Consider the following 56,430-nt stretch of genomic DNA (forward strand, 5'->3'; position numbering starts at 1 on the left):
GGCGTCGGGCTGGCGGCGCTGCTGCTGTGGATCTCCGAAGGTCAGACCTGGGGCTGGGGGTCCGCGACGGCGCTCGTCGTCCTCGTGGTCGCACTGAACACGCTGCTCCTCTGGATCGTGCACAGCATCCGCACCCTGCATCCCCTGGTCAACCTCCGCGTGGTCCGCCGGCCCGAGGTCCTGCTGGCCAACGCCACCGCGATCGGCCTGGGCACCGCAATGTACATCGGCCTGTCCATCGCGAGCCTCGTCGCGCAGGCACCCGCCGACACCGGCTTCGGCCTGGCCGTGCCGCTGATGTGGGCGGGCTTCATGATGGCGCCGCTGTCGGCGGGCAGCCTCGTGGCCAACCGCACGGTCCGTGCCCTGTCCCGCCGCTACGACATGGCGGTGTTCCTGCCGGTCGGCGCGGCCGTGATGACGGTGGCGTCGGTGCTGTTGTGGTTGCGGCACGGTGACTTCTGGACGCTAGCGATCGGCATGTTCCTCTTCGGCGCCGGGATCGGCTCGGGCTACGCCGCGATGCCCGCGCTCATCGCCCGCAGCGTGGCGGTGGACCAGCTCGGCAGCGCGGTGAGCTTCAACCAGGTGCTGCGCACGGTCGGTGGTGCGGTCGGCGCGGCCCTGTCGGCCGCCGTCCTCGCCGCGCACCCCTCCGACTCCGCGTACTCGACCGACGAGGGCATCACCATGGCGTTCGGGGTGGGTGTGATCTGCTGCGCGACGGTGATGCTCGCGTTGGTGCTCCACGCCGTCACGGGTCGACGACGACGACGAGCCCATCAGTAGCCCCGGCGTCCCGCATTCTGCGCGCGATCGCACTCGGGCATGCGCGTCGGATTCGACGTGCCTACGGGGGCGGAGTCAGGCCCAGGGGGTCGTGGCCTGAAGCACCGCTTCCTGCAACGCGCGGGTACGCAGTGCCGTGACGGTCTGATATTCGGGGTCGGCGACCATCTCGCTGAACGCGGCGCGGCTGGGGTACCGGACCAGCAGAACGGCATCCCAGTCCTGGCCGGTCTCGGCGACCAGGGCTGTGGAACCGTCACCGGCGTAGAGCACCTCGGCGCCATAGCGGGGAAGGAAGGTCTCGTTCAGCGCCGCGGCGTACTTCGCGTAGTCCTCACGCCCGCCATCGGCGAACCGGAGCAGGTTCAGCATCACCACCGGGCCGCCGGGGTCGTCGGCGAGGTAGCGCTTGAGGTCTCTTCCTCGGGGATCGATAGCCATCAGGCGAGTATCTCCTCCAGTCCCGCCGCTGTGGCGCGAACGGCCATCCTCACTTCTTCTGCCGACGGCTTCCGCCGTGCCAGTCCTCCTGCGTGCCGACCGTGTCCGCGTCGACTCCGAACGCGGCGAGCTGCGGCTTCTCGCGCAGGCTGCGCTTGAGCTCGGCGAAACCCGGGAAGCGGGCGAGCCCCACCACGTGGTCCCAGAGCTCGGCCGCCGAGTCCTCGTGTGGCAGCCGGCTGATCACGGGTCCGAAGAAGGCGACGCCGGTCGGTGGTTCGAAGTGGATGATGGGCGTGCCCACGTCCTTGCCCGTCAGCGAGAGCGCCTCGTCGGTCTCCCGGCGGATCTCGGCGTCCCACGACTCGTCGTCGACGGCGTCCGCCAGTTCGAGCGGCAGATCAGCGTCGGCGAGGACCAGCCTGGCGAACTCGCTCGTGCCGCGCCGCTCACGCTCTTCGCCTTCGCTGCGGTCGTCGCCGGCGTCCGGAGCGGTGTCGAAGATGCGCGCCCCGAAGGCGGCGTACAGCGGCGCCATCGCCTCCCGGCCGTGCTCGGCTCGCGCTCGAGCCGCCACTCTCAGGAGCCGCAGCCCGGCGGTGTGGCCGGCTTCGTACTCAGGGGGGAAGTGCGCGTCGTAGTCGACACCGGCGTTGACCAGGCGCAACGAGATGAACCGCCAATCGACCGTGTAGTCGCGCTGCGCCTGCACCTGGCGCACCCACTTGCTGGTCATCCAGGCGAAGGGGCAGACCGGGTCGAAGTAAAAGTTGATGTCGGCGTCCATGCGCCCACCCTAGCCAGGGAGCCTGTCAAGATAATTGTGTGAGTTTTGGTTAGTGATGTCTGTCACATGTGGGGGTCGAAGCGTTCCGGGTAGGCCAGTGCGAGTTCGGCCAGTGCGGCTCGCCAACCGTGGATGGTGGCGCCTTCGACGAGTCTGGGGATCGATTTCCGGGGGCCTGCGTGGCCGTCTGCTCGGCGTTGAGCGTCCTTGGCGCGTTCTCGGTCTCGTCGGTCCTCGATGTTGCGTATGGCTAGCCATAGCAGCTTGATCGCGGCGGCATCGCTGGGGAAGTGCCCGCGGTTCTTGGTGATCTTGCGCAGCTGGTAGTTCAGCGACTCGATCGAGTTCGTGGTGTAGATCAGCTTGCGTGTGGCTGGGCCGAAGGCCAGGAACGGGATGAACCGCTCCCAGGCGGCCTCCCACGACCTGACGGCGGTGGGGTACTTGGCGCCCAGCGGCGATTCGGCGAAGGCCTCCAGTGCGGCTCTGGCGGCCTCGGTGTTGGCGGCGGTGTAGATCGGCTTGAGTGCCTTGGCCACGTTCTTGCGGTCGCTGTAGGACACGAACCGCATCGAGGCCCGGATCAGGTGCACCACGCAGGTCTGCACCTCGGCGAAAGGCCAGGTCGCGGCAATCGCCTCGGACAGTCCGGTCAGCCCGTCGCAGGCCACGATCAGGACGTCTTTGACGCCGCGATTGGCCAGTTCGGCGCACACGCTGGCCCAGAACGCCGCGCCTTCCTTGGCCTGCACCCAGATGCCGAGCACGTGCTTGACGCCCTCAAGATCGACCCCGACCGCGATGTGGGCAGCGCGGGTCTTCACGTGGGCTCCATCGCGGATCTTGATGTGGATCGCGTCCAGGAACACCACCGGGTAGAACGCCTCCAACGGGCGGTGCTGCCAGGCGGCGACTTCGTCCAGGACCGCGTCGGTGACGTTGGCGATGGACTCGTGTGACAGCTCCACCCCCAGGGTCCGCGCGAGGTGGTGCTCGATCTCCCGGACGGTCATTCCGCCGGCGTACAGCGAGATGATCTGGTCCTCCAGCCCGCCGAGCCGGCGGGCGCCCTTCGGGACGAGCTGGGAGGCGAACGAGCCCTGCCGATCGCGGGGCTGATCCAGCTCCACCGGGCCGACCTCGGTGGCCACGGTCTTGCGCGAAGTGCCGTTGCGGTGGTTTCCGTCCCCGCCACGGGCGTGGGCATCGCGGCCCAGATGCTCGGTCAGCTCGGCGCCCATGCCCCGCTCAAGGACGGCCTTGAGCATCTCGTTCAAAAAGCCGTCCTTGCCAGTCAACTCCAACCCTCGCGAACGGGTCTCGGCGAGTACGTGATCAATCAGCGCATCCGAGAACACCTCCCGGCGAAGCCCAGCAGCATCTGATACATCCGTAGCGTCGTGGTCGTCAACAGCCATAGCGTTCATGATTCCTCCTCCGGATCAACTCACACAGACCATCTGACACGCCCTAGCCAGGTGTTCCGGCCGCGCAGCCCGCTGGCGCATAGCATGGTGCACACCCGGTGACCAGGAGGTCTCTACATGACCGTCACACCCGACCATCGCGAACAAAACCGGGGCGACGGGCGTGGGCTCCGCCGCCCGCAGGTGATCGTGTTCGAAGTCAACGAGACCCTGTCCGACACCACGGCGATGGCGGCCCGGTTCTCCGACGTCGGGGCACCCGGCTCGATGTATCCCCTGTGGTTCGCCGACCTCCTGCGCGACGGCTTCGCCCTCACCGCCGCAGGCGCCGCTCGCCCGTTCGCTGACATTGGCACCGGGCTCCTGCAGGTTATGCTGTCGGAGGTGGAGCTCGACCGACCTCTCGACGAGGCGATCAAGCACATCATGAGCGGGTTCGTCGGACTCGATCCCCATCCCGATGTCGCCGACGGCGTCTCGGCGTTGACGGAGCTGGGGATCCGGTTGGTCACCCTCAGCAACGGTTTGACACAGGTCGCCGAGAAGCTGCTCACGTCAGCCGGTGTGCGACGCGACTTCGACTTGCTGCTGTCAGTCGACTCCGCCGGCGCGTGGAAACCAGCCGCCCCCGCCTATGAGTTCGCACTCGAGCAGTGTGCCGTTGCCCCCTCGGACGCCATGCTCGTGGCCGTCCATCCCTGGGACATCGACGGCGCCCACCGGATCGGTATGCGAACGGCATGGATCAACCGCACCCACGGCATGTACCCGAAGCATTTCACCAGCCCGGACCTCGAGGTCACGGACATCACGGAGCTGGCCCGCCGCCTCAGGTGAGGGCGAGTGGCCGCCCTTCTGAATTGTGCGTCTCGGGCAGCCCCTCGGCGCGGGCCTCAGTGGCCGCCGCGGCCGCGATAGCCAGGAACGTGGCGCCGTCGACGGTCGCACAGTTGCCATCGCTGTCTCCCACCCCGCCGGCAGTCACGCTGACCGCGAGAGACGATGGCGCTACTCGGGCGTGTCCCCTACTCGGGGCCGCCCGGAAGTGGGCGATAGTGACGTATGGCCCGTAGACGAGGATCGGTTGCATTCGCTCTCGGCACCGCAGCACTGCTGTTGGCGGGGTGCTCGATGTCGAGCGAGGATTCGCCGGTCATCACCACGCAGGGCACCGGAATCATCACCGGGGCCCCCGACACCGTCACCATCGTGCTCGGTGTCCAGACCCAGGCAGCCCAGGCCGCCCCGGCGATGGCCGAGAACGCCGAACTCGCCAACACTCTGATCCAGATCAAAGACCAAGGCGTCGACGACCAGGACATCACCACCACGAACCTGTCCGTGCAGCCCAACTACCAGCCCGCCGGCACGATCGACGGATACACCGTCACCAACCAAGTGCAAGCAACCTTGCGAGACATCGCCAGAAGCGGTGACCTCATCGATGCCGCCGCCGGCGCCGCCGGTGACGCCATCCGGGTGCAACAGCTGACGTTCTCCATCGATGATGACAGCGACCTGCGGGCACAAGCCCGAGCCGAGGCAGTCGCTGAGGCACAAGCCCAAGCCCAACAGATCGCCGACGCGGCCGGAACACAACTGGGCGCAGTCCAGTCCATCACCGAAAACCCGGACACCGGCGCGACGCCATTTCCCCAGGCCAGAGCGATGACGGACCGGGCCGCCTCCACCCCGATCGAGCCCGGAAGCCAGGAATTGTCGGTGTCAGTCTCCGTGACCTACAAGATCGGCTGAACGAACCCGACGCCCCCAGGCACGGGAAGGCCGTTGCTCTCGGTCCCAGACCCGGCCACGCTCAACTGGTTGGACGTGCAGCAGCCAGTCCCGCTATCCCACGACAGTCTCCACAACCGCGGTACTCTTGGTGCTCGTCAGCGACGTCCTCGCGGTCGCGCACCTCGTCAAGCACCGGCGCTGCTCATCAGGCTGGGCATGGGCACTGGCGCGTGGTCACGCTGCGGTCCGGAAGGCAGCGCTCTACGCGCCGGTGGGCCCGCGCCCTCCGAATTCCGGGGATCAGCGCGGAGTCAACAGAACGTCGCGGGCCATGCCAGTCACGCCCCGGGGCGTTTCGATGCCATCGCGTTACACTCGGCCGCGCCTCCACGCCCATCCCGATAGCCCCACGGCGGCCAGCGCGAGTATCGGGAGTAACCATGTCCCCACTAAGAACGCCTGTATTTGCCAGTACTGCTCATTGCTCATGATGCGAAGCACGGCGGGCCGGTTCCTCATCGGTAGGTACCTCATCCAGCCTCCGGGCTCGCCGAATGCAGGAAGCCACATGTGAAGCGATCCGGCCACCAAGAACGCCGCCGCCGGGAACAACAGCCAGAACCACGGGAAACCCGCACGGGGCTGCCTGGCTCGCCGAGGCAGGACGGCAGCACCGACCAGCACGACTATCAGCACAGCGCACATCCATACCCACATCACGAAGGCCACACTAACCCCGCGACGCTGGAGACAGCTGGCCCCTCTCGAATGCGAGGCCCGAACAATTAATCGCGTCTAACTGCGCGAACTCGGCAATAAGCGTGAACCGGTAAAGTGCGCGACCCGGCGAGAAGAGCCACCGTTGTCATAGCGCAGGCCCTGTCCGTCGTGTCCATTCTTCTCACCCGCGTCCGGACGTGGGACGAACGCGTCGATCTCATCTTGGAAGAACGGCAGGTAGAGGCACAACATCACTCCGCCATAGATCGACAATTCAAGAAACAGGTTGAATCCATCGGTGACAAATACAACGAGTCCCAGATGGAAACAGAGGCCGCTGATCAGCGCGATCCAGCGAGTGCGCGCACACCACAACCCGGCCGCCAGGAAAGCCTCTATCACGATGGAGGCAAGTGATACCGCCATGAGGAATGTCGGTGCTGGATCGACGCCGATAAGAGTCCGCCACACACCATGCTGGACCATGGACGCATACAATTCCGAACCCGACAGGTAGGTCTCGTTGATCTTCGTGAAAGCGGCAAACGCATAGACGATGGCGAGTTGGATTCTCAACAACTGGGGAACATTGACACCCAGGACAAAGATCGCACAGATAACACTTATCAAGTAGGTGTGATGATTGTAGAAACCCAGTGCAGTGATGAACACGAGGAAACCGATCAGCATCGCCATCGCGGCTCGGCGGACTCCTCTCCCGAGGATGAATAAGACTGCAGCGACCACCATGACCGCGCCCAACGGAAGTGCGACTGCGGCGTGATCCGCGAGGCCGATCCCGTCGTCTGTGGAGATCGACCCCCTCGCCGTCAACTGGAGAGCCTTGACCGCGGCGAGCACGCCGAAGGCAATGCGGAAGACGGTCAACACGTGTAGACCCTCTCGTGTCTCAGCAAGCCATCCTCAACCCCGGATCGAGCAACCGACATCAGGTCGGGATTCTGTTCGCACAGCATCCGGGGCACATCGTCGCTGTAGGCGATGGCCCGGGTGATCCGCGGCAGATCGTCGAGGCTGAGGTCCCGCTCCGAGCCGTCGGTGGCCGACCCGGTGTACCCACCGGGGTCGACGGCGCTGAACATCTGCCAACTGAAGGGCAATTCGACTGTGGGCATCGATCCCTCGCCGGACCATCGCGCCGCCAGAAGCAGCGCGGGCACCGTGATCTGGCTGACCACGAACACCGCCAAGAGCAGCTTCGTCAGCCTGGCTGCAACGGAGAACCGGGGTTCCGCACCTGGCGACGCGCTCACCAGCTGATGCGCTCCGGGCGGGCGTCGGCGAGGATCTCCTCGCGATCGTCGGCCAGCAGGAAGCCCTCCTCGATGAGCCGGTCGGTGGCCTCGGCGTAGGCCCGCAGGTACTCGTCGCGATCCGACCACCGCTGCCGCAACTGCTCGTCGGGAACCACCTCCGTGCGACCGAGCAACATGCAGAAGGGCGCGGACTGCGGATAGGGCGCACCGACCAACTTCTCGACCGGCGCCTCCACGGCCGGGGTCCTCACGCCACCGCGGCCGATGCCCAGGTCGCCGGGGACCACCTCGTCGTCGTCATACTCCACCGGCGGGGCGACCGGCGGGCGCGCTCCCCCGCCGATCCACGTGATGAGGTGGCGCAGCGCGGCCCGGCACACGAACACCTGCTGGCCACTGTTGATCGCGCCGCCGCAGTCGATCATCCCCGCGAGCTCGCCCAGCTGGTAGGCGTCGGCGTGGGCCTGGCCGGCGATCTCCCAGGTGACGATCTTCTCGGAGTCGGGCTGGCGCGCGCGGGCCGAGTCGAGCAGGCCACCGAGGTCGCCCTCGGCCTGCACCACCAGGACGGGCGTGTCGAGGTCGTCGCGCAGGAGCAGGGTCTGCGAGGAGACGGCGGCGGCGATGCCGGCCGCCCGACCGCGGTCGTCGAACGGCAGGGCCCCACCGCCGCGACTGTGCAGCAGGAACCCGTCGAACACGCCGGCAAGCGGGTGGACGCCGTCGATGTAGGAGGTCAGCGCGATGGCCGACTGCGACTCCCCGATCGCGATCACCGTCTCCGGTGCGAGCCCGGCCAGCGGTCCGGCGTCGAGCGGGGCGCCGCCGTCGCGTGACGCGCCCGCCGCGCGGCAATACCTGCCGATCTGCGTGACGATGTCGTAGGCGTACGCGTCGCCGGGGTGGTGCAGGTCGCCGTAGCGGTCCCTGCGCTGCGCCCGCAGGCCACCGGTCTGGCCGCCCATGCCCACGGCGGCGTCGCCACCCTCGACGGCGATGAACTGCGCGGACACCCCGACCCACGCGTGCCCGGCGCGCACGATCTCCTCGGCGAGGTAGGTGTACTCGGGCGCGGCGTCCTGGCCACCGCTGACGTTGAGCCACTCCACCAGCACCACGCCGCTGAACCGCTCGGCGGGCGGGCGTCGGACCAGCACCCGGGTGCAGTAGGGCTGGGAGTCGGCCTCGGCGAGCGTGACCCGGCCGTCGGTGGGCAGCTCGCCGACCGAGTACGACACCGCCTCACCGGACGCTGCCCACTCGGACTCCGTGAACCCCGCCGCGGCGAGGTCGGGGCCCGTGCGGGCGGCCATGGGCGGCACGGGCCGGCCCTCGGTGAGTTCGGTGAACGTCGGGGTCGCGACTGGCTGCATGGCCCCGATTGTCCCCCGGCGCGAGGCGGGGCCGGGCCCCTATCCGGACTTACGGGTCAGAGATCGTCGGCGGCGGACCCAGGATCTCGATGTCGTGTCTGGCGGCCGCCTCCTGCAGCGCGACGGGATCGACGGGCGAGCGCTCCGGGAGCACCCTCTCCCGGGCACGCTCGCCCGCCTCCGCGGTGAACTCCTCGAAACCCGCCGGGACGGTAATCTGGAGGGTCCGCAGCGGCTCCTCCCCCAGCACCACGAAGGTGTGCGCCGACCCCACGGGCAGGAACACCGTGTCGCCGGCGCGGGCCTCGAAGACCTCGCCGTCGCACCGGAACCGGGCCGCGCCCGACGGGACGTAAAAGCACTCGTCCTCCCTGAGATGGCGGTGGACCGGCGGCGAGAATCCCGGCGGGTTGAGGAAGTCGAGCACGGTGAGACGACCACCCGTCTGGCTCCCGGCGACCTTGACCGTGACCAGACTCCCCAGGAACCAGTAGGCGGTCCCCTCCTCGGAGCGCAGAACCGTCCCCGTGACCAGAGGTTTCGCGACCATGACCGCACCTTTCGCCGTGCAGACCGGTGGGGTACCTGCAAGTATTCTCCGGCGACAGCGCATGTCAAGAGTCGATGCGGCTCCCCCTCGCCCGGCGTGAGGCACGCGGCGTGCGCTACTCCCCGTCCGGACCGGGCGCATCATCCGCCGCAGTGGACGGGGTCGACTCATCGGTCGGCGAAGGCGTCGTCGTGACGACACTGGTCGGCGGGGACGTCGGCGTGGCGACACTGGTCTGTCGCGAACTCGTCGCCGGCGCCGCGGCGTCCTCGATCGGGGCCCGGGTCCGCGAACTGGTCCGGGTGGGCGACGCATGGGGCAGAGCCGGGGTCGTAGCCGCCGACATCCGCGCGGGGGTCGGTGTGAGCGTGGGAGCCGGAGGGCTCGGCCGCTCGGAAGGCGCACAGCTGCTCAGGTGCTTCTGCGCCATCCACGTCGGCGCGCCCTTGGCGACCGCTTCGGCCGGGCAGGTCCCCAGGCGGATCGACACGTCCGCGACCCTGCGCCACCTGCCGTCCGAGAACGCCACCCAGTACCGATCACCCGACACGGCGCTGGCCATGACGGCCCAGCCCGCCTGGCAGTCGATGATCCGCGCACCGCTGTTCGGGAACAGCAGGTCGGCGTTGATCACCGCGGAATCGCACTCCGGCCCCGTCACCTCCAGCACCCCGGCGCCCTCGGGACCGGAGGGCCGCGGGACGATCCAGGACATCCGGGGAGAAGCCACTCCCGGCAGCCGAGGGCGAGACCTCGACGGCCGGTGTCTCCGACCCGGACCCACTGCTGCGGACCAGGGCGACCACGCCCACCCCGACCACGAGCACGGCGAGGGCGGCCGCCAGAACAGTGATCAGCGTCCTGGAAGCCGTGAGTTCGGGGCGACCGGTCATCGCGCCTCTCCTGCACGGTCGGAACCACACCCGTTTGTGAGGTCATTTTTATGCTACGGGGCGCGTCAAGTGGGCGATCGGTCGCCGATACCCGCCCCGCGGTCGGCGGTTATCGGAGAGGATCGTGCCCATGACGGACTCCACTCGCACCCTGGCCGGAAAGACCCTGCTGATGTCGGGCGGCAGCCGCGGCATCGGCCTGGCCATCGCCCTGCGCGCCGCCCGCGACGGTGCGAACATCGCGATGCTCGCCAAGACCGACACTCCCCACCCGAAGCTCGAGGGCACCGTGCACACCGCCGCGGCCCAGATCGAGGAGGCGGGAGGGAAGGCCCTGGCCGTGGTGGGCGACGTCCGGAACGAGGACTCGGTGCAGGAGGCCGTCGACAGGACGGTCGAGGCGTTCGGCGGGATCGACATCGTGGTCAACAACGCCAGCGCGATCGACCTGTCACCGACCCCTGACCTGGCCATGAAGAAGTACGACCTCATGCAGGACATCAACTGCCGCGGCTCGTTCCTGCTGTCCAAGACGGCGCTGCCGCACCTGGAGGCCTCGGACGCCGCCCACATCCTCACGCTGTCCCCGCCGCTCAATCTCAATCCCAAGTGGGCGGGCAGCTTCCTCGGCTACACGATCGCCAAGTACGGCATGAGCCTGGTGACGTTGGGCCTGGCCGAGGAGCTCAAGGGACGCGGGATCGCGGCCAACAGCCTGTGGCCGCGCACCACCATCGCCACCGCCGCCGTGGCCAACCTGCTCGGCGGCGAGGAGATGGTCGCGCGCAGCCGCACGCCGGAGATCATGGCCGACGCCGCGCACGCGGTCCTCACGCGCGACCCCCGCGAGTGTACGGGCAACTTCTTCATCGACGACGACGTCCTCACCGAGGAGGGCGTCACCGACTTCTCCGTCTACGGCGGCCCCCTCGAGGAGCTGGAGCTCGACATCTTCCTCGACGCCTGACCTGGGAGACGGTCGCGTAAGCGCGGCTGCGGCGCTATCCGGGCTTCACCCGGTCACGCGCTGCATATCCGGAAGTGTCAGAGTCGGAAGCCGGGCGGCAGCGGGATAGGAGTCGCATCGCCGGTCCCTGCGAACGGGTTCCACACGTAGACCGTCGAGTTGTACGTGGCGGCGGCGTTCGGCTGCCCGGGCGCCGGCTCCTGCTGGATGCGGAGTTCGACGTGAAAGTTGCTGTGCTGACCGAGCAGGACGCGCGGAGTGTTGCCAGGCTGGGTGGCGACGCGCTCACCGCGATGGAACAGCACGACTCTGGTGGGCGACGACCCGGTCCCCCCGGCCGTCTCGAGGAAGAGGAAGCCCAGGTCGCCGCACAGATTGGCATGTGCGCCAACGTCCCAGCCGACGCCGGGGAACGGGCCAGGCGTTTCAGACGCGATCCGCTGGACGTCTACGGAACAGTCCGGTGGAGGCGGGGTCAGTGAATCGGTATTGAGCGCCACCGCCGCGGGTGCCATGGCAACAGCGACGCCCGCGGCGGCAACAGCCGCGGTGACGGTTCTGGTGATCGCGTCCATGGAAATCTCCTACCGTGTCGACGCTGTTTCTGTGACGTCGTTCACATGTTAGAGACGGGCCACAATCGGGTCAACGATTCCAACCTGGCAGGCCCGAGCCGCCGCTACTTCGCGTCGGCGAGCGCGTAGGCCGCGCCCGACGCCGCCGCCGTCACCGTGAGCACCGCCGGCCACGAGCCCATCTTCTTGGCCAGCGGGTGCGACGCGCCGAACGCCGCCACGTACAGCGCCGACAGGCCCACCGTGGTGGGCACGTCGGTCTTGGCCGCCCACGAGCGACCGGCCCAGACGCCGGCCGCCGCCAGCACGACCCCACCGAGCGGACGGATCCCCGTCTCACGGGCGGTCAACCACCCGCCGAGCAGCCCGGTGGCCACGACGGCGGCGGTGGAGACGGACTCATGACTCTTCACATCGATCATCGGCATGACCCGATCCTATGGCCGAAGGCCCACGTGGGCGGGACGGGCGTTCCTCGTCGTCGTCGCCGTATCTCTCGGTACGGTGAGCCCAACGCCGCCCGCACGCGCCCCCGGCGGCGACGCCCCGCCCGCCCCACAGGAGGCCCCGTGACCAGTCAGGACACCGCCACGCACGTGCTCGATGAGGTGGTGGCGCTGGAGCCGCTCGGCGAGAACCTCTACCGCGGCCGCACGCACGAGGCGTACGCCAACATGGTCGGCCCGTTCGGCGGCACCACGGCGGCGACGATGCTGGCCGCGGTCCTGCAGCACCCCGAGCGGCACGGCGACCCGCTCGCGCTGACCCTCAACTACGCCGGGCCCGTCGCCGACGGCGAGTTCCTCATCGAGGCGCGCCCCGCCCGCACCAACCGCTCCAACCAGCACTGGTGGATCGAGATGCGCCAGGGCGACGACGTGGTCACCACCGCCACGGCCATCACCGGGCTGCGGCGGGAGACGTGGTCGGAGACCGAGGCCGCCGCGCCCGCCGTACCCGCTCCGGAGGAGCTGCCCTCCGCCGGCGCCGACCGCGGCGTGAAGTGGGTGGAGAACTACGACATGCGGTTCGTCGAGGGGGGATGGGAGGCCGTCGCGGCGGGCGAGGAGAGCCCGGGGTCGACGACGACGATGTGGATCCGCGACGCCCCGGCCCGCGGTCTCGACCATCTCGCGCTGACGGCCATGTGCGATTCGTTCTTCCCGCGCGCATTCCTGCGGCTCGGTCGGCCGGTCCCCGCGGGCACGGTGACGCTGACGATCCACTTCCTGGCCACCGCCGACGAGATCGCCGCCCAGGGCACCGACTTCCTGCTGGGCAGCGTGCACTCGCACCGCTTCCACGGCAACTACCACGACGAGGCCGCGCGCCTGTGGGGTCGCGACGGGACGCTGCTGGCGACGGGCACGCAGCTTATGTATTTCAAAGGCTGAGTACTTCAGGAGCTCAGTACTTCAAGAGTTAGGACGGCCCATGTCGGCGACCCGAAACCATTCCACCCACGAGGTCCTCAACCAGGCTCCGCCGCGGGTCGACGTGGACGAGTTCGCCCTCAACCCGGCGCTGCAGGACGCGGTGGCGACCTTCTCCCCGCACGCGCGGATCGAGGGGTTCCACGAGATCGGCCGCCACGTCGGCACCGCGCAGTACCAACACGACGCCGAGCTCGCCAACACCCGCCCGCCCGTGCACCACTCGCACGACCGGTGGGGCAACCGCGTCGACGAGATCGAGTTCCACCCCGCCTACCACCGCATCATGGAGTACTCGGTGGCCCACGGACTGCACACCTCGGCGTGGGCCGACCCCGGGCAGGGCGCGAACGTCGAGCGGGCCGCCGGGTTCATGCTGGTCTCGCAGGTCGAGGCCGGGCACGGGTGCCCGCTGTCCATGACCCACGCCGTGGTTCCGTCGTTGCGCCTGAGCCCGGAGCTGGCCGCCGAATGGGAGCCCGCGCTGCTCTCCCGCGTCTACGACCCGGAGCTGCGCGACCCCGCCACCAAGTCGGGCGTGCTGTTCGGGATGGCGATGACCGAGAAGCAGGGCGGCTCGGACGTCCGCGCCAACACCACGACCGCCGAACCCGTCACCGCCGGCGGCTCCGTGGGCGCGGGCGACTCGGGCTGCCATGTCCTGCGGGGCCACAAGTGGTTCTGCTCGGCGCCGCAGTCGGACGCGTTCCTCGTGCTGGCGCAGGCTCCGGAGGGGCTGAGCTGCTTCCTCGTCCCGCGCGTGCTGCCGGGCGGCGAGCGCAACCCGTTCCTCGTGCAGCGGCTCAAGGACAAGCTCGGCAACAAGTCCAACGCCTCCTCCGAGGTGGAGTTCGACGGGACGCTCGGCTGGATGGTCGGCGAGCCCGGTCGCGGCGTGCGCACGATCATCGAGATGGTCGGCCGCACCCGGCTGGACTGTGTGCTCGGCGCCGCGGCGGGAATGCGGCAGGGCGTGGCCGAGGCCGCGTGGCACGCCCGGCACCGGGCGGCGTTCGGCGCGACACTCGTCGACCAGCCCGCGATGGCGGCCGTCCTGGCCGACCTGCAGCTCGAGTCCGAGGCCGCGACGTGGACGGCCTTGAGGTTGGCGTCGGCGTACGACGACGAGGAATTCGCCCCCTACCGTCGGCTGGCCACCGCGGTGGCGAAGTACTGGGTCTGCAAGCGCGGGCCGAACCACGCCTACGAGTCGCTGGAGTGCCTGGGCGGCAACGGCTATACCGAGGCGTTCCCACTCGCACGCCGCTACCGGGAGCAGCCGGTGCTGGCGGTGTGGGAGGGCTCGGGCAACGTCATCGCCCTGGACGTGCTGCGGGCGATGGCCCGGGAACCGGAGTCAGTGGCGGCGTTCGACGCCGAACTGTCCGCGCAGCTGGGCGCCCACGATCTCTACGACCGGCACGTCGAGCGGGTGCGCGGCCTCGTGAGCCGGGCCGCCGCCGACCCGGGCGCGGCGCCCGGGATCGCCCGACGGCTGGTCGAGTCGATGGCGCTGGCCCAGCAGGCCGCCGTGCTGCTCGCCCACGCCCCCGCCCCGGTCGCGGAGGCGTTCTGCCTGGCCCGCCTCGGCGACGACCGCTCGGCCGAGTACGGCGCCCTGCCCGACGGTGTGGACATCCGCGCACTGGTCGAGAGGGCCTGACCCGGCGCGCGGCAGAGAAACGACACCGCCGGTTTCGGAAATCGCGTGACAGCACGTGAGCCGTGTCACACACTGGGGGCATCCCCACAACGAGGTGCTGTATGTCAATTTCCGGTGAGCCGCGCGAGAAGGTCTTCCGTCCCGGGCCCGCGCCGCTGCGCTCCCACCTGCCGGTGCTGGGCAAGACGCTGGAATATGTGCACGACCCACTGTCCGCGATGGCCCGTCGCTATCGCGACCACGGCCCGGTCTCCGATCTCAACCTCCTCGGCCGGACCAGGACCGCGCTCATCGGCCCCGACGCGTGCCAGGCCGCTCTGCAGAACGGCGACAAGGCGTTCGCCAGCGGCCCGGGCTGGGGATACCTGGTGGGGCCGTTCTTCAATCGCGGGCTGATGCTGCTCGACTTCGAGGAGCACAAGCACTACCGGCAGATCATGCAGGAGGCGTTCACCCGCCCCCGGCTCGAGGGCTACACGCGGACGCTCGCGCCGCTCGTCGACGCGGGAATCGCGTCCTGGTCGCCGGACCGGGCGTTCCGGATCTACCCCGCACTCAAGTCGCACACGCTCGACCTGGCGACCGACGTGTTCATGGGCGGCGCCGAGTACGCCGTTCCCGGCGAGATCGACCGTGTGAACACGGCTTTCGTCGACTGCGTGCAGGCGGCCAACGGGTACGTCCGGTCGACGGCCCCGGTGCCGTTCACCAAGTGGGGCCGCGCCACCCGCGGCCGCCGGCTGCTGGAGGAGTTCCTCCGCCGCCATCTTCCGGCCCGCCGCGCGAATCCGGGAGAGGACCTGTTCTCCGCGCTGTGTCAGGTGGCGGACGCCTCCGGCGGGATCGACGACGACGACATCATCAACCAGATGATCTTCCTGCTGATGGCCGCGCATGACACCACGACCAGCACGGTGACGTCCATGGTCTACGAGCTCGGCCGCGACGTGGAATGGCAGGAGCGGCTGCGTCGGCAGTGCCTGGCGCTGGGCCCGAACCCGAGCCTGGCCGAGCTGGAGGAGCTGCCTGACCTCGCGCTGGTGATGAAGGAGACGTTGCGTCTGCACCCGCCGGTTCCGGTGCTGGCCCGCAAGACGGTCAAGGACACCGAGATCCTGGGGGTGGAGATCCCGACCGGCCGGCTCATCTCGGTGATGCCGCTGTACTCGCACCACATGCCCGAGTACTGGACGGATCCGGAGATCTTCGACCCGGAGCGGTTCTCCGAGGAGCGGCGGGAGGACAAGTCGCACCGCTTCGCGTGGGAGCCCTTCGGCGGAGGTGTGCACAAGTGCCTCGGCATGATCTTCGCCAACCTCGAGTCGAAGCTCGTGCTGAGCGCGCTGCTGCGCCACTTCGAGTGGTCGGTGCCGCTGGACTACTCCCCGCCCATGAAGAACGACTCGCTGCCCTACCCCGGCGACGGGCTGCCCGTGTCGCTGCGCCCGCTCTCGCGCGTCCACGCCTGACCCGCCGCCGCCCACCCGCCCGCACCTGCTCCGGGTGCGGGCGCGGGCATATGCGCAGCTAGAGTCGCCCGCGCCGGCGCCACCTATCCGATTCCGCGGCGCCTACCGGATCCGCTAGGTGGCGCAGATCGCGATAGGCGGCGTGGGGATCTGGTAGGTGGCGAGAGATCCGATAGGTGAGCTGAGCGCCGGGCGGGCGGCCGGCAGCCCCGCTGTCCGACGAGAAGACGGTTCCGCCCGCGTCGGCCGAGTGGGCGCGTGCGGAACCGTCTTTTCGATGGGCGAACCGCCGCCCGGCGGCCATGCCCGGCGGACTCGGGCGGCGGGGCGGAGGACCCGGGCGGTGGGGCGGCGGGGCGGCGGTCAGTTCTCGAGGGCGTTGATCACCTCGAGCTCGCCCTCCGAATGCGAGGCGCGGATGCGCTTCTTGTCCAGCTTGCCGACCGAGGTCTTGGGGATCTCGTCGACAAAGGCGAAGCGCTCCGGCACCTGCCACTTGGCCATCCGCTGTGCCAGGTGCGCGCGGAGCTCCTCGACGTCCGGATCGGGGATGCCCTCCTTGACGACGATCGCGGCCAGCGGGCGCTCGTCCCACTTGGGATCCGGCACACCGACAACGGCCGCCTCGGCCACGGCCGGGTGCTCGAGCAGGTAGTTCTCCACCTCGACCGAGGAGATCCACTCGCCGCCGGACTTGATGATGTCCTTGGCGCGGTCGGTCAGCTGGAGGAAGCCCTCGGGCCGCACGTAACCCACGTCGCCGGTGCGCAGCCAGCCGTCATCGAACGAGTCCGAGTTGTCGACCTTGTAGTAGCTTCCGGTGATCCACGGGCCGCGGACCTGCAGCTCGCCCACAGACTCGCCGTCCCACGGCAACTCGTTGCCGGCGTCGTCGACGATCCGCGCCTTGACGCCCGCGAGGAAACGACCCTGGGTGGTCCGCAGCTGGAACTGCTTCTCCTCCGGCAGCTCCGCCTTGGGCCGCGACAGCGTGCCGATGGGCGAGGTCTCGGTCATCCCCCAGGCGTGGATGATGTTGATCCCGTAGCGCTCCTTGAACTTACGGATCAACTCCGGCGGGCAGGAGCTGCCGCCCACCACCACGGCGCGGAAGCTCGACATGTCCACGGGGTGGTCCACGCTGTAGGCATCCAAGGCCATCCAGATGGTCGGCACGGCGGCGGCCAGCGTGGGACGCTCGGAGGCGATCATCGCGGCGAGCGGCTCGGGCTGCAGGAACCGCTCCGGCATGAGCAGCGAGGCGCCCACCATGAACGCGGCGTACGGCAGGCCCCACGACATGGCGTGGAACATCGGGACGATCGCCAGGACGTTGTCATCCACCGAGATGTCCATGCCGTCGGACATGCACACCTGCATCGAGTGCAGGTAGATCGAGCGGTGCGAGTAGACGACGCCCTTCGGGTCGCCGGTCGTGCCCGAGGTGTAGGCCATCGCGGCGGCTGAGTTCTCGTCGACCTCCGGCCACTCGAACTCCGTGGGCTGCGCGGCCAGGAGCGCCTCGTAGTCGTGCACCTGCACGCCCTCGGGAGCCTCCAGGCTCGCGGCGCCACCACCGGTCACGATCACGTGCTCGACCGTCGAGAAGCGGGGCAGGAGCGGCTGCAGCAGCGGGATCAGGCTCGGGTCGACGATGACGACCTTGTCCTCGGCGTGGTTGGCCACGAACTCGAGCTGGTCCGGGAAAAGCCGGATGTTGAGCGGGTGCAGCACCGCGCCCATCGACGGGATGGCCAGGTAGGCCTCCAGGTGCTCGGAGTTGTTCCACTGGAAGGTGGCGACCCGCTGGTCACCGTCGATCCCCAGCGACCGCAGGGCGTGGGCCAGCTGCGCAGCGCGCTTGCCGAGATCGCCGAACGAGAGCTTGCGCGGCCCCTCCGCGGTCCAGGTGGTGACCACGGCATCGGCGTGGACGGTCGAACCGAACTGCAGGATCGTGCTGATGTTCAGCTGCTCCGGCATCATCGTGCTGCGCATGGGCGGGACTCCTTACTCGCGGGGCGTGCGTGACCTGAGGGGACGCGTGGGTATGCCGTAGATCACTCTGAAGGTCGAGACTACTCCCGACCCCTTCCGACCTATCCGCTCAGGGGGGAATCGCCCGCTTCGGCGTCGAGGGCGTCGAACACCTCCTGGACCGTCTTCATCGCCGACAGGGCGGCGGGCGCCCCGCAGTACCCCGAGGCGTGGATGACGGCCTCGGTGATCTCCTCCCGCGTCAGCCCGTTGGTCAGGCCCCCGCGGACGTGGCCGGCCAGCTCGGCGTTCGCGCGCAGCGCCACCAGCATGCCGATGTTGAGCAGACTCCTGTCCCGCCGACCCAGGCCCGGCCGGTCCCAGATGTTGCCCCACACGTTCTCGGTGACCACGTACTGGATGGCCTCCGACGCCGTCCCGGCCGCCCGGTCCATCGCCCGGTCGACGAAGGCGTCCCCCATCACCTCCCGCCTGGTCGCGAATCCCTGCTCGCGCAGGTCCCGGGCCGCTGGCCCGTTGTCGGCGGAACTCGTCGTCGTCATCTGCTGGTCCTTCCACTGGGCGTCATCCGTCAGTGCCTCGTGAGGCACCGACCATCCTCCCCTGTCCCGTCTCCGCCGAAAGCGCCACGCCCGCCCCGCCGGCGGAGCACTCTGGGGACAGGTATCCGGCTCGGGAAGGCGGCCCGCCATGCACTCTCGGACAACCCGACGGATCGCACGCGCGGTCCTCGCGCTCGGACTCGCGCCCGTCCTGGCGCTGTCGGCCTGCTCGACCGAGCCCGGAGGGGCCGAGGAGGACGCGACGGCCACCTCGTCGTCGTCGCCACCGGGTTCCGCACCGGGATGCGGCCCGTCGCCACCGCGTCGTACTCGGTCTCCACCGCGCACCCGCTGTCGACCCGGGCGGCGTGCGAGGTCCTCGCCGACGGCGGTACCGCCGCCGACGCCCTGGTCACCGCCCAGGCCGTCCTCGGGCTGGTCGAGCCGCAGTCCTCCGGCCTTGGCGGCGGCGGATTCCTCGTGCACTACGACGCCGAGTCCGGGCAGGTCGAAACGTACGACGGCCGGGAGACCGCGCCCGCCGCCGCCACCGTCGACTACCTCCGGCACATCTCGCCCGACGACACCGCCGCACCGCAGCCCGACGCGCGGCGCAGCGGGCGGTCCATCGGCGTGCCCGGCATCCTCCGCCTGCTCGAGACGGCCCACGCCGACCACGGCGAGCGCGAGTGGCGCGACCTGTTCGACCCCGCGGTGCTGCTGGCCGACGACGGCTTCGAGATCAGCCCACGCCTGGCCGAATCCATCGCCGCCTCCGCCGCGGACCTGGCCCGCGACCCCGACGCCGCCGGGTACTTCCTCGACGGCGACACCGGGAAACCCGCCGGGACGCGCCTCACCAACCCCGCCTACGCCAAGACCCTGTCCGCCGTGGCCACCGAGGGCGCCGACGCGTTCTACACCGGCGCGATCGCCGAGGCGATCGTCGACCAGGTCAGCACCGAGCGCGAGGGCATCACCCCCGGCGCCATGACCCTCGACGACCTGGCCGGCTACGAGGCCGTCACGCGCGACCCCGTGTGCAGCCCGTACCGCGACCACGCCGTGTGCGGCATGGCGCCGCCGTCCTCGGGGGGCACCGCCGTCGCCTCGACCCTGGCCATGCTCGCCGAGTCCGACCTCGCCGCGTACCCGCCGACCGACGTCGGACCCGACGGCGGCCTGCCCGCCCCCGAGGCCGTGCACCTGGTCACCGAGGCCGAGCGGCTCGCCTACGCCGACCGCGACGTCTACATCGCCGACCCGCGCTTCGTGCCGCCGCCGCTGGGCTCCGCGATGACCCTGCTGCGCCCCGGCTACCTCGCCGGACGCGCCGGCCTCATCGACACCGAACGGTCCATGGGCGAGGCCGAGCCCGGCGACTTCCCCTTCGACGCCCGCGGCGTGTTCACCGGCCCCGAGCACGGGACCACGCACATCAGCATCGTCGACGCGCAGGGCAACGCCGCCGCGCTCACCACGACCATCGAGTCCGCGTTCGGCTCCTTCCAGATGGTCGAGGGGTTCCTGCTCAACAACCAGCTCACCGACTTCGCCGCCGAGCCGCGCGACGAGGCCGGGGAACTACAGGCCAACCGCGTCCAGCCCGGGAAGCGGCCGCGCTCGTCCATGGCCCCCACGCTGGTGTTCGACGGCACGCCGCTCGCGCGCGGCGAGCTGCGCGCGGTGGTCGGCTCGCCCGGCGGGTCCCGGATCATCCAGTTCGTCGTCAAGACGCTCGTCGGGATGCTCGACTGGGACCTCGACCCGCAGCAGGCCGTGAGCTCGCCATCGTTCGGGGCGATCAACTCGCCCGAGACCGCGATCGGTGGCGAGCACCCGGCGGTGACCGATGACTCCGAGCTGACCCGGTGGCTCACCGAGCGCGGCCACGAGGTCTCCACCGAGGAGCAGTCGTCGGGCCTCTCGTCGATCCTGCGTCAGTCCGACGGCACGCTGATCGGCGGCGCCGACCCGCGGCGCGAGGGGGTCGTGCTGGGCGGGTGACGCGGCGCCGTCGGCCCGGGCGCTCGGCGGCGGGGCGCTGGTCGGCGCGGCGGCGGCTTCTGCCCGCCGCGCCTGCTCGGCTACCCTCGAGAGGTCCGGCCACCTGCGCCGGGCGCCCCGCGGCAACTCGGCGGAAGTCGGTGTGAATCCGGCGCTGTCCCGCAACTGTGATCCCGTCCCCGGACGGGCGAGCCAGGTCGGCCGGTGCCGCGGTAGCCGTACGTACTGACCTCGGACGAAGGACGGTCGCGTGCAGCGGCCCCACCGCCGCGGCCCGAGCTGTTTTCGTCCTCCGAGCCGCGGAGGATGCCATGCCCCACCCACGAGCCCGTTCCCTGCTGATCGCGCCGCTGGCCGCCCTGGCGCTCGTCGCCACCGCGTGCAGCGGCTCCGACGGCGAGGACCCCGCCCCCGCCGATCAGACCGGCGCGGCGGCCGACGAGCCGCAGGCCATCGTCTCCCTGAGCCCCACGACCACCGAGATGCTCTACGCCGTCGGCGCCGGCGACCAGGTAGTGGCGGTGGACGAGCGGTCCGACTTCCCCGAGGAAGCGCCGGTCACCGACCTGTCCGGCTACACGCCCAACCTCGAGGCGATCCTGGGCTACGGCCCCGACCTGGTCGTGCTCACCGACGACAACGCCGACATCGTGGCCGGGCTCGAGCGCTCGGGCGTCGAGGTGCTCCAGCTGCCGGCCGCCCAGACCCTCGACGAGACGTACACCCAGCTCGAGCAGGTCGGCGCGGCCACCGGCAACATCGGCGAGGCCGCCGAGCTGGTGTCGGAGATGCAGACCGAGATCGACGGGATCGTCGCCTCGGTGCCCGAGCGCGAGACGCCGCTGACGTACTTCCACGAACTGGACGACACCTACTACACCGTCACCGACGCCACCTACGTCGGCGAGGTCTACTCCATGCTCGGCCTGACCTCCATCGCCACCGGCGACGACACCTACCCGCAGCTGTCCGAGGAACTCATCCTCGAGGCCGACCCGGACCTCATCTTCCTGGCCGACGGTCAGTGCTGCGGCGTGACCCCGGAGACCGTGGCGCAGCGTCCCGGCTGGGACGGGCTCACCGCCGTGCGCGAGGACCGCGTCCACGTGGTGGACGAGGACCTGGCCAGCCGCTGGGGCCCGCGCATCGTGGACTTCATGCGTGAGGTCGCCGCGATCGTCGCGCAGATCCCCGCCGACCAGCCCGCGACCCAGCCCACCCCGTGACCCGCCCGTCGCCCCGCCACGCCCTCGTGCTGGGCGGGGCGACGCTGCTCTTCGGCGCGGCGATGCTGCTGGGCACCCTCATCGGCCCGGCCGGACTCACCGCCGGCGGGGTGCTGCTCGACCTGCTCGACCGCCTGCCGCTCATCGCGGTGGACTCCGGCCTCACCGAGCGCCAGCAGGTGATCCTGTGGGAGATCCGCATCCCACGCGTGGTGCTGGGCGCGATCGTCGGCGCGATGCTCGCGATCGCCGGGGCCACCTACCAGGGCGTATTCCGCAACCCGCTCGCCGACCCGTACCTGCTGGGGGTGTCCAGCGGGGCGGGGCTGGGCGCCACCCTGGCGATCGTCGCGGGCGGCGCGATGGGCTCGGCGATGGTGCCGCCCGCCGCGTTCGCCGGCGGCATGATCGCAGTGCTGGCCACCTACACGCTGGGCCGCAGTGTCGGCGGCGGACGCAGCGAGGTCGTCATCATCCTCGCCGGCGTCGCGGTGGCCGCGTTCGCGAGCGCCATCCAGACCTTCTTCATGCAGCGTCACGACGACACGCTGCGGCAGGTGTACTCGTGGATGCTCGGTCGCCTCACCACGAGCGGCTGGGCCGACGTGCGGACGGTCCTGCCGTACGTGCTGATCTCGGTGGCGGTGATCGCCCTGTTCCGGCGCATGCTCGACGTGATGGCGGTCGGCGACGTCGAGGCCGCCACGCTGGGCATCGCCCCCGCGCGCGTGCGCCTCATCCTCATCAGCGTCGCGACCCTCGGCACGGCGGCGGTCGTCTCCGTCTCGGGCCTCATCGGGTTCGTCGGCATCGTCATCCCGCACGCCGTGCGCATGCTCATCGGCCCCGGCCACCGGCTGCTGCTGCCCACGTCCCTGCTGGCCGGGGCGACGTTCCTCATCCTCGCCGACGTCGTGGCCCGCACCGCCATGAGCCCGGCCGAGCTGCCGATCGGCGTGGTCACCGCCGCGATCGGCGCCCCGTTCTTCCTCGTGGTCCTGCGCCGCAGTCGGGGGCAGATATGAGCCCGGCCGACCCCGCGCGCCGGGCCCCCTCGAGCCCGGCCGCACCACGCCGCCCCGCCCTGTCCTGCCGGGACCTCCACGTGGCCCGCGACCGCACGCCGGTCCTGCACGGCATCGACCTCTCGGTACCCGCCGGGTCCTGGGTGTCGCTGGTCGGCCCCAACGGCTCTGGCAAGACCACCCTGCTGTTCGCGCTCGCGGGCCTCATCCCCGCGTCGGGGCGAATCGAGGTCGACGGGTTCGCGCCGCGCCGCGCGGGTCGCCGCCGCGTCGCGCGGACGGTGGCGATGATGCCGCAACGCCCAGTGGTGCCGGAGGGCGTCACCGCGCGCGAGCTCATCCGCCTCGGCCGCACGCCGCACATCGCGCGCTTCGGGACGGAGTCGGCCCGCGACCACGAGATCGTCGAGAGCGTCATCGACCGCCTGGACCTGCACGATCTCGCCGCCCGCACCGCGACCACCCTGTCCGGCGGCGAGCTCCAGCGGGTGGTGCTCGGTCGCTCGCTGGCGCAGGAGCCGCGGGTGCTGCTGCTCGACGAGCCCACCAGCGCCCTGGACATCGGTCACCAGCAGCAGGTGTTGGACCTGGTCGACTCGATGCGCCGCGAAAGCGGGCTGACGGTGGTCGCGGCCATGCACGACCTCACTTCGGCCGCGCACTACGGCGAGCGGTTGGTGCTGCTCGACGGCGGGCGCGTCGTGGCTGACGGTCGGCCGGAGGAGGTGCTCACCGCCGAGCGGGTGGCGCAGGTGTACGGCGCGCGCGTCGAGGTCCTGGAGCGTCCCGACGGCCCGGCGGTGCTGCCCCTGCGCGGCGCGGGAGCGGGGCCCGGCGAGGAGGGCGCGCCCGGGCGCCGGACGCCCGGGGAGTGCGCGCCGTGATGGAGGTCGTGCTGCTGGGTACGGGCGCGGCCGACGGCTGGCCCAACCCGTTCTGCCGGTGCGTGTCGTGCGGTGAGGCACGCCGGCTCGGCGTGGTGCGTGGCCAGACCTGCGCGCTTGTCGACGACGAGCTGCTGATCGACTGCGGCCCGGAGGCCCCCGGCGCGGCGGTGCGGCTCGGGCGCACCCTGGCGTCGGTCAGACATCTGCTCATCACCCACGCCCATGCCGACCATCTCGGTCCGCAGGCGTTGCTCTACCGCTCCTGGGTCCCGGGGGCGGGCGGGCTCGAGCTGATCGGTCCCGCCGACGCGCTCGAGGTGTGCCGCCCGTGGGTCGGCCCGGACGACCCGGTGCGGTTCGTCCCGGTCGCGGCTGGGGACCGGCTCACCGTGGGCCGCTACGACGTCCGGGTGCTGCCGGCCCGGCACCGGGTCTTCCGCGACGGCGACGCCGTGCTCTACGACCTCACCGGACCCGACGGCGCGCGGCTGCTGTGGGCCACCGACACCGGTCCGTGGGACGAGGACTGGTTCGCCGCGGTCCGGGACGCCCGCTTCGACGCGGTCTTCCTGGAGGAGACCCTCGGCGACCGCGAGGAGCTCTCCCCCGCACACCTGGGCCTTCCCCGATTCGCCGACATGCTCGCCCGACTCCGCGAGGTGGGCGCGGTGATCGACTCGACCGAGGTGGTGGCCGTGCACCTGGGTCACCACAATCCGCCACCCGACGTCCTCGACGCGCGGTTACGCGAGCTCGGCGCCCGGGCCGGGGTCGACGGCGAGGTGGTCAGCTGCGTCCGCCGCCACCCAGCTCCCGGGGACCGCGAACCGCGCTAGCGGCGCCCGTCGCCCCGCAGCAGGTTGCCCGCGCCGCTCTCCAGGACATCGAACGCCTCGTCCAGGTAGGCCGCGCGGCTCTTCAGCGCCTCCTGTTCGCCGTTGCCGTGCAGCTGGTCGCTGCCGATCTGCTCGGCGTCGTCGGGCGCCTGACCGCCGCGCGGGCGGTGGCGCAGCACCGACGCACCGACGGCCAGGCTCAAGTCCACCAGCACGCGGACCCGGAAGTCGCTGAGCTGCGGCTCCCGGCGGCTGATCGCCTCGTACAACGGGTCGAGGATCTGCTCGGCGATGCACGACCGGGCGTCGCTGGAGAGCATGAGACCGATCTGTTCCCCGGCGACGAGCAGGTTGTCGGCGGCCTCGATATCGTCCGACGAGCGCCCGTAGAGCTCCCGGAACATCGTGCGGAAGATGTCCACGGGGGTGAGGTCCGCGTCCGCCCGGTCCACCTGCCGCACGAACTCGGCGATCTGCTCGCTCAGGAAGTGCACGAACGCGTCCTCGCGGTGGGCGAAGTAGTTGTGGAACGTCCGGGTGGAGACCCCCGCCCGCCCGGCGATCGCCGACACGGTCGCGCCCTCCACCCCCTCGGCGACCAGGAGTTCCACGGCGGCCGCCGAGAGACGGGTGCGGGTGTCGGCCTTCTTCCGCTCGCGCAGGCTAGTGGGCATCTCCGTTAGTTCGTCGGGGGTCATGCTGCGCGGAGGGTGCCGTCGTTGTTGAGGCGGTCGAGGTGGCGGTTGAGGTCGTCGCGGGTGTACTTCCAGCCGAACGGTTCGGCGCTTCGGTTGTAGCGATCCTGGAACGCGAGGATGCGTGCGGCGAGATCGTCGAGGTCTGCGAAGTCGCCGGTGGCGATGGCTTTGCGCTGCAGGATCGAGAAGTAGATTTCGACCTGGTTGAGCCACGAGGCGTGCACCGGAAGGTGCACCAGGACCGCGTTGGGAAACGCATGACGCATCCGGTCTTTCGAGGCCTGACCTGCGTGGGATGAGCCGTTGTCGACGACCCAGAACACTCGCTTCGCGGATGCGTATGGCTCTTGGGTCATCACCTGCTCGACCAGTTCGGTGAACGGGGCGATCCCTGTCTTGGGTGCGGTCATCCCCATCACGCGGGCCTGGTGGACGTCGTAGGCGGCGAAGTAGGCCAACGTCCCACCGCGGCGGTACTCGAACTCCACGCGCCGCGGCTGACCGGGCCTGGCGGGAGTCTCGGCGTGACGGCGTTTGAGGGCTTGGAGCTGTGATTTTTCGTCCGCACTGATGACGTACTCATCGTCGCCGAGAGCAACGCCGTTCCAGCGCCGGTGGTACAGGTCCAGCACCCGGGCGGCCTTGACGGCGAAGTCGGGGTCGCGGGGAAAAATCCACGACCGGTGCTGCCACGGCTTGATCGCATCTGCGGCCAGCCAGCGCCCGATCGTCGCCGACGCCACGGGGCGCACCAGCCCTGTGGCCACGGCGTGGGCTCTCAACTCGGCGGCCGACCATCTGGTCAGTGGCAGACCGTGGTCAGCCGGGCGCGTACACGCCAACGCTTTGACCTGGGCGACCTCGACGGGGGTGAACACTCGCGGTCGTCCCGAGCGGGGCCGATCTTTGAGACCCTCCAGGCGCTCGGTGCAGAACCGATGCCGCCACTGGCGCACCGTGTCTTCGCACACCCCGACCTCGCGGGCGATCGCAGCGTTGGCATCACCGGCAGCGGCCGCCAGGACGATCCGGGCTCGCAGTACATCGCGGTGCGCACAACGAGCAGCGTGCGCGCGGCGGGTCAGCACGTCGCGTTCTTTGCCGGACAGGATGACGATAACGGCGCTGGTGGGAGGCATGTTCATTTCTGACGCACCCAGCGGCGCCCGCCAAGCCGCCACGCCGGAACAAGCCGAAAGTCGAGGGCGAGAAACGGCGGCGGCGATGATGGAGACCATGGCCAAGATCCCCGACTCGACACAGACCTCACTGCGACAGAAACTCCTGGCCCGCGCTGCCGAACGGTGGCCCCAGATCCAGGCCCTGCACACCCGCTACCGGGCCGGATTCGCCTACATCGATGCCACCTTGACCGACGGGGACGAAGTCAAGCTCTGCCGACTGCGCTACGCCGGATCAGCCAGCCAGTGGGGTTTTGCGATCTACCGCGCCAGCCACGACGACTACCAGCAAGCCGCCCTGCCAAACGGATGGCCCTCAGGCACTCCCGCAGAAGCCCTCGACACCGCCTGCGGCCTCTATCTCGGCGACCCCACCGCCTGGATCACCGACCCCCGACGAACTAACGGAGATGCCCACTAGCCATCGGCCCGCGTCCCGACGCCACCCCCACCGTCAGCGCCGCTGTCGAGCTCGTGCCTACCGGCGCCCGGGGACTGGGCGGCAACGGTCTCGGCGGAATGCCGGCCCTCTGCCAACGCGTCGGGATCGACCACCTCGTCGTCGTCACCGATTCCGGCCCGGTCCCTGGCCCCGCGGGGACCGTCCGCACCGACGTCCTCCAACGCGGACCCCTCGACGTCCACGGGCGGCAGGATCCGGTCGAGCCAGCGCGGGATCTTCCACGCGCGCTCGCCGAGCAGGAACATCACCGCGGGGATGATCGTCATGCGGACGACGAAGGCGTCGAACAGCACGGCCACGGCCAGCGCGAAGCCCATCACCTTGATGAACTGCTCGTCGATCGTCATGAACGCGGCGAAGACGCTGGTCATGATGAGCGCGGCCGCGGTGACGACGCGGGCGCCGTGCTTGAACCCGTTGGCCACGGCGTTCTGCGCGGTCTTGCCGTGGACCCAGCCCTCGCGCATGCGGGTGACGAGGAAGACCTGGTAGTCCATCGCCAGACCGAACACGATGCCGATGAGGATGATCGGCAGGAAGCTGATGATCGGCTGCGGATCGGAGATGATGCCGCCCCAGCCCTCCTGCCAGAGCGCGACGGTGAGGCCGAAGGTGGCGGCCACCGACAGGCCGAAGCCCAGCGCCGCGATGAGCGGCACCCAGATGGAGCGGAACACCAGCATTAGCAGGATGAACGCGAGCGCCAGGACGATGCCGATGTACGGCAGGAGCACCTCGGACAGACGCTCGGAGATGTCCTCGTAGATCGGGGTGACGCCGGTGACGGAGTAGGTGCCGCCGGTCTGCTCCTCGAACTCGCCGATGCCCGCGCGGATGTTGTCCAGCACCGTCGCGGCCTGCTCGTCGGTCGCCCCGTACTCGGGCGTGATGAGCACCTGCGCGGCGTCGCCGGCCTCGTTGGACTCGACGATCTGCGCGTTACGGACGCCGTCCACCGCCTGGATGTCCTCGACCGCGGTGGCCCACGCGGCCGGACGCTCCTCCGCCGGGACCTCGAGGGTGTCGACGAGGGCGATCATCGGGGCGTTGCGACCCGGGCCGAACGCCTCGGCCGTGAGGTCGTAGGCGGTGCGGTTGGGCGTGCCGGGCGACATCGTGCCGTCGGACGGCATGGCGAGCCGCAGCTGCGCGGCCGGGATCGCGAGCAGGCCCAGGAGCACCACGCCGACGACCGCGTGCAGGATCGGGTGCTTGCGGACGCGGCGGACCCAGGTCAGGCCCATCGTCGGCTTCTCGTCCTCCGGGTCCGGCGCCTTGACCACCGGGACGCGGGCGCCGAAGACCTTGGTGCCGACGGCGCCGAGGACGGCCGGCAGCAGGGTGATCGCGACGAAGACGGCGACCGCGACGGTCGCGGCGGCGGACAGCGCCATCGCCGTGAGGAACGGGATGTTGATGATCGACAGCGCGGCGAGCGCGATGAGCACGGTCAGGCCGGCGAACACCACGGCGGAGCCTGCCTTGCCCACCGCGAGCCCGGCGAGGTGGGCGCGCTCGCGGAACGGGATGGTCTTGAGTTGCTGCGCCAGCTCCCTGGGCTCGAGATCGTTGCCGCCGATGTGCTTGACGAGCTCGGTGCGGAAACGGGAGACGATGAACAGGGCGTAGTCGATGCCCACGGCGAGGCCGATCATCGACGCCAGGGTCGGCGTGAAGTTGCTGATCGTGTCCGTGAAGGAGGTGGCGGCGAAGATGCCGGCGATGCCGATGCCCACACCCACCACGCCGACGAGCAGGGGCAGGCCCGCCGCGATGAGCGAGCCGAACGTGATGGTGAGGATGACGGCGGCCACGGCGATACCGATGATCTCGCCGGTCGCGCTGATCTCGGAGGTCTGGAACGCGTTACCCGAGTAGGCGATCGTCAGGCCGTCCTGATGCTCCGCGACGAGGTCGGCGAAGGCCTCGCGGTCCTCGGCCTCGACGTTCATCGTGGTCTCGGCGTCGAACTGCACCTGGAGCGTGCCGGTCGTCCCGTCCTCGCTCAGCGGGCTGAGCGCGGCGAGGTCGGCGTCGATCTTCTCCTGCGGGATGCCCTGCGCGGCCTTGGCCTCGGTCATCTGCTGACGCATGCCCTCAGCGGCCATCACCGGGCTGACGATCGCCTCGGTACCCGTGAGGAAGTCGAGCTCGCGCACCTCCGCGAGGAAGGCGTCGACGTCGTCCGCCACGGCCGGGTCGGTGAGGGTGCTGCCCTCGGGCGCCCGGATGACGACGGTGCCCGTCGGCGCGTCGAGCTGGCTGGGCGAGCCGGGGAACCGCTCCTGGATCTCCTCCTGCGTCTCGATCGACTCGAGGCCGGGGATCTCGAAGCTGCTCGTGGTCTGCTGCGACAGGGTGGCGGCGGCCGTGCCCATGCCCGCGATGATGAGCAACCACGCGACGATGAACCTCCACCTGTGCAGGTAGGCCGATCGGCCGATCCGGTAGAGAAATGACGCCATGCGCTTGGCTCCTCGGGGCGTGGGTGCGACTCGCGAACCCCCGCAGTTTTGCACGGACACTGCACGATTGCACAGCCCGTGCAAGGTTGTGTGGCGGACGACACGCGCGCGGTTGTCCCCCGGCCCCGCGGGGGGGCGATTCTCTGGGAGCATAGGGTTACCTAACCCCCTGCCGAAGGAGTATGAGTGGCCCGCGATCGCCAGCCCCCCGCCCCGACCGTCCTGACGGTGTTGCGCACCGAGACGGTGACCGCCCACCTCGTCCGGGTGGTCCTGGGTGGCGAGGGCTTCGAATCGTTCGCCGCCCGCGCCGACACGGACAGCTACGTCAAGATCGAACTGCCGCACGCCGACGGGACGGTCGTGCGGACGTACACCGTGCGGCGATGCGACCCGGTCGCCCGGGAGATCTGGATCGACTTCGTCGTGCACGGTGACGCCGGAGTGGCCGGCCCGTGGGCGCGCGCGGTCACCCCGGGCACGCAGGTCGCGCTGCGCGGTCCGGGCGGCGGCTACCGTCCGGACCCGGAGGCCGACTTCCACCTGTTGGCCGGGGACGAGACGGCGGTGCCGGCCGTCGCCGCGGCGTTGGAGTCGCTGCCGGAGGACGCCGTGGGCGCGGTGTTCCTGGAGGTCGGGGGCGACGACGACGAGGTCGACCTCGTCGCGCCGGCGGGTGTGGAGGTCACCTGGATCCACCGCGGGACCCCCTCGACGGACGGCGGCCCGGGACTGATCGACGGCGACGCGCCGCTGGTCGGCGCGGTGCGTGACCTGCCGTGGCCGGGCGGCGACGTGCAGGTCTTCGTCCACGGCGAGGCCGAGACGGTCATGAAGCACCTGCGGCCGTACCTGCGACGCGAGCGCGGCGTGCCCGCCGCCCGGGCGTCGATCTCCGGCTACTGGCGGCGCGGCCGGACCGAGGAGGGCTTCCGCACCTGGAAGCGCGAACTGGTCGAGTCGGAGGAGGGCCCGCAGCCCGTCAGGTGAGTCCGGGCTCATCGTGTCGGGGCGACCCGGTACCCTCATGTGCCAGCACCGTTCACGCATCCGGCCCCTCGCGTACCCACCCGGGAGGCCCAGACGGCACAGACAAGGCATGGCACATGGCATTCACACGCGCGAAGCTGTTCACCGGACTGGTCGCCACCTCGGCTCTCGTCCTCGCAGGTTGCTCGGGCGGCGGTGACGACGCCTCCGGCGATGGTGGCGAGTCCTACCGCATCGGCATCAACCAGCTCGTCCAGCACCCGGCTCTGGACTCGGCCACGGCCGGGTTCAAGGAGGCATTCTCCGAGGCCGGCGTCGAGGTGGAGTTCGACGAGCAGAACGCCAACGGCGAGCAGGCCACCGCGCTGACCATCGCCCAGCAGTTCGCCGCCGACGACCTCGACCTCACCCTCGCGGTGGCCACTCCGGCCGCGCAGGCGATGGCCCAGAACATCATCAACATCCCGCTGCTGTTCACCGCGGTCACCGACCCGGTCTCGGCCGAACTGGTCGACTCGATGGAGGAGCCGGGCTCCAACGTCACCGGCACCTCGGACGCCGCTCCCATCGAAGAGCAGCTCGAGCTGCTCAAGCAGCTCGTCCCGGACGCCGAGCGTGTCGGCGTCGTCTACGCCTCCGGCGAGGTCAACTCGCAGGTCCAGGTGGACCAGGCCGAGGAGGCCGCCGGTCCGCTGGGGCTGGAGATCGTCACCCAGACCGTCACCACCGTCAACGAGATCCAGCAGGCCGTCGAGGCGCTCGGTGACGTCGACGCGATCTACGTGCCGACCGACAACATGGTCGTGGCCGGCATCGCCTCGCTCGTCCAGGTCGCCGAGGACAAGCAGATCCCGGTGATCGCCGCGGAGGAGGGCACCGTCGAGGGCGGCGCCGTCGCCACCCTGGGCATCGACTACACCGAGCTGGGCCGCCAGACCGGTGAGATGGCGCTGCGCATCCTGCGCGACGGCGAGGACCCGGCCACCATGCCGGTCGAGACCGCGACCGAGTTCACCTACGTGGTCAACGAGGCCGCGGCCGAGCGTCAGGGCGTGACCATCCCCGAGGACATCCTCGCCGAGGCTGATCGCAAGTGATCGGGGCCGTCGAGGTAGGCCTCATCTACGGGGTCATGGCGTTGGGGGTCTTCCTGACCTTCCGCGTCCTCAACTTCCCCGACCTCACCGTCGACGGCAGTTTCACCACCGGCGCCGCCACCGCGGCGATGGGGCTCCTCGCCGGCTGGAACCCGGTGCTCGCGACCCTCGCGGGCTTCGGCACCGGGTTCCTGGCCGGCACGGTCACCGGCCTGCTGCACACCAAGGGTCGGATCGACGGACTACTCGCCGGCATCCTCACCATGATCGCCCTGTGGTCCGTCAACCTGCGGATCATGGACGGGGCCAACGTCCCGCTGCTGCGGCAGGACACGGCGTTCACGCCGCTGCGTGAGGCCGGCATCCTCGGCACCTGGGGCGGCGTCGCCGTCCTCGCGGTGGCCGTCATCCTGCTCGGCCTGGTCGTGTTGTGGTTCCTCACCACCGACCTCGGCCTGTCCATCCGGGCGACCGGTGACAACGGCCCGATGATCGCCTCCTTCGGCGTCTCCACCGACTTCACCAAGACCCTCACGCTGGCCCTGTCCAACGGGTTCGTGGGCATGTGCGGCGCGCTCATCGCGCAGTACTCGGGCTTCGCCGATATCTCGATGGGCATCGGCCTCATCCTCGTCGGCCTGGCGTCGGTCATCCTGGGTCAGGCGATCCTCGGCCAGCGTCGCCTGTGGCTGGCCGTGTTCGCCGTGGTCGTGGGTGCGATCCTGTACCGCCTCATCATCTTCGCGGCGCTCGAGGTGGGCCTGAACCCCAACGACATGAAGGCCATCACCGCCCTGCTCGTGGTCGTCGCGCTGCTGCTGCCCCGCTGGAAGTCCGTGGGCGGCCGGTTCGGTCGCAAGCCGACCACCCCGGTCGCCGCCAACGAGCGGGCCGTGGCCGGGGTCGGTGCCGCGGTCGACCCGGGTCCCGGCGCGGCTGCCGACGCCGCCGCCACCGGGTCCGCCGGGCCCGACTCCACCGCCCCCGGCACCAAGGAGGTCTGACGATGCTGTCCGTCACCGGAGTGTCCAAGACCTTCTTCCCGGGCACCGCGAACGAGCGCCGGGCGCTCAACGACCTCACACTGACGCTCGGCGAGGGCGACTTCGTCACCGTGATCGGCTCCAACGGCGCGGGCAAGTCGACGCTGCTCAACGCCGTGTCGGGCAAGCTTCCGGTCGACACCGGCGCGATCGACATCGACGGCGTGCGCGTCAACCGTCTGCCCGACCACAAGCGCGCCAAGTACATCGGCCGCGTGTTCCAGGACCCGCTCGCCGGGACCGCCCCGAACCTCACCATCGAGGAGAACCTGTCGCTGGCGCTGCTCCGCGGTCAGCGTCGCGGTCTCGGGCGTGGGCTGAGCAAGAAGCGGCGCGGGCGGTTCGGCGAGCAGCTCGCCATGCTCGAACTGGGCCTCGAGGACCGTCTCACCGCCAAGGTGGGGCTGCTGTCGGGCGGTCAGCGGCAGGCACTGTCGCTGCTCATGGCGGGCTTCACGCAGCCGCGCATCATGCTGCTCGACGAGCACACCGCGGCCCTCGACCCGCAGCGCGCGGAGCTGGTCACGTCGATCACCGAGCGCATCGTCCGCGAGGGCGGCCTCACCACGCTCATGGTCACGCACAACATGGAGCAGGCCATCCGCCTGGGCAACCGGCTCATCATGATGCACGAGGGTCGGATCGTGTACGAGGCCGATGACGCGACCAAATCCAAGCTCACGGTGCAGGACCTGCTGCGCGAGTTCACCAACATCAAGGGCGCGACCCTGTCGGATCAGGCCTTCCTCGGCTGACCGCCGGGCGACGCGCCGGGCACGGCCTCCCAGCCGTCGCCGCTCCTGCGCACCAGACCCATCCGCTCGAACTTCTCGAACCAGCCCGGCGCGGGCCACTCCCCCCACCGCTCGGCGTAGCGCGCCCCGTTGCGCAGCAGGTCGGCCAGGTGATCGACCGGCGGATCGGTCACCGGGTGCCAGCGGTGGTATGCGTGCGCCCCGGCCACCAGGACAACCGGCACGCGTCGGTAGAGCAGTCTGCGGCCGAAGTCGGTGTCCTCGGCGCCGTACCCGGTGAAGGTCTCGTCGAACCCGCCGAAGTCCACCCGTATCCGGCGCCAGAGGTCCGGCCGCACGGCGAACGACAGCGACCAGAACATCCCGAACTCGTCGGGCTCCAGTCGCCGCGTGCCGCGGGAGGGGAACGGTCGGGCCGGGTGCGGGTCCGTGAACGCGGGCAGGTCGGCCGGATCGGGCGCTCCGGCGGACTCCGGAAGGTAGGTCACCGGCCCGAGTCCCACGGCGCCGTCGGGGATCTCGGAGTACCGCCGACCCAGCTCCGGGCCGGGCATGCAGTCCACGTCGAGGAAGACGATCAGGTCGGCTCCCAGTTCGGCCGCCCGGTCGCCACCGAGGTTGCGGCTGCGGGCGATCGGCAGGTCGGGCCCGGCCGGAACCTCCACGATCTCGACGTCCTCGGCGGAGAGCTCGGCGGCCAGCTCCCGACTGCCGGGCCTGTCGGGCAGCACTACCACGTGCCGGGCACCGGGCAGGTGCGCGGCCATCGCGCGGCGCTGGGACCTCAGGTGTTCGGCGCGGCCCGGCGTGCAGACCGTCACCACGGCGATCGACGCCGCGGTGGTCATCGCGCCGCTCCGACCGTCGGCTCCGCGGGCCGCTCGACCGGCCGGCGCCCGGAGGCCTCCCGCCCGCGCTCGCGCCCTGCGAACTCCGGACCGCGCCGCTCGACTCCGTTTTCCCGCCCCTCGGCCACCGCCTCGAGGACGCCGGCCAGCCGCTCGGCGGCGCCGTCGACCTCCCACGTCTCGCGCAGCCCGGACCCCGCGCCCGACGAGGAGCGGGCGACCTCGAGGGTGCGCCGGACGGCTCCCACCAGCTGGTCGACCGGGTCATCGCGGCCCACGACCTCGGCCAGGCCCAGCCGGGCGAGGGTCGCGGCGGTGGCGTCCTGCTCGCCGAAGGGCCGTTCCTCCGGTGCCACGACGACGTGCGCGTCGGCGGCGGCGAGGTCGGCGATCGAGCTCTGCCCGGCCGCGCTGATCACCACGTCGGCGCGGCACAGCTCGTCCCACGGGTCGGCCACCCAGCGGCCGCCGGGACCGCCGAGGGAGATCCAGTCGACCTCACCGAGCTCGTCGCGCACGGCGTCCCACCGTCGATCGTGGCCGCCTCCGCCGGAACCGCGCAGGTGCAGTACGCGGGGCCGCTCCCCGTGGCGCTCGCCCGGACGCGGACCGGCGCCCGGGTCCCGACCGGCGAACCGTGAGACGCCGCCGACGGGCACGAGCGGACGCGTGGCCCCGGCGGGCACGGGTGCGCCGGCCGCGCGGGGCCACCCGGCGACCAACGCCGAGCAGACCCCGTGGGCGAGCAGGTGCGGGGCGTCGTCGCGGCGGCCCGGCAGCACGGTGGAGACCACTGGCGTACCGGTGAGCCGGGCGCCGACCGTCACCTCGACGGAGATGTCCGACCAGAACACGGTCGGCGCGTGGCGGTCGATCCACTCGGCGAGCACGGCCATCCGGCGGCGCAACCCGTCGTGGCGCAGCGGGACCCAGTGCAACCGCCCCCCGGCGGTCGGGTCCGGCCCCGCGCCGTCTCCTGACCCGCCGACGTCCAACGGCAGCGAGACGACCCGGACGCGCCCGGGATCGGGAACAGCATCGTCGCGAACGCGGGCGGAGGTGAGGATGGTGACCTCGTCGTCGAGCGCGGCGGCCACCGACAGCGCCCGCTGCACGTGCCCACTGCCGTGGTGGTGGGCGTAGATCCCGATCACGACGCCACGCCCATCAGTAGTGCCCGGAGTCGCTCCTCGAGGGCGTCGATGCGGGCGTCGTGGGAGAACGCGGCGGCAGCGGCGCGGGCGGTCGCGGCCCGGTCGAGGGTGAGCGCGGCCGGGATGCCGGCGGCCAGCGCGGACGCCGGGTCGTCACCGGGGTCGACGAGGATCACGCCGGGTTGCCCGCGCAGGATCTCGCGGATGCCGCCGCGCGCCAGGGCGACGACCGGGGTGCCGCACGCCAGTGCCTCCACGGCGGTCAGTCCGAACGGCTCCTCCCAGCAGGGGGTCACCAGGGCGACGGCCGCGCTCGCGACCAGCGGCACCAGCGCGTCGCGGCCCAGCGGACCGTGGTAGCGCACGAGGTCACCGGCCTCGCTCAGCCGGGGTCCGAGGACGCGCCGCATGTACCGGTCGTCACCGACGCGGCCGGCGAGGTCGAGGGGCATCCCCGCGAGCCGCGCTGCCTCGATTGCCAGGTGCGGGCCCTTCTCGGGCACGATCCGGCCGGTCCACACCGCGCGGGGCGCCGCACCCCGCCGCGAGTCGGACCCGGTCTCCCGGGGCCGCCAGGTCACGAGCTCGACGCCGTTCGGCAGGACGTCGGCCCCCTGCGGGACCCGCCAGGTGCCGAGGACGGATCGGCTCACGGCGAGCACGTGGCCGGTGGCCTCACCGAGCTGGTCGAACGCCTCCTGCATGGGCTCGAGCCGCGGGCAGTGCAGCGTGGTGATCATGGGCGTGCCCATCTCGGCGGCGCGTACGAGCGGGACGTGGCTGAGACTGTGGTTGAGCACCACGTCGTAGCCGGCCACGGCGACGTGGTCCATGAGTCGTTCGAACTCGAGGGAGTCCGCCTCGTAGCCGCCGGGCGGGTAGTAGCTGTCGCCGCGGCCGGCCGCGGTGGCCATGGCGGTGAACTCGAACCGCGGGTCGTGCCCGTCGCTGTCGGCGGCGGCGTACAGGGTCACCCGGTGACCGCGGGCGCGCAGGGCCAGGACCTCCTTGGCCACGACCACTTCGAGCCCACCGGCGTACGGCTCCCGTATGGGGAACCGGGACGGCCCGATCACGGCGATGTCCAGACGCTGCTCGCTACGGTCGTCCACAGCCCCCCTCGTCCTCTCGTGGCACCCGACCGGTCCGGGCGCTGCCAGAACATTAAATAGTGTCCTGTCGGGGGCCCCCGCGCCACCGCTGCGGCACCGGCGGGTCACCCCCGTCGCACCATCCGACCGTCACCAGCCCGCGATGATCCGCTCGAGCCGCACACCGTCGCCGTCGCCTCCCAGGCTGCGGACCCCGACGCCCGCCGCGGTGATCGATTGCGCCACGGGAGGACGCTCGCCCCACTCCTGCTCGCGCGCCAGGGCCCGGGAGCTGCGGATCCGCGCGAGGGTGCGCCCCTCGTCGTCGTCCAGGGTCACGCTCCCCTCGGGTGGGCACAGGGCGCGCAGCCGCCGCGCGTCGAGCGCCCCGAGCGCGCAGGGACGGTGGATGTCGACGAGGACGGGGGGACGACGACGAGGACCCGCCCCCGGCGTCCCGGGGAGCCACCACGGGCTGCGCGGGCGGAGGTCCACGCGTGGGTCGTCGGCGAAGAGTTCGGCGATCACGGCGGCGTCGGATGTGGCGGGGTCGACGGTCACCGCGACATCACCCCAGGTGAGCAGGGATGCGCAGGTGGCGGCGGCCGTGCCGGTCCCGCCGAACGCCGGATCGGCGGCGTGGACGTGGACGGCGATCGAGGGCAGCGCGTAGATCCCGCCGGCCGGTCGGGTGAGCGTCGACGCGATGAGCGGGGCCAGGCGAGCGGTCTCGGCGTTCTTCTGGGCGAGGTGGGCTGAGCCGTCGTGGCGGCGGCCGGCGTCGGCGCGGTCGTCCCCGGGTCGCTCGGCCGTGTCGGCGCGGCCGGACCAGTCGAGGCCGTCGTGCCAGGCCACGGCGTCGGGGACGTACAGCAGGTGGCCGCCGGCCTGCTGGCAGCGCCAGGCGAGGTCCCAGTCCTCGCCGCCGTAGCCGACGATGTCTGGATCGAAACCGCCGGCCAGGTCGTAGAGGCGGCGGTGCAGGCCGCACACGGCGGACAGCACGCCGCGCCACAGGTCCTCGCCCCGGGTGAGGTTCGCGGTCTCGGCGTAGTAGGCGGCCGGCCACTCGGGGTCCGGGAGGATCTCGGCGGGCTCCACTTCTTCTGTGGGGTGCGGAAAGCGCCCGTACCGACGCCGCCCCACCACCAGCAGATCGGGTCGGCCCTCCAGCGCCTCGCACATCGCGGCGACGTAACCGGGCCCGGGGACCGTGTCCCCGTCGAGGAAGAGCAGGAGCTCACCGTCGCCGGCCTCCGCACCCAGGTGGCGTGCGGCGGAGGCACGGAAACCGCGATCGTCCTGCCGCACGACGGTGACGTCGGGCGGGACCGTCGGCGGGGTGGGCGAGCCGTCGTCGGCGACGATCACCCGCAGCGTGCCCCGGTGGTCGAGTCCGGTCTGGCCGCGGAGGGCGGCGAGGATCCGGTCGAGCATGCGCTGGTCGCGGTAGTACGGGATGACCACGTCGATGCCGCCGCGCACGGGGACGCTCCGTGTCATGCGAGCCCCCCCGGGTCCCGTCGGCCACTGCGCCCACGCCGCGCGGTACGCGCGTCCGAGTTCCTCGATCCCCGGCGGCGGGGGCGGGATGCGTGTGGGCGAGGGATCGCCGAGCAGTCGCCGGAGGTCGCCGGCGAGGTCGGTGCCGTCAGTGATGAGCAGGGAGCCGGGGCGGTCGTGTTCCATCTCGCGGATGTAGTCCGAGTCCCAGACCAGGGGGCGCCGGCCGGCCGCGGCCCACGTGCCGAGCGACCCGGACGCCGACACGTTGCGGAACAGGGCGACGGGCACCGTCACCTCGCCGAGCACGCGGGCGAGGTCCTCGTCGTCGACCCGTCCCGTCACCTCGGCGCGCCCACCGGCGGCGCGGACGGTCTGCAGCGCGGCGTCGACGTAGTCGTCGTGCCCGTCAGCGGGGGCGCCCAACAGCCGTAGAGTTATGTCGGCGTCACCCCCAGCGGCCAGGGCGGCGACGGCCTCGGCGACCACGTCGACGGCCTTGCCCGGGTGCAGGAACCCGAACACCCCGACCGACCGCGCGTCAGGGCTGAGGTCGGCGGGCGGCCCGAGGGCCGGGACCGGCAGCGGGATGACGGCGTCGACGGCGATGCCGGCGTCCGCGCAGAGGCGCCGCTCGTGCTCGGAACTCACCACGACCAGCCCGGCGGCCCGCGCGATGCACTGGTAGGCCCGGGTGCGGCGGCGGCACCGCTCGGCACCCTCCGCGAGCTGGGGCACGTCGTGGAGGGTCACGCTGACGGGCCGGTCCGCGGCGAGTGCCTCCACAGCCGCAGCGGCCTCGTCGGGCGTGCGGCCGAACAGCGGGTCGGTGATGTGCAGGTGCACTGGTCCGCGCCCCCGCCCCGCCAGCGCGGCGGGCAGCGCGGCCACCTCCCGGACCTCGAGGACCGGCGTGCCCGCGGCGCGCGCGCTGTCCACGGCGAAGCGGGTCACCCCGTGCTCGGGCGGGCCGAGGGCGACGGTCAGCGGCACGCCGGGGCGCGCGGCGGCGGGGTCGGCGGCGTTGTTCGTGGCGGTGGCGGGGTCCGCGGCCGTCATCGCAGCCCCAGCAGGTCGATGCGGTCGGCGTGGCGGCGCAGGCCCTCCTCGACGACGCCCGGCGTGGCCGCGTACCAGGCCAGATGCGCGTCGATGATGTCCTGGGTGCGCACCGGCGCGCCGTCGACGAGCCAGTCGCCCGGCGCGGTGACGTCGAGCCCGGTCACGGTGAGGGCGCGGGCGACGGCCGGCTCCACGGGCGCGCGGGTGGCGCCGAGGGGCTCTCGGTCTCCGATCCGCGGCGGGTCGGTCAGCATCCCCGCGGGCAGCCGCTCGAGGATGCGCTCGAACACCGTGGCCAGCGTGTGCCGGTCGGGGTGGTTGATCGTGTGCCAGCGCGGGAATACGTCGAGCAGGTCGGAGGCGGTCAGCGTGCCGTGCGCCTGCTCCCGGACCCGCAGGGCCTCGACCGACTCGCGGGCGGCGGCCCGGGCCTGCTCGGCGGTCGGTGCGGCCTCGAGCACGCTGCGGTCGCCGGTCGCGGCGGCGAGGATCGTGCGCAGGTCGTGGTACGGCGCGAGGGGCGGGGTCAGCGACCGGTCGCGGGGCGGCCGGACCAGCACCTGGTACGGGTGCAGACCGGCGTAGCGCAGGACGGGGACGAGGACGACCGCCGCCGAGGGCGGCAGATGCGCGGCGAGCTGGCGATGCCCGAGCGGCAGGTCGCGGTAGTCGTCGCGGACGGGCTGGACGATCAGCACGTCCGTGCGCGCGAGGTCGGCGTGCAGGGCGGGCAGGTCCGCGGCGGTCATCTCGTACACCGGCCGCACGTCCACGACGCGGACCTCGTCCGAGGCGCGCAGCAGGTCGCGGTAGACGTCGGCCTGGCAGTTGCCGATCACCATCACGGTCGGCCGGTCGGGGGTACTCACCGCGTCGACAATAGTAGGCCCGGGGCCGACGCCCCGGGGGCGCGTGGCACGGTGACGAGGTGAACTCTGGCGCCTCCCCCGTCCCGACGATGCGGGTCCGCTCGGTGCCCGCCGGGCACGACTACGTCCGCCACGCCCTCGAACCCGCCGCCGATGTCGCCGTGCTCGGCGACCCGGTGCTGGACCCGGCCGACCCCGCCCGGTGGTGGCCACATCCGGCGCTGGAGGCGGCCGAGCGGCCCGAGGTCCTCGACGACGCCGACCTCGTGCACGTGCACTTCGGGTACGAGCACCGCTCGCCCGAGCAGATCGCCGAGTTCGTCGCGACACTGCGGGCTCGGGCGATGCCGCTGGTGGTGACCGTCCACGACCTGACCAACCCCCACGAACCGGACCCCGCCGCCCATCTCGAGCGCACCGGTCATCTCGTCCGCGGGGCCTCCGCAGTCCTCACACTGACCGCCGGCGCCGCCGCGGAGATCCGGGAGCGGTGGGGCGTCGACGCCCGGGTCATCCCGCATCCACGCCTCGTACCGGCCGGGGTCACCGAGCCGCTGCGCCGGGAACGGGGCGGCGGGCGGTCCCGCCGCACCGTGGGGGTAGTGCTCGGCACCCTGCGGGCGGGCGTCGCGGCCGAGGAACTGCTGCCCGCGCTGGCCGAGGCGCTGCCGCCGGGCACCCGGCTGGTCGTGATGATCCGCGACGACGCCCTCGCCGCGGCCCGTGAGTCCGACCACCCCCGGCACCGGGTCGCGCTGGTGCTGGACCGCCTCGCGGCCCGCCCCGAGGTGGAGGTGCGGCCGCACGGCCACCTGCCGGAGTCCGAGCTGTGCGCCGCGCTCGCCGGGTTCGACGCCCTGGTGCTCCCGCACCGGCACGGGACGCATTCGGGGTGGCTGGAGCTCTGCCGCGACCTGGGCCTGCCGCCCGTCGTCCCCCGCATCGGATGCCTGGTCGAGCAGTGGGGGCACGACGTCGCCTCGTACGACCCCGCCTCACCCGACGCCGCCGAGCTCCGCCCGCCCCTGGCCGCCGCGCTCGGAGGCCCGCCCGTCCCCGAGCGGGCGCCCGACGCCGAGGACGCCGCCGTCGCGGCCACCCACGCAGCGATCTACCGCGCAGCGCTGGCCAGCGCCGAGCTTCCCGCTCACCCCGCTCACCCCGCTCACCCCGCTCACCCCGCTCCGCGAATGGTCACACCCGGTCACATTCGCCCTGGTCGCTGACGCCGGACATCGTCATTTGTGACCACTCGCCGGGAGGTGAGAGCGGGCGAAGCGGACGCGCGCGGCGTCAGCCCTCCTGCCGGCGGACCATCTCGCCGATCCACTCGGGCACGTACGGCGAGGTGCAGCCGCGCGGCGTCGGGTAGTCCCGCAGCACCCCCAGCCGCTCACCGATCTCCAGCGCCCGCCCGCGCAGCTCCGGGTGGTGGATGCCGATCTGGGCCAGGCAGGTGTTCATCTCCCACTGCAGCCGCTCGTGGGCGTCGGCCATCTCCGCCTCGATCACGTCCATCAGCCCGGGCAGGTCCAGCCCCTCCGGCTTCTTGACCACGCGGTCGGCGGTGAGCGCCCAGCCGGCGGAGGCCACGACCGGGTCGGGATCGTCGAGCCACGCGACGCGCAGGTCCTCGGCGTGCGGGCCCTTCATCACCACGTAGCCCACCAGCCAGTCGTGGACCTTCCGGGTGCGGGCCTGGCGCAGCATGGCGTCGAGCTCGTCGGCGGAGAACTCCTTCGGCCGACACGCGAGAATCGCCAGCAGCCGCGCGGCCGAGTCGCCGGTCGCCCACAGCTCGACCGCCAGGGGCTGGTTCTTCTTCACCCGCTTGGCCACCGCCCGCAGCGCCGTCAGGTTGACCCCGTGGTCGTCCCCGTGCCGGGCATTGACCTCCCGGATCCGGGCGTCCTCGAGCCCGGCGAGCTCGGTCATCACCTCGTCGAGCGTCGTCGTCGTCGTCATCGTCGTCCTCTCCCTCCCGGGCGCGCCCGCCGGCACGCGCGCCGGCCCCCGCCACGCGGCGCGTCCCTATACTCGCCGGGGTGCGCCTGTGGAGCATCCATCCCGACCTGCTCGACCGCGCCGCGCTCGTCGCCGGCTGGCGCGAGGGGCTCCTGGCCCAGAAGGTACTCCGCGGGATGACGAAGGGCTATCGCGCGCATCCCCAGCTCGAGCGGTTCCGCACGCTCGCCGACCCGGTCGCGGGGATCGCCACATGGCTGCACGGTCTCGCCGACGCCGCCGACGCGCGCGGCTACCGCTTCGACCGCACGCGCGTCGTCCTGCCGCCCGGGCCCGAGCGCCTGCCGCTCACCGACGGCCAGCTCGCGCTGGAGTGGGCGCACCTGCGGGCCAAGGTGATCGAGCGTGACCCGCCGTGGCTGGACCGGCTCGTCGCCCCGCGGCCGCACCCGATGTTCGACCTGATCCCGGGCCCGGTCGCGGCCTGGGAACGCGCTGGCCTGCCCGAGGAGTGACCGTGCCACGACCCATCCGCGTCCCGCTGCCCGCGCTCGTCGCGCCCGCCGCGGTGTCCACGGCGCTGGCCCTGCGCCCGATCCGTCGGCCGTTCGCCGCCGCCACCGCAGGGTGGGTGGTGAGCCTGCCGGCGCTCGAGGTGCCGCTGCACATCGGCGCGCTCGTCGGCGCGGCCACCGCCACCGCGCTGAGCCGCCGAGAGCGCCGACCGTCCGACGGGGTGGGCGCGGGGATGGCCGCGCTGACCTGCGCGGGGCTCGGGCTTGTGCTCGCGCGCCACCTCGCCGCGCGGCCCGCCCTGGACCGGGCGCTGCGGGAGGGGGCGCCGCGGAACGGCTCGGAGGGCCGCGAGACGGCGACGACGACGAGCTCCACCCCACCCCACCGCACGCCCTGGCCGACGGTGCTGGCCCGTCCGTGGCCGCTGCCTCCGCACGGGGTGCGGGCCCGCCGGGGCATGGTCTACGGTCCGGACCCCGTGGCGAACCGATTCGATCTCTACACCCGTGCAGACCTCCGCCCTGGTGGCGACGGCGGGGCCGGGTCCCGTGCGGGTGAGTTCGGCGCGGGTGTGGGCGGGGTCCGCGGCGTGCTCGTCCACATCCACGGCGGTCACTTCCGCGCGGGCGCACCGAGCCGCGAGTCCCGCGCGATGCTGTTCGACCACGCGCGTCGCGGTTGGGCCGCCATCAGCGCGACCTACACCCTGTCGCCCACCCCCGAGGCGGGCTTCCCGCAGCACCTGGTGGACATCAAGCGGCTGCTCTACTGGATCCGCGTCGAGGGGCCGTCGCACGGCATCCCGGCCGATGCGCCGATCGTCGTCGCGGGCAGTTCGGCAGGCGCCCACATCGCGATGATGACCGCGCTGACCGCGAACGATCCCCGGTTCCAGCCCGGGTTCGAGCACGTCGACACCACGCTGGCCGCGGCGGTCGGGCTCTACGGGTACTACGGCCGGCTGGGCAGTGCGACCAGGGACGTCTCGGACCCGGTGCGGCATCCGGCGTCCGGGGCGCCGCCGGTGGCGATCATCCACGGCACGCTGGATACGTACACGCCGGTCAAGGGCTCGCGGCGGCTCGTACGGCACCTGCGCGCGGGGTCGCCGAACCCGGTGATCTACGCCGAACTGCCGGGCGCGCAGCACGGCTTCGACGTGGTGTGCTCGCCGCGGTACCTCGCGGTGGTCGACGCGGTCGCCCGGTTCACGGACCGTTACGCCTGAGTGCTCCGGCCGCGTAAGGTTCCACTCACGGTCAGGACATCGCCGATCCGAGGAGACTCCATGCCGCTGACGGGACGATACGAACCCCCGCGGGTCGGCGACTACACCGCGCGCGAGGTCACCGGCGCCGAGCGCGACGAATGGTGGGCGCGGACGTGAGTCGCAGACCTCAGGAGTCCGACGCATGAGCAGGACGGCGATCGTGCTCGGCTGCGGCGGCACCATCGGGGCCGCCTGGGCGATCGCGGCCATGCACGCCCTGGGCGAGCAGACCGGTTTCGACCCGCGTGAGGCCGACGTCATGCTCGGCACCTCCGCGGGCGCCGAACTCGTCACCATGCTCGCCGGCGGCGTCTCCGTCTCCGAACTGGTCGACATGCAGTACGGCCGGGCCACCGACCCGAGGCTGCGGGACCACATCGCCTCCACTCCGCCCAGCGTGCCGCCGCTGCCGCGGCTTCCGTTGCTCAACCCGGGCCTCCTGCGCAAGCGCACCGGGCTGGCGGGCCTCACCGGCATCGCCCCCACGGGACGCGCGGACGCGCGGTGGCTGCAGCGACTCGCCGAGCAGTTCGAGGTCGGCGCCTGGCTCCCCCACCCCGCGGCCCGGATGGTGGCCTACGACGTCCGCGCCGGGGAGCGGGTCGTGTTCGGCGCACCCGGGTCGCCTCACGCGACCGTCGGCGAGGCGCTGCGCGCGTCCTGGGCGACACCCGGCTGGATGCCGCCGGTGCCGATCGGGGACCGCATCTTCGTCGACGGCGGGATGGGCTCGACCGCCTCGGTCGACCTCATCGGTCCGGAGGAGGTGGACCTCATCTACGTCATCGCCCCGATGGCGTCGGCACCGGGCGTCCGCATCCCCGGCCCCGGTGGCTCGCTCGAGTACCGGATGATCCGCCGCCCGATGTCGACCGTCCTGCACGCCGAGATCGACACGGTCCGCGCCCGCGGCACGACCGTCGTGCCGATCCTGCCGACCCCCGCCGATCTCGCCGGCCTGAGCGCGCATTTCATGAACGGCGCGCGCCGCACGCAGGCGTTCGAGCACTCCATGACCACCGCTCCCGCGACAGTCCGGTCGGCGCTCGCCGCCAACGGGGCCGGGGTGTGACTGAGCCGACTCAGCGATATGCGACTGGACCTCTCGACGTCGGCTGTCACCCTCTATCCCCCGACCGCGTCCGCGTCACGACCCCCTGGTGATCGCTAGTCGCTACGGGACGTTGGAACATCGCGCGCCGGCGGCGAGGGGCACGAGTTCGCCCCGGTCAGCGGGCTCAACGGCGGGTGAGCACCACGGGGACAGTCAGCGCGCCGCGCGGCGCGTGACCGGGCGGGTCCCGTCGCCGAGGTCCGGCTCCGGCAGGCGCCGGCTCGGGTCGGCCAGGCCCACGGTGTGCCCGTCATCGGCCAACCGCCGCATCGCCTCGAGCAACATCCGCCGGGCGCTCGCGTTGACCGAGGACACGCGGCTGAGGTCGAGCGTCACCTCCTCCGGCCCCTCGGGGATCTCGGCCAGGCGCCGCAGCACCTGCTCGGCACTGGCGAAGGTCATGGGGCCCTGCAGGCGGAACGTCCGGCGCCCGGAGATCTCGTCGAACCGCACGGATCGCACGGCCTCGACCTCGGTGACCGTGGTGTTCATCAGATGGAGCTCGAGCTCCCGCGACAGCCGCTCAAAGGCGCGTACGCCCTCGACGCTGTGCCCGTGCTCGTCGAGCCGCGGCGAGAACACCCCCAGCCCCACCTGACCGGGCAGCGCGCCGAGGATCCCTCCGGACACCCCGCTCTTGGCCGGAATCCCCACCGTGGACATCCAGTCGCCGGCGGCGTCGTACATCCCGCACGTCGTCATCACCGCGAGGACCTGCCGCACGACCGGTGCCGACACCACCCGCTCGCGCGTGACCGGGTTGACGCCGCCGGTGGCCAGCGTGACGGCCATGACGGCGAGGTCCCGCACCGTAACCCGGTAGGCGCACTGCCGCGTGTATCCGCGCAAGGCCTCGTCGGGATCGCCGTCGATGATCCCGCCGGCGCGGACCAGGTTGGCCATCGCGCGGTTGCGGAACGCGGTGCGCAGCTCGGACTCGCACACGGCGCCGTCGACCTCGAGCCGCCGACCCGCGAATGCCGACAACCCGTCCGCGATGACCGTGTTGCGCTCGTCCTCCGAGGCGCCGGGCGGGCCGACGAGCGTGTGCGTGGCGATCGCCCCGATGTTGATCATCGGGTTGCGCGGCCGGCCGGTGCCCCGGTTGAGGGAGATCTGGTTGAACGCGTCGCCGGACGGCTCCACCTCGACCTTCTCCAGGACAGCCTCGATCCCGCGGTCGCGCAGGGCCAGCGCGTAGACGAACGGCTTGCTCATCGACTGGATCGTGAACTCCGCGTCGGCGTCGCCGGCTGTGTAGACGACCCCGTCTATCATGCAGGCGGCCACCGCGAACCGGTCCGGGTCCACGGCCGCGAGTTCGGGGATGTAGTCCGCGAGCCGGCCCTCCCCGCCGTCCGAGCAGGCGTCGCGGATCTCGAGCAGATAATCAGGTACCGGTGTCTTCACGCCACCAGAGTGTCATGACCGTCCGCGCGGGGGCCGATCAGTCCCGGGCGCGGGGCCTGCGATGCCCGTCAGGCGGCGGACCGCGCGGTCACGACGGCGTGCGGCGCACCCGGCTGCGTACGCCGGCCCGTCACCCTGAAGCCCGCGCGCTCCAGAGCGGTGACCATGCAGTCCATCGGCCAGAGGTAGGCCGTGGCCGCCGGGTGGGCGAACGGACCGTGACAGGGTCCGGTGAAGAACGACAGGAGCAGCTGCCCGCCCGCCTCGAGAACCCGGTGGAGGGTCGCCAGCGCCACGGGGAGCTCCTGTCCATCCATGTGGATGAGCGAGTACCAGGCCAACAGGCCGGCCCAGCGCTCCTGCGTCCCGTCCAGATCAGAGATCGCGCCGTGCCGGAACGCCACGGTCGGAAAGCTCTCCCGGGCCATGTCGACGAACGGGCCGGAGGGTTCGATCCCGTCCACCGTGTGCCCCAGCGCCGCCAGGTGCCCGGCCCACCGTCCCGTGCCCGAGCCGACGTCGAGGATGCGCCCGGGGACACCACCCGCCCACGCCTCGATGACCTCGCGGTCGGGATCGTCCGGGGCGACCTCCCTGCCCAGCACGCCCGCCAGCACCTCCGCCCGCGCCACGTACGCGCTCGGGATGTCCTCATATGTCATGTTCCTGATCCCCCCTTTTCCTTTGATCTCATGTCGATCAACGCGGACCACGCCTCGAAATAGTCCGCGCGACACGACCGGAAAGAATTGTGCGGATAAGTGATCCGCGTCAATGTTCCGGCAGCGGCCCGTCTCTATCGTGGGAATTACTCGGCAGCGGGTGTCGACCGGGACCGAGAGGAAAGGACAACGTCATGGCCGTAAAGAATGTCATTCACAGCATCCTGCGCGCGGAGGGGTTCTCCTGCCCGTCCTGTGTGGCCAAGATCGAGAAGCAGGTCGGTCGACTCGAGGGTGTCGAGAAGGTGGAGGTGCACTTCGCCTCCTCGCGGATCGAGGTCGACCACGACCCGGGGGTGTCCAGCGTCGATGACCTCGTGGCCGCCGTGGCGAAGGCCGGTTACAGGGCACGTCCCAGCGCCTTCTGACCGGACCGGTGACCCTTCACCTGCCCTCCGCCGTCCCGCGCGCCGATTCGCCCGGGACGGCGGAGCCGCGTTTTCCGGACATTCCCCCACCGCCGGGCCTGCCGTATCCGATCGTGCGGTTAATTGGCTCTTCCGGATCCGGAGTGCGTAGCTGGGGTTCGCCGGTGATGCGGTGAGACACAAGATGTAGGGGTCCTGGGGCGTGTGAAGATGCAGGTTCTCACGCCACGCATCGAACACCCCAGGACCCGCTTTGAACGCTACCGCCAGCCTGCTTGCCGACACCATCTGCCGCACCGTCGAGCTCGGGGTGACGATCACCGACGCCGCTGTGGCTGACGAGTTCACGCACCTGTTCTGCTCCCCGGTCACACTCGACCCGATCTGCGCCGAGTGCGGGATGGCGGGGCGCCTGCGAGACCACGTCCAGCGGAAGGTCACGGATCTACCGATCGTCGGGCACCCGACCAGACTGCACGTGCGGGTACCGCGCTTCACCTGCGACAACATCGAATGCGAGACGCGCATCTTCCAGCAGCGGATGCGGGATCTGGCTGAGCCGAGGGCCAAGACCACTCGTCGCTGCAGCCGCTGGATCCTGCAGCGTCTGGCGATCGACCGCACCAGCGTGTCCGCGGTGGCCAAGGCCCTCGGGCTGGGGTGGGATTTGGTCAATGACCTGGCGGTCTCGGAGGTTCGCACGATGGTCTACGAGCAGCCCGGACACTTCGATGGCGTCCGCGTTCTCGGTGTCGATGAGCACAAGTGGAAGCACGTGCGCGGCGATGGCAGCAGTTCGTTCGTCACTGTCCTGGTCGACCTGACCCCGGTCGTGGACGGCACCGGCCCGTCTCGCCTGTTGGACATGGTCCCGGGGCGTTCGGCGAAGGTGCTCACCGAGTGGCTCGACGCCCGTGACCAGGTGTTTCGAGACCGAGTCAAGGTTGTCACGATGGATGGGTTCGCCGGCTATCACTCGGCCGCAGCCAAAGCCGTCCCCGAAGCACGCACCGTGATGGACCCCTTCCACGTCGTGCACCTGGCCGCCGACAAGCTCACCGTGTGCCGCCAACGCATCCAGCAGGCCACCACCGGGCACCGGGGCCGCACGGGAGATCCGCTGTACGGCATCCGCCGCACCCTGCGCACCCGCGCTGAGCTGCTGACCGACAAGCAGAAGGTCCGCCTGTTCAAGGCGTTCACCGCCGACGATGCACACGCGGCGGTGGAGGTCACCTACAGCGTCTACCAGCGGCTCATCGCCGCCTACGAGGCCTCGGGCAAGCGGGAGGGCAAGGTCGCGATGTACAAGCTTCTGCGTTCCATCCGGGCCGGGGTGCCCACCGAACTCCCGGAGCTCGCGCAGCTCGGCCGCTCATTGTGGAAGCGGCACCGCGAGATCCTTGCCTACTTCGACGTGGGCGCCTCCAACGGCCCCGTCGAGGCCATCAACGGACGCCTCGAGCACCTCCGCGGAATCGCCCTAGGTTTCCGCAACCTCAAGCACTACATCTTGCGGTCACTGATCCACTCCGGACAGCTCCAGGACCGGATCAACGCACTCTAAATCCGGAAGGGCCGGTTAATTGATCACCGTCATGGTCGCTTCACCGGAACGCTCTTATGGTAATTCCGACGGGTCGAGGAGATGTGTCGGAAACACCGCACCGAAATTTGGACCCGGATATCGAGGAGTAGGTCATGAATACCATCCGTAAATGGATATACGGGCGTTGGTTCGTCCCGATCCTGTCGGGGCTGCTCATCATCGGATCCTTCATCGCATCCGGTGTGGCCGGCTCGGACTTCCGCGGGCTCGAGGACAACGCGGTCCTCGCCGACGTGTTGATGCTCGCCGCCGCTGTCGTCGCGGGAGCCCCCATCGTCAAGAAGGCGGTCGATGCCCTGCTCATCCGCCACATCGGCATCGATCTGCTGGTGTCGGTCGCGGGGATCGGCGCGATCATCATCGGCAACTACTGGGAGGCGGCCGCGGTCACCTTCCTGTTCGCGATCGGTCACGCCCTCGAGTCGGCCACCCTCAACAAGACCCGCTCCGCGCTGGCCGAGCTGGTTGCCGTGGCACCGGACGTCGCGGTGGTGATGCGTGACGGCGAACAGGTGGAGGTCCCGGCCGGCCAGGTCCGCGAGGGTGAGATCGTACTGGTCAAGAACGGCGCCAAGGTCCCCGTCGACGGCCAGGTCGTGGCCGGTTCCGGTGCGCTCGACGAGGCCTCGATCACCGGCGAGTCGATTCCCGTGGAGAAGTCCGAGGGCGACCAGGTGTTCGCCGGCACCGTGTCGCGCGGGGGATTCCTCCACGTCCTGGCGACCGGCATCGGTGCCGACACCACCCTGGCGCGGATCATCCACCGCGTCGAGGAGGCGCAGGACGCCAAGGCGCGTACCCAGAGTTTCATCGACCGCTTCTCCGCGTGGTACACCCCGGGCATCATGGTCCTGGCGCTGGTCGCCGGCCTGATCAGCGGCGATGTGGTGCTGGCGCTGACCCTGCTGGTGATCGGCTGCCCCGGTGCGCTGGTCATCTCGATCCCGGTCGCGATCGTCGCCGGCATCGGCAGGGCGGCCCGCAACGGCATCCTCATCAAGGGCGGGGAGTACCTGGAGACCTCCGCGAAGATCGACGTCGTCGCGGTGGACAAGACCGGAACCCTCACCGAGGGACGACCCGAACTGACCGACGTCCTCGTGCTGGCCCCTGACAGGTCCCGCGCCGACGTGCTGGCCCTGGCGGCAGGCGGCGAGGCGGGCTCCGAACACCCGCTGGCCCGGCCGATCCTCGAGGCGGCCTCGGCCGAGGGGGTCGCCTACGACACTCCCGAATCGGTCCGGCCTATCGCGGGCAAGGGTCTGACCGCGCAGGTGGACGGGCATCGCGTCCTGATCGGCAACCAGGCGCTGCTGGACGAGTTCGGGATCGCCGACGACGGCGGCGCGGCACGGGCGGCCGACGACTTCGCCCGCGACGGCAAGACCCCCATGATCATCGCCGTCGACGACGAGGTGGCCGGCGTCATCGCGGTGGCCGACACCGTCCGTGCCGATGCGGCCGAGATGATCGCCCGGCTCCACGGTTCCGGTGTCGAGAAGGTCATCATGCTCACCGGTGACGTCCCGCTGGTCGCGGAGGCGGTCGGCGCGGCCACCGGGGTGGACGAGGTCCGGGCGGGGCTGCTGCCGGAGGACAAGCTGCACGCGGTCACCGAGCTGCAGCGGGCGGGCCACACCGTGGCCATGGTCGGCGACGGTGTCAACGACGCTCCCGCGCTGGCCACCGCGGACATCGGTGTCGCGATGGGCGCCGCCGGGTCAGCCGTGGCGGTGGAGACCGCGGATATCGCACTCATGGGTGACGACCTGCTCAAGCTGCCGGAGGCCGTCGGTCTGGCGAAGCGCACCGTGTCGGTGATGCGTCAGAACATCGCGGTCGCGATGATCACCGTGGCCGCGCTGCTGGCAGGTGTCTTCGCCGGAGGGGTCACCATGTCGATCGGAATGCTCGTTCACGAGGCGTCCGTCCTGGTGGTCATCGTCAACGCGATGCGTCTCCTGCGTCGGCGGGTCGACGTCCACCGCACCGTCGCCGACCCGGATCGCCGGGGGCGGCACCGCGAGGCGGTCTCGGCCTGACCTGACACCACATCGCGGGCCCGCACCGGAAGATCGACCGGACCGGGCCCGCGGTGTCTCGTCAGATCAGTGGTCGTCGTCCGCCTTGGTCTGATGAACGGTGCCGTGCTCGTGCTCGGGCGGGCCGTACAGCGAGTACACCTTGAGGTCGTCATCACCGATGTTGGTGACGTTGTGCCAGCTCCCGGCGGGCACGAGGATGACCCAGTCGTCGGAGACCTCGCGGACGAAGTCGAGCTGGTCCTTCGCCGGCCCCATCTCGACCCGACCCGTGCCGGCCTCGACGCGGAGGAACTGGTCGTGGTCGTCGTGGACCTCGAGACCGATGTCGTCCCCGGGGCGGATGCTCATCACGGTGAGCTGCATGTGCGATCCCGTCCACAGGGTGGTCCGGTAGTTGTCGTTGGCGAGGGTGGCCTCCTCGATGTCGACGACGAACGGGTTCGGACCCTGGTCAGTGGGGCTCATCGATATTCCTGCTTCCGTAGGCGGGTACACACTGTGGCCGGCGGCCGATGTTGTCCTCCCGAGTTTCGGTCACTCCCGGGCCACTTTCAACCAAGGACAGGCTGTGCAACGCCCCGCGAACGCTCGCGGGCGCTCAGCGCGGCTTGGCGATCTCGGCCAGTCGCTCGCGGTCGAGCACGGCGGTCCAGCGGCGACCGGAATCGATGATCCCCTCCCGCCGGAGCCTGCTCATCACCCGTGACACCGACTCGGGTGTGGACCCGGTCATCCCTGCCAGGTCGGATCGCGTCAGCGGTAGCTCCAGCAGCGTTCCCGCCGCGCGGCCGTCGCCGAACCCGGAGCGGGCCTCACCGAACTTGTCGGCGACACGCAGGAGTGTCCCGGCCACCCGCTGCGACACGGTACGGGTGGCGTGGTGCGTCACCGTGGTCCGCGCGTCCTCGAGCAGCCCCGTGAGGTGGTCGACGACGCGCAGCGCCACCTGCGGGAATCGGGTGAGGAGGTCGCGGAAGTCCTCGGCGCTGATCCGCAGCGCGCACAGTGTGTCGATCGCCTCGACCGTCTCGCCGTACCGCGGCGTGCCGAGCGAGTCGACACCACCGGCGAAATCACCCGGTGCGAGCAGGTCGACGACGACGGTCCTGCCGTCCTCGGAGTTCCGGTACGCTTTGGCGCGACCGTGGGCGATGACGTAGAGGTAGCCGGAGCGCTCGCCCTCGGTATACACGGCGTCGCCGGAGCCCCACGACAGGGACACCGCCCGCCGGTCCACCTCAGCGATCCCGTCGGCGTCGAGGTCGGCGAAAAACGGAGTGCGGTGCAGGACCGCGAGCCGCACGTCGATCGAGCAGGCGTGAGGTTGTGCGCAGGTCGGTCGCAGCGGTGTCCGGCGGCGTCCGGGGATCGCCGTCACGTCGTATCGTGGCGCTTCAGGTTGCTCGTGGCGGGGCCCTCGATGAGCTCACCACATGCCGAGAAGCGGGACCCGTGCCAGGGGCAGTCCCACGAGCGCTCGACGTCGTTCCAGCTGAGCACGGCGCCCATGTGCGGGCACAGCAGGCCGACAGTGCACCTCTCGCCGTCGTCGGCCGTCGCCTCGCCCCTCGGTCGGACGCTCGGCCGCGGGCGCCGGACCACCGACTTCGCCGCGGCGGCGGCCATGTGGACGGGCAGGTCGGCGTACATCGACGGCGCGGTCTTGATCACGCCGGTCAGCGTCGGCTTGCCGAACGACACGCGTGGGTCGAGCCCTTCCAGCCGGTCGACCATGATCCCGGCCGCCGCGGCGGACCCGCTGACCCCCCACTTGCTGTAGCCACCGGCGTAGTGCACGCGGCCCCTCCCCCACGGGAGCGGTCCCGACCTGGGGACCATCTCGACCGGGTGGAAGTCCTGCGCGGACCACCCGTGGGTCATCCGCGCACCGGGGAAGTACTTCTCCGCGTATTCCCGCAGTGACTCGATCTTGGATCCGGTCGGGGCGACGGTTCCGGTGCGGTGGCCGTTGCCGCCCACGAAGAGTACCTCCCCGTTCTCGGTCGGCACGGTCCGCAGCGAGCGCACCGGCGTCTCCACCGAGCCGTACATGCCCTCCGGCAGTCCGCCGTCGTACTCGAAAGCGCATAGGTACGAGCGTTCGGCCTCCATGGTCGCCACCGTCGGGCCGCGGTCCAGTGACGGCCCGGACGTCGCCAGGAGCACGTCACGCGCGGTGAGGATCCCGCGGTCACTGCGTACCTCGGCATGGGCGTCGGCGCCGTCGCCGCGCGGGGTCACCTTGGTGACGCGGGACTGCTCGACGATGCGCACCCCGAGCGCGTCCACGGCCTCGACGAGCGCGGCCAGCGCCTGGACGGGATCGATCTGCAGCTGGTCGGGCAGTTCCACCGCCGATCGAGCGGGGAACGGGACATCCAGTCGATCGTACCACCGGGCGGGAATACCGAGGTCGTCCATCGTCTGCTTCTCTTTGCGCAACGATGCCGTCCCCAGGGCGCCGCGCGAGTAGCTGAGCGCGGGCCTGCGCTGGGCGGGCACACCGTGCGTCTCGCAGAACTCCGCCCACCAGTCCAGCCCGTACTGATGGGCCTCGGCGTAATGACGGGCGGTCTCGAGCCCGTGCCTCGACCGCAGCGTCGACAGTCGCGTGCCCTGCAGGACCGAGACCTTGGCCGTGGTCGCGCCGCTCGCCCCGGCGCCGACGGTGTGCGCCTCCAGGACCACGACGGACTTGCCTCGCGCGGCCGCCATGAGGGCGGTGATGAGGCCGGTGAACCCCGCGCCGGCGATCACCAGGTCCACGTGCTCGTCCTCGGGGAACTCCGTCGCCGGGGGGTCGATCGTCGTGCGTCGCCAGAATGATGTGCCCATGGTGCGTCTCCTCTGAGCTCTCGCCGCGGATGTCGCTGGCGCTCACTGTAAGACAGGCCGTATGTACCCGCACCCGCTCGGTGGGCGCGGGTACGGGCCTCAGGAGTAACCGGAACCGAGCCTCTCGAGCACCCGCCGCAGGTCCGACGCGAACTCGGCCGCGTCCCGCGCAGCGAGCCTCGAGTAGCTCAGCACCAGCCCCGCCACCGCGTGGCTCTCCGCCTGCCCGCTGAGCGAGCGGGTGCGCCACCCCGTCTCCTCGAGGGCACGGACCACCTCGTCGTCGTCATATCCGGGCAGCACCACGCACAGGTGCAGGCCCGCCTCGACACCCGTCACTTCCGGGCCCGGACACTCGCGCGCGAGCGCCGCCACCAGGCGGCTCCGGCGGTCGGCGTAGACCCGCGCGGCGCGGGCCAGGTGCCGGTCCATCGCCCCCGACTCCAGGAACGCCGCGAGCGCCTCGGCCGGCAACGACGACGGGCCCCGGCGGTGGACCACCAGCCATCGCTCGACCTCACGCCACAACGACGCGGGCGGCAGACACCACGCCACACGCAGATCCGGCGCCACCGACTTGGACGAGGTGCCCACGTACGCCACGTGATCCGCCGCGCCGGGCAGCGTGACCAGCGCCGGCAGGGGGGCGACGCCGTAGCGGAACTCGCCGTCGTAGTCGTCCTCGATCACCAGCGACCCTGTCCTGCGCGCCCACTCCACCAGCGCGACCCGCCGGTCCACGCTCATGCGGTGCCCGAGGGGGAACTGGTGCGCGGGCGTGGTGAACACGATCGCGCGCTCGGCGCCCAGACGCGCGGCGTCGAGGCCGCCCGGCTCGGCGGGGTGCAGGCGCGCCTCGAGGCCCTGCTCGCGGGCCATCAGTCGCGCGCCGCGGTAACCGGGGTCCTCCATATGGAACACCGCGGGTGGCCGGTCGGGGCCCGCGGCGGTGAACGCCGCGCACAGGGCCGCGATCGCCGAGCGCGAGCTGTCGAACAGCAGGGGCTCCGCGCCCGCGATGCCGCGGTGACGACGCAGGTGCCCGGCGAGCGCGGCCCGCAGGGACGGGCTCGGTTCCTCCCACGGGTTGAGGCCGGCCAGCCCCTGCGCGGCGGCCGCCCGCACCGCGGCCCGCCACGCGCGCTGATCCACGAGGGTGGCGTCCGGGATGCCGGGCCGGAGGTCCCGCGGCGAGCGGCCCCGGCGGGGCTCGGGGGCCGACGACGCGACGGGGTCGGCGTGCCCCCGGGTGCGCGCGCCCGCCCGCGCGGCCAGCCCGGCACCGGCGCTGACACGGGTCCCCGACCCGTGCGCGGACTCGACGAAACCGGCCGCCGCGAGCTCGTCGAACGCCCGGACCACCGTGCCGCGCGAGAGCCCGGTCTGCTCGGCGAGCGCGCGGGTCGAGGGCAGGCGGTCGCCGTCGGCCAGCGCCCCCTCCGCGATCCGGTCGATGATCCCGTCCACGAGGTCGGCCGCGCCGACCACCTCGCCCACGACGAGCGAGACGGGGCGGGTGGGACGGGCCATGCGCTTCAGCCTAGGCGAGGCAGGCGAGAAGTGGTCCCGCGGAAATGTGCTAAGTGGATCTTCTGCCCGCGCCACTTCCGGGCTGGAATGGGGGCTATGCAGACCTACCGCCAGTCCCGCCGACTCCGCGACGTCCGGTACGACGTGCGCGGCCCCATCCTCACCGAGGCGATGCGCCTCGAGGCCGAGGGGCACGACGTCCTCCGGCTCAACCTCGGCAACATGCGCCCGTTCGGCCTGGACGCCCGGCCCGAGCTGGTGGACGCCGTCGCCCGAGGCCTCGAGGACGGGCAGGCGTACTCCGACTCGCGCGGCATCCCGGCGGCCCGCGAGGCCGTCGCGGACTACTACCGCCGCTGCGGCGTCCGCGGGGTCTCGCCGGCGGACGTGTTCTGCGGTAACGGAGTCAGCGAGCTCATCACCCTCGTCCTGCAGGCGATGGTCGACCCCGGCGACGAGATCCTCGTCCCCGCACCCGACTACCCCACCTGGACCGGCGCGGTGAACCTCACCGGCGGGATGCCCGTGCACTACCTCGCCGACGAGGCGAACGGCTGGAACCCGTCCCTCGAGGACATCGAGTCCCGCATCACCCCGCGCACCACCGCGCTGGTGATGATCAACCCCAACAACCCGACCGGCGCGGTGTACAGCGAAGAGACCGTCCGCGGGATGGCCGACATCGCCCGCCGGCACGGACTGGTGCTGCTGTCCGACGAGATCTACGAGAAGCTGGTCTTCGGTGATGCCGTGCACCACCACGCCGCGCTCGCGGCCGGCGACGACGTGCTGTGCCTGACTTTCGGCGGACTGTCCAAGGCGTACCGGGTGTGCGGGTACCGCGCCGGCTGGGTGGTGGCGACCGGGCCGCTCGACCGCGCCACCGACCTACTCGAGGGGCTGACGCTGCTGTCGAACATGCGGGTCTGCCCCGGCGTGCCCGGCCAGTTCGCGATCCCTGTCGCCCTGGCCGAGGACTCCCCGTGGGGACCGGAGGTCGTGGACCCCGACGGCCGGATCGAGCGGCAGCTGGCCCTCACCGCGGAGAGGCTCAACGCGATCCCCGGCGTGAGCTGCGTGGCGCCGCGCGGAGCGTTGTACTGCTTCCCGCGGATCGACCGGGAGATGTACGGGATCGACGACGACGAGGAGTTCGTTCTCGACCTGTTGCGCTCGGAACACGTCCTCGTGACACACGGCACGGG

General features: G+C 71.3%; 53 protein-coding genes and 1 riboswitch (2 of these 54 only partly in view). Of the genes, 25 read left to right on the plus strand and 28 right to left on the minus strand.

The window, feature by feature from the left end; all coding sequences use genetic code 11:
• Window positions 1-789, plus strand: the 3' portion of a protein-coding gene (locus C3V38_RS05145) for an MFS transporter (RefSeq protein WP_106385204.1). Its footprint begins 618 nt before the window's first position; the window shows 789 of its 1,407 coding nt (coding positions 619-1,407); the start codon falls outside the window, past its left edge; its stop codon occupies window positions 787-789.
• 75 nt (window positions 790-864) lie between these two features.
• Here the strand turns inward: C3V38_RS05145 and C3V38_RS05150 are convergent, their stop codons facing one another.
• The 3 genes from C3V38_RS05150 to C3V38_RS05160 form a co-directional block, all read right to left on the minus strand.
• Entirely contained in the window at window positions 865-1,230 is a 366-nt protein-coding gene (locus tag C3V38_RS05150) for a DUF1330 domain-containing protein (protein WP_069388653.1), read from the minus strand.
• 49 nt (window positions 1,231-1,279) lie between these two features.
• Window positions 1,280-2,017: a hypothetical protein gene (locus tag C3V38_RS05155; protein WP_007633062.1), complete on the minus strand. Its 738-nt coding sequence runs from the start codon at window positions 2,015-2,017 to the stop codon at window positions 1,280-1,282.
• Between the two features lie 62 nt (window positions 2,018-2,079).
• On the minus strand, window positions 2,080-3,435 hold the full coding sequence (locus C3V38_RS05160; protein WP_217354165.1) for an IS256 family transposase: 1,356 nt from the start codon (window positions 3,433-3,435) through the stop codon (window positions 2,080-2,082).
• A gap of 126 nt (window positions 3,436-3,561) precedes the next feature.
• On the opposite strand from C3V38_RS05160, the gene C3V38_RS05165 reads away from it, so the two are divergent.
• On the plus strand, window positions 3,562-4,281 hold the full coding sequence (locus tag C3V38_RS05165) for a haloacid dehalogenase type II (RefSeq protein WP_106385206.1): 720 nt from the start codon (window positions 3,562-3,564) through the stop codon (window positions 4,279-4,281).
• On the opposite strand, the gene C3V38_RS17555 is transcribed toward C3V38_RS05165, so the two are convergent.
• The gene (locus C3V38_RS17555) at window positions 4,274-4,414 is read right to left on the minus strand and encodes a hypothetical protein (protein ID WP_165001069.1); all 141 of its coding nucleotides are present in this window, start codon (window positions 4,412-4,414) and stop codon (window positions 4,274-4,276) included. The two genes, C3V38_RS05165 and C3V38_RS17555, sit on opposite strands and share 8 nt — an antisense overlap.
• 161 nt (window positions 4,415-4,575) lie before the next feature.
• Between C3V38_RS17555 and C3V38_RS05175 the strand changes: the two genes are divergently transcribed.
• Window positions 4,576-5,199 (plus strand): SIMPL domain-containing protein, encoded by a 624-nt coding sequence (locus C3V38_RS05175; RefSeq protein ID WP_106385208.1) that lies wholly within the window; start codon window positions 4,576-4,578, stop codon window positions 5,197-5,199.
• A gap of 777 nt (window positions 5,200-5,976) precedes the next feature.
• Here C3V38_RS05175 and C3V38_RS05185 read toward each other — a convergent pair.
• From C3V38_RS05185 to C3V38_RS05205, 5 genes are all read right to left on the minus strand, one after another.
• Window positions 5,977-6,792 (minus strand): HTTM domain-containing protein, encoded by an 816-nt coding sequence (locus C3V38_RS05185; protein WP_007633069.1) that lies wholly within the window; start codon window positions 6,790-6,792, stop codon window positions 5,977-5,979.
• The gene (locus tag C3V38_RS05190) at window positions 6,786-7,175 is read right to left on the minus strand and encodes a hypothetical protein (RefSeq protein WP_007633075.1); all 390 of its coding nucleotides are present in this window, start codon (window positions 7,173-7,175) and stop codon (window positions 6,786-6,788) included. The genes C3V38_RS05185 and C3V38_RS05190 overlap by 7 nt, the downstream gene beginning before the upstream one ends.
• Window positions 7,172-8,551, minus strand: a complete 1,380-nt coding sequence (locus C3V38_RS05195; protein WP_106385209.1) for an alpha/beta hydrolase domain-containing protein — start codon at window positions 8,549-8,551, stop codon at window positions 7,172-7,174. Before C3V38_RS05195 ends, C3V38_RS05190 begins: the two co-directional genes overlap by 4 nt.
• A gap of 49 nt (window positions 8,552-8,600) precedes the next feature.
• Window positions 8,601-9,101 carry a cupin domain-containing protein gene (locus C3V38_RS05200; protein WP_070722875.1) on the minus strand — a complete coding sequence of 167 codons (501 nt, stop codon included), beginning with the start codon at window positions 9,099-9,101 and terminating at the stop codon, window positions 8,601-8,603.
• Between the two features lie 115 nt (window positions 9,102-9,216).
• Window positions 9,217-9,816 (minus strand): hypothetical protein, encoded by a 600-nt coding sequence (locus C3V38_RS05205; protein ID WP_106385210.1) that lies wholly within the window; start codon window positions 9,814-9,816, stop codon window positions 9,217-9,219.
• Between the two features lie 308 nt (window positions 9,817-10,124).
• Between C3V38_RS05205 and C3V38_RS05210 the strand changes: the two genes are divergently transcribed.
• Window positions 10,125-10,961 carry an NAD(P)-dependent oxidoreductase gene (locus C3V38_RS05210; RefSeq protein WP_061229798.1) on the plus strand — a complete coding sequence of 279 codons (837 nt, stop codon included), beginning with the start codon at window positions 10,125-10,127 and terminating at the stop codon, window positions 10,959-10,961.
• 77 nt (window positions 10,962-11,038) lie between these two features.
• Here the strand turns inward: C3V38_RS05210 and C3V38_RS05215 are convergent, their stop codons facing one another.
• On the minus strand, window positions 11,039-11,536 hold the full coding sequence (locus C3V38_RS05215; protein WP_070722880.1) for a hypothetical protein: 498 nt from the start codon (window positions 11,534-11,536) through the stop codon (window positions 11,039-11,041).
• Window positions 11,537-11,640: 104 nt separating this feature from the next.
• Window positions 11,641-11,964, minus strand: a complete 324-nt coding sequence (locus tag C3V38_RS05220) for a hypothetical protein (protein ID WP_070722882.1) — start codon at window positions 11,962-11,964, stop codon at window positions 11,641-11,643.
• A gap of 141 nt (window positions 11,965-12,105) precedes the next feature.
• Between C3V38_RS05220 and C3V38_RS05225 the strand changes: the two genes are divergently transcribed.
• The 3 genes from C3V38_RS05225 (at window position 12,106) to C3V38_RS05235 (ending at window position 16,101) form a co-directional block, all read left to right on the plus strand.
• The gene (locus C3V38_RS05225) at window positions 12,106-12,930 is read left to right on the plus strand and encodes an acyl-CoA thioesterase II (RefSeq protein ID WP_061229799.1); all 825 of its coding nucleotides are present in this window, start codon (window positions 12,106-12,108) and stop codon (window positions 12,928-12,930) included.
• Between the two features lie 40 nt (window positions 12,931-12,970).
• Window positions 12,971-14,632, plus strand: a complete 1,662-nt coding sequence (locus C3V38_RS05230; protein WP_106385211.1) for an acyl-CoA dehydrogenase family protein — start codon at window positions 12,971-12,973, stop codon at window positions 14,630-14,632.
• Between the two features lie 101 nt (window positions 14,633-14,733).
• Window positions 14,734-16,101 carry a cytochrome P450 gene (locus C3V38_RS05235; RefSeq protein ID WP_106385212.1) on the plus strand — a complete coding sequence of 456 codons (1,368 nt, stop codon included), beginning with the start codon at window positions 14,734-14,736 and terminating at the stop codon, window positions 16,099-16,101.
• A gap of 363 nt (window positions 16,102-16,464) precedes the next feature.
• Here the strand turns inward: C3V38_RS05235 and C3V38_RS05240 are convergent, their stop codons facing one another.
• Together C3V38_RS05240 and C3V38_RS05245 are read right to left on the minus strand one after the other, a co-directional pair.
• Complete coding sequence (locus tag C3V38_RS05240; protein WP_061917269.1) at window positions 16,465-18,099, minus strand: long-chain fatty acid--CoA ligase; 1,635 nt, start codon at window positions 18,097-18,099, stop codon at window positions 16,465-16,467.
• A gap of 101 nt (window positions 18,100-18,200) precedes the next feature.
• Window positions 18,201-18,641, minus strand: coding sequence for a carboxymuconolactone decarboxylase family protein (locus tag C3V38_RS05245; protein ID WP_061917282.1), 441 nt, complete (start codon window positions 18,639-18,641; stop codon window positions 18,201-18,203).
• A gap of 303 nt (window positions 18,642-18,944) precedes the next feature.
• Between C3V38_RS05245 and ggt the strand changes: the two genes are divergently transcribed.
• The 5 genes from ggt to C3V38_RS05270 all read left to right on the plus strand — a co-directional run bounded on the left by ggt (window position 18,945) and on the right by C3V38_RS05270 (window position 24,622).
• The gene (gene ggt / locus C3V38_RS05250) at window positions 18,945-20,648 is read left to right on the plus strand and encodes a gamma-glutamyltransferase (protein WP_106385213.1); all 1,704 of its coding nucleotides are present in this window, start codon (window positions 18,945-18,947) and stop codon (window positions 20,646-20,648) included.
• A gap of 136 nt (window positions 20,649-20,784) precedes the next feature.
• A riboswitch (cobalamin riboswitch) is annotated at window positions 20,785-20,845 on the plus strand.
• A 114-nt stretch (window positions 20,846-20,959) separates the two neighbouring features.
• A complete protein-coding gene (locus tag C3V38_RS05255; RefSeq protein ID WP_070722759.1) occupies window positions 20,960-21,874 on the plus strand; it encodes an ABC transporter substrate-binding protein in 915 nt (304 codons plus the stop codon).
• On the plus strand, window positions 21,871-22,899 hold the full coding sequence (locus tag C3V38_RS05260) for an iron ABC transporter permease (protein WP_106385214.1): 1,029 nt from the start codon (window positions 21,871-21,873) through the stop codon (window positions 22,897-22,899). The genes C3V38_RS05255 and C3V38_RS05260 overlap by 4 nt, the downstream gene beginning before the upstream one ends.
• Entirely contained in the window at window positions 22,896-23,783 is an 888-nt protein-coding gene (locus C3V38_RS05265) for an ABC transporter ATP-binding protein (protein WP_254426083.1), read from the plus strand. Before C3V38_RS05260 ends, C3V38_RS05265 begins: the two co-directional genes overlap by 4 nt.
• On the plus strand, window positions 23,783-24,622 hold the full coding sequence (locus C3V38_RS05270) for an MBL fold metallo-hydrolase (RefSeq protein ID WP_106386369.1): 840 nt from the start codon (window positions 23,783-23,785) through the stop codon (window positions 24,620-24,622). The genes C3V38_RS05265 and C3V38_RS05270 overlap by 1 nt, the downstream gene beginning before the upstream one ends.
• On the opposite strand, the gene C3V38_RS05275 is transcribed toward C3V38_RS05270, so the two are convergent.
• Window positions 24,619-25,296 (minus strand): TetR/AcrR family transcriptional regulator, encoded by a 678-nt coding sequence (locus C3V38_RS05275; protein ID WP_254426084.1) that lies wholly within the window; start codon window positions 25,294-25,296, stop codon window positions 24,619-24,621. The genes C3V38_RS05270 and C3V38_RS05275 overlap by 4 nt on opposite strands.
• A gap of 20 nt (window positions 25,297-25,316) precedes the next feature.
• Window positions 25,317-26,459: an IS630 family transposase gene (locus C3V38_RS05280; RefSeq protein WP_061917901.1), complete on the minus strand. Its 1,143-nt coding sequence runs from the start codon at window positions 26,457-26,459 to the stop codon at window positions 25,317-25,319.
• Between C3V38_RS05280 and C3V38_RS05285 the strand changes: the two genes are divergently transcribed.
• Complete coding sequence (locus C3V38_RS05285) at window positions 26,458-26,922, plus strand: hypothetical protein (RefSeq protein WP_254425955.1); 465 nt, start codon at window positions 26,458-26,460, stop codon at window positions 26,920-26,922. The two genes, C3V38_RS05280 and C3V38_RS05285, sit on opposite strands and share 2 nt — an antisense overlap.
• Here C3V38_RS05285 and C3V38_RS05290 read toward each other — a convergent pair.
• Window positions 26,919-29,429, minus strand: a complete 2,511-nt coding sequence (locus tag C3V38_RS05290) for an MMPL family transporter (protein WP_106385216.1) — start codon at window positions 29,427-29,429, stop codon at window positions 26,919-26,921. The genes C3V38_RS05285 and C3V38_RS05290 overlap by 4 nt on opposite strands.
• A 186-nt stretch (window positions 29,430-29,615) precedes the next feature.
• On the opposite strand from C3V38_RS05290, the gene C3V38_RS05295 reads away from it, so the two are divergent.
• From C3V38_RS05295 to C3V38_RS05310, 4 genes are all read left to right on the plus strand, one after another.
• Complete coding sequence (locus tag C3V38_RS05295) at window positions 29,616-30,419, plus strand: siderophore-interacting protein (RefSeq protein WP_106385217.1); 804 nt, start codon at window positions 29,616-29,618, stop codon at window positions 30,417-30,419.
• A gap of 116 nt (window positions 30,420-30,535) precedes the next feature.
• Window positions 30,536-31,516 (plus strand): ABC transporter substrate-binding protein, encoded by a 981-nt coding sequence (locus C3V38_RS05300; RefSeq protein WP_061228171.1) that lies wholly within the window; start codon window positions 30,536-30,538, stop codon window positions 31,514-31,516.
• Entirely contained in the window at window positions 31,513-32,520 is a 1,008-nt protein-coding gene (locus tag C3V38_RS05305) for an ABC transporter permease (RefSeq protein ID WP_106385218.1), read from the plus strand. The genes C3V38_RS05300 and C3V38_RS05305 overlap by 4 nt, the downstream gene beginning before the upstream one ends.
• A 2-nt stretch (window positions 32,521-32,522) precedes the next feature.
• Complete coding sequence (locus C3V38_RS05310; protein WP_007631559.1) at window positions 32,523-33,314, plus strand: ABC transporter ATP-binding protein; 792 nt, start codon at window positions 32,523-32,525, stop codon at window positions 33,312-33,314.
• Here C3V38_RS05310 and C3V38_RS05315 read toward each other — a convergent pair.
• The 5 genes from C3V38_RS05315 to C3V38_RS05340 form a co-directional block, all read right to left on the minus strand.
• On the minus strand, window positions 33,296-34,162 hold the full coding sequence (locus C3V38_RS05315) for a glycosyltransferase family 2 protein (protein WP_106385219.1): 867 nt from the start codon (window positions 34,160-34,162) through the stop codon (window positions 33,296-33,298). The genes C3V38_RS05310 and C3V38_RS05315 overlap by 19 nt on opposite strands.
• Entirely contained in the window at window positions 34,159-35,316 is a 1,158-nt protein-coding gene (locus tag C3V38_RS05320; RefSeq protein ID WP_254426085.1) for a glycosyltransferase, read from the minus strand. The genes C3V38_RS05315 and C3V38_RS05320 overlap by 4 nt, the downstream gene beginning before the upstream one ends.
• Window positions 35,313-36,428 (minus strand): glycosyltransferase, encoded by a 1,116-nt coding sequence (locus tag C3V38_RS05325; RefSeq protein WP_106385220.1) that lies wholly within the window; start codon window positions 36,426-36,428, stop codon window positions 35,313-35,315. Before C3V38_RS05325 ends, C3V38_RS05320 begins: the two co-directional genes overlap by 4 nt.
• Window positions 36,429-36,557: 129 nt before the next feature.
• Complete coding sequence (locus tag C3V38_RS17960) at window positions 36,558-38,969, minus strand: glycosyltransferase (RefSeq protein ID WP_254426086.1); 2,412 nt, start codon at window positions 38,967-38,969, stop codon at window positions 36,558-36,560.
• Window positions 38,966-39,841, minus strand: coding sequence for a WcbI family polysaccharide biosynthesis putative acetyltransferase (locus C3V38_RS05340; RefSeq protein ID WP_106385221.1), 876 nt, complete (start codon window positions 39,839-39,841; stop codon window positions 38,966-38,968). Before C3V38_RS05340 ends, C3V38_RS17960 begins: the two co-directional genes overlap by 4 nt.
• Before the next feature lie 59 nt (window positions 39,842-39,900).
• Here C3V38_RS05340 and C3V38_RS18220 point away from each other — a divergent pair, with 59 nt between their 5' ends.
• Window positions 39,901-41,067, plus strand: a complete 1,167-nt coding sequence (locus C3V38_RS18220; RefSeq protein WP_305790980.1) for a glycosyltransferase — start codon at window positions 39,901-39,903, stop codon at window positions 41,065-41,067.
• Between the two features lie 67 nt (window positions 41,068-41,134).
• Here the strand turns inward: C3V38_RS18220 and C3V38_RS05350 are convergent, their stop codons facing one another.
• Window positions 41,135-41,806 (minus strand): DNA alkylation repair protein, encoded by a 672-nt coding sequence (locus C3V38_RS05350; RefSeq protein ID WP_106385222.1) that lies wholly within the window; start codon window positions 41,804-41,806, stop codon window positions 41,135-41,137.
• Between the two features lie 80 nt (window positions 41,807-41,886).
• Here C3V38_RS05350 and C3V38_RS05355 point away from each other — a divergent pair, with 80 nt between their 5' ends.
• The 3 genes from C3V38_RS05355 (at window position 41,887) to C3V38_RS05370 (ending at window position 44,664) form a co-directional block, all read left to right on the plus strand.
• Window positions 41,887-42,321 (plus strand): pyrimidine dimer DNA glycosylase/endonuclease V, encoded by a 435-nt coding sequence (locus tag C3V38_RS05355; RefSeq protein ID WP_061916166.1) that lies wholly within the window; start codon window positions 41,887-41,889, stop codon window positions 42,319-42,321.
• Between the two features lie 2 nt (window positions 42,322-42,323).
• The gene (locus C3V38_RS17350) at window positions 42,324-43,550 is read left to right on the plus strand and encodes an alpha/beta hydrolase (protein ID WP_061916170.1); all 1,227 of its coding nucleotides are present in this window, start codon (window positions 42,324-42,326) and stop codon (window positions 43,548-43,550) included.
• 184 nt (window positions 43,551-43,734) lie between these two features.
• Window positions 43,735-44,664, plus strand: coding sequence for a patatin-like phospholipase family protein (locus tag C3V38_RS05370; protein ID WP_061228161.1), 930 nt, complete (start codon window positions 43,735-43,737; stop codon window positions 44,662-44,664).
• Between the two features lie 195 nt (window positions 44,665-44,859).
• Here the strand turns inward: C3V38_RS05370 and C3V38_RS05375 are convergent, their stop codons facing one another.
• Together C3V38_RS05375 and C3V38_RS05380 are read right to left on the minus strand one after the other, a co-directional pair.
• Complete coding sequence (locus C3V38_RS05375) at window positions 44,860-46,116, minus strand: glutaminase (RefSeq protein ID WP_061228160.1); 1,257 nt, start codon at window positions 46,114-46,116, stop codon at window positions 44,860-44,862.
• A gap of 68 nt (window positions 46,117-46,184) precedes the next feature.
• Window positions 46,185-46,778 (minus strand): class I SAM-dependent methyltransferase, encoded by a 594-nt coding sequence (locus C3V38_RS05380; protein WP_061228159.1) that lies wholly within the window; start codon window positions 46,776-46,778, stop codon window positions 46,185-46,187.
• Between the two features lie 194 nt (window positions 46,779-46,972).
• Between C3V38_RS05380 and C3V38_RS05385 the strand changes: the two genes are divergently transcribed.
• From C3V38_RS05385 to C3V38_RS05395, 3 genes are all read left to right on the plus strand, one after another.
• Entirely contained in the window at window positions 46,973-47,206 is a 234-nt protein-coding gene (locus C3V38_RS05385) for a heavy-metal-associated domain-containing protein (RefSeq protein ID WP_007633765.1), read from the plus strand.
• Between the two features lie 253 nt (window positions 47,207-47,459).
• Entirely contained in the window at window positions 47,460-48,773 is a 1,314-nt protein-coding gene (locus tag C3V38_RS05390; protein ID WP_106385225.1) for an ISL3 family transposase, read from the plus strand.
• Between the two features lie 134 nt (window positions 48,774-48,907).
• Entirely contained in the window at window positions 48,908-50,857 is a 1,950-nt protein-coding gene (locus C3V38_RS05395; RefSeq protein WP_061228158.1) for a cation-translocating P-type ATPase, read from the plus strand.
• A gap of 66 nt (window positions 50,858-50,923) precedes the next feature.
• Here C3V38_RS05395 and C3V38_RS05400 read toward each other — a convergent pair whose 3' ends face one another.
• From C3V38_RS05400 to C3V38_RS05415, 4 genes are all read right to left on the minus strand, one after another.
• Window positions 50,924-51,325: a cupin domain-containing protein gene (locus C3V38_RS05400; protein WP_061228157.1), complete on the minus strand. Its 402-nt coding sequence runs from the start codon at window positions 51,323-51,325 to the stop codon at window positions 50,924-50,926.
• Window positions 51,326-51,458: 133 nt separating this feature from the next.
• A complete protein-coding gene (locus C3V38_RS05405) occupies window positions 51,459-52,238 on the minus strand; it encodes a Crp/Fnr family transcriptional regulator (RefSeq protein WP_254426087.1) in 780 nt (259 codons plus the stop codon).
• A complete protein-coding gene (locus C3V38_RS05410) occupies window positions 52,235-53,695 on the minus strand; it encodes an FAD-dependent oxidoreductase (protein ID WP_061228156.1) in 1,461 nt (486 codons plus the stop codon). Before C3V38_RS05410 ends, C3V38_RS05405 begins: the two co-directional genes overlap by 4 nt.
• Window positions 53,696-53,794: 99 nt before the next feature.
• Entirely contained in the window at window positions 53,795-55,225 is a 1,431-nt protein-coding gene (locus C3V38_RS05415) for a PLP-dependent aminotransferase family protein (protein WP_061228155.1), read from the minus strand.
• 96 nt (window positions 55,226-55,321) lie between these two features.
• On the opposite strand from C3V38_RS05415, the gene C3V38_RS05420 reads away from it, so the two are divergent.
• On the plus strand, window positions 55,322-56,430 hold the 5' portion of the coding sequence (locus C3V38_RS05420; RefSeq protein WP_061228154.1) for a pyridoxal phosphate-dependent aminotransferase. The gene runs 124 nt beyond the window's last position; only the first 1,109 of its 1,233 coding nucleotides appear in the window; the start codon lies at window positions 55,322-55,324; its stop codon lies beyond the right edge, outside the window.

The organism is Dietzia sp. oral taxon 368 (assembly GCF_002999155.1).
Lineage (GTDB): Bacteria > Actinomycetota > Actinomycetes > Mycobacteriales > Mycobacteriaceae > Dietzia > Dietzia cinnamea.

Bases quoted from the DNA above. Each gene is read 5' to 3' on its own strand.
- C3V38_RS05155 (WP_007633062.1), bottom strand. From the start codon at position 2,017: ATGGACGCCGACATCAACTTTTACTTCGACCCGGTCTGCCCCTTCGCC.
- C3V38_RS05205 (WP_106385210.1), bottom strand. From the start codon at position 9,816: ATGTCCTGGATCGTCCCGCGGCCCTCCGGTCCCGAGGGCGCCGGGGTG.
- C3V38_RS05165 (WP_106385206.1), top strand. From the start codon at position 3,562: ATGACCGTCACACCCGACCATCGCGAACAAAACCGGGGCGACGGGCGT.
- ggt (WP_106385213.1), top strand. From the start codon at position 18,945: ATGCGGCCCGTCGCCACCGCGTCGTACTCGGTCTCCACCGCGCACCCG.
- C3V38_RS05285 (WP_254425955.1), top strand. From the start codon at position 26,458: ATGTTCATTTCTGACGCACCCAGCGGCGCCCGCCAAGCCGCCACGCCG.
- C3V38_RS05385 (WP_007633765.1), top strand. From the start codon at position 46,973: ATGGCCGTAAAGAATGTCATTCACAGCATCCTGCGCGCGGAGGGGTTC.
- C3V38_RS05210 (WP_061229798.1), top strand. From the start codon at position 10,125: ATGACGGACTCCACTCGCACCCTGGCCGGAAAGACCCTGCTGATGTCG.
- C3V38_RS05235 (WP_106385212.1), top strand. From the start codon at position 14,734: ATGTCAATTTCCGGTGAGCCGCGCGAGAAGGTCTTCCGTCCCGGGCCC.
- C3V38_RS05270 (WP_106386369.1), top strand. From the start codon at position 23,783: ATGGAGGTCGTGCTGCTGGGTACGGGCGCGGCCGACGGCTGGCCCAAC.
- C3V38_RS05415 (WP_061228155.1), bottom strand. From the start codon at position 55,225: ATGGCCCGTCCCACCCGCCCCGTCTCGCTCGTCGTGGGCGAGGTGGTC.
- C3V38_RS05245 (WP_061917282.1), bottom strand. From the start codon at position 18,641: ATGACGACGACGAGTTCCGCCGACAACGGGCCAGCGGCCCGGGACCTG.
- C3V38_RS05300 (WP_061228171.1), top strand. From the start codon at position 30,536: ATGGCATTCACACGCGCGAAGCTGTTCACCGGACTGGTCGCCACCTCG.
- C3V38_RS17960 (WP_254426086.1), bottom strand. From the start codon at position 38,969: ATGACGGCCGCGGACCCCGCCACCGCCACGAACAACGCCGCCGACCCC.
- C3V38_RS05380 (WP_061228159.1), bottom strand. From the start codon at position 46,778: ATGACATATGAGGACATCCCGAGCGCGTACGTGGCGCGGGCGGAGGTG.
- C3V38_RS05255 (WP_070722759.1), top strand. From the start codon at position 20,960: ATGCCCCACCCACGAGCCCGTTCCCTGCTGATCGCGCCGCTGGCCGCC.
- C3V38_RS05160 (WP_217354165.1), bottom strand. From the start codon at position 3,435: ATGGCTGTTGACGACCACGACGCTACGGATGTATCAGATGCTGCTGGG.
- C3V38_RS05315 (WP_106385219.1), bottom strand. From the start codon at position 34,162: ATGACCACCGCGGCGTCGATCGCCGTGGTGACGGTCTGCACGCCGGGC.
- C3V38_RS05370 (WP_061228161.1), top strand. From the start codon at position 43,735: ATGAGCAGGACGGCGATCGTGCTCGGCTGCGGCGGCACCATCGGGGCC.
- C3V38_RS05175 (WP_106385208.1), top strand. From the start codon at position 4,576: ATGTCGAGCGAGGATTCGCCGGTCATCACCACGCAGGGCACCGGAATC.
- C3V38_RS05350 (WP_106385222.1), bottom strand. From the start codon at position 41,806: ATGACGACGACGACGACGCTCGACGAGGTGATGACCGAGCTCGCCGGG.
- C3V38_RS05220 (WP_070722882.1), bottom strand. From the start codon at position 11,964: ATGCCGATGATCGATGTGAAGAGTCATGAGTCCGTCTCCACCGCCGCC.
- C3V38_RS05265 (WP_254426083.1), top strand. From the start codon at position 22,896: ATGAGCCCGGCCGACCCCGCGCGCCGGGCCCCCTCGAGCCCGGCCGCA.
- C3V38_RS05215 (WP_070722880.1), bottom strand. From the start codon at position 11,536: ATGGACGCGATCACCAGAACCGTCACCGCGGCTGTTGCCGCCGCGGGC.
- C3V38_RS05230 (WP_106385211.1), top strand. From the start codon at position 12,971: ATGTCGGCGACCCGAAACCATTCCACCCACGAGGTCCTCAACCAGGCT.
- C3V38_RS05280 (WP_061917901.1), bottom strand. From the start codon at position 26,459: ATGCCTCCCACCAGCGCCGTTATCGTCATCCTGTCCGGCAAAGAACGC.
- C3V38_RS05275 (WP_254426084.1), bottom strand. From the start codon at position 25,296: ATGCCCACTAGCCTGCGCGAGCGGAAGAAGGCCGACACCCGCACCCGT.
- C3V38_RS05195 (WP_106385209.1), bottom strand. From the start codon at position 8,551: ATGCAGCCAGTCGCGACCCCGACGTTCACCGAACTCACCGAGGGCCGG.
- C3V38_RS05410 (WP_061228156.1), bottom strand. From the start codon at position 53,695: ATGGGCACATCATTCTGGCGACGCACGACGATCGACCCCCCGGCGACG.
- C3V38_RS05150 (WP_069388653.1), bottom strand. From the start codon at position 1,230: ATGGCTATCGATCCCCGAGGAAGAGACCTCAAGCGCTACCTCGCCGAC.
- C3V38_RS05290 (WP_106385216.1), bottom strand. From the start codon at position 29,429: ATGGCGTCATTTCTCTACCGGATCGGCCGATCGGCCTACCTGCACAGG.
- C3V38_RS05240 (WP_061917269.1), bottom strand. From the start codon at position 18,099: ATGCGCAGCACGATGATGCCGGAGCAGCTGAACATCAGCACGATCCTG.
- C3V38_RS05200 (WP_070722875.1), bottom strand. From the start codon at position 9,101: ATGGTCGCGAAACCTCTGGTCACGGGGACGGTTCTGCGCTCCGAGGAG.
- C3V38_RS05310 (WP_007631559.1), top strand. From the start codon at position 32,523: ATGCTGTCCGTCACCGGAGTGTCCAAGACCTTCTTCCCGGGCACCGCG.
- C3V38_RS05395 (WP_061228158.1), top strand. From the start codon at position 48,908: ATGAATACCATCCGTAAATGGATATACGGGCGTTGGTTCGTCCCGATC.
- C3V38_RS05400 (WP_061228157.1), bottom strand. From the start codon at position 51,325: ATGAGCCCCACTGACCAGGGTCCGAACCCGTTCGTCGTCGACATCGAG.